Origin of the sequence: Haemophilus haemolyticus (genome assembly GCF_003493685.1) — a bacterium.
Classification (GTDB): domain Bacteria; phylum Pseudomonadota; class Gammaproteobacteria; order Enterobacterales; family Pasteurellaceae; genus Haemophilus; species Haemophilus haemolyticus_O.
Genome location: NZ_QQJW01000009.1, coordinates 1 through 57,671, shown reverse-complemented (window position 1 = coordinate 57,671; position 57,671 = coordinate 1). Strand labels below are relative to the sequence as shown.

Genomic DNA, 57,671 nt, shown 5'->3' with positions numbered 1-57,671 from the left:
GCGGGCCGAGCATTCTTCAAATTATGTCGCTTCTCAACGGTTCATCCAACGCCCAAGCAGATCGCAAGCAGTTTTTTAAAGCACAAATTGTTTTCTGGCTACTTTGTGCCATTGACGGCCATGGCAAAAATTTCAGTTTATTTTTGGAACAAGAGAATCGCTATCGTCTAACGCCTTTTTATGACGTGATGTCTGCCTATCCGCTCATCAAACACAACGGACTACAAAAGCAAAAAGTCAGAATCGCAATGGCGTGGCACGGAGAAAATAAACATTATTTATGGGATAAAATACAACTCCGCCACATTTTCAACACGGCTAAACTCGCAGGCTTGGCAAAGGAAACGGTAGAAGACATTTTGCATGAAATCAGTGCACTATATCCAAGAGTCAGTGAAATAAATACCTATGGATTGCCTGATGAAATTGTCGAGCCTATTTTAATGGGATTAGAAATGCAGATGAAAAAGATAAGTTAAAAAAGTGCGATGAAAATTCACCATACTTTTTAATTGCTGAAAAGAAAAAACGTCGGAGAAACCGACGTTTTTATTATTGAAATTAAAGTGCCTCAATCGCCTTATACTGCTCTTGGATTTTTTCCAATCCAGATTGGTATTCTGCTTGTTTTTCGCGTTCTTTCGCAATCACTGCTTCAGGTGCTTTAGCCACGAAAGCTTCGTTGCTGAGTTTATTCTCGATACGTTTAACTTCATTTTGATATTTTTCAATCTCTTTAGTTAAACGCGCAAGTTCCGCTTCTTTATTGATAAAGCCAGCCATTGGCACGAGTAATTCCGCATTGCTGACGAGTTTCGCTACCGCAAGTGGTGCAGTTTCGTTTGCGGCTAATACTTGAACGTTGTCTAACTTCGCCATGGCTTTTAAAATAGCGGTCTGTTTTTCGAGAATTTTTGCGTTTTCTGCGCTTAAATTACGGAATAACAGATCTAAACCTTTACTTGGTGCAATGTTGCTTTCTGCACGAATATTACGCACCGCAACGATCACTTCTTTTAACCACTCAATTTCAGCTTCCGCCTCTGGATCAAAGCCGTTTTCTTCCACTTGTGGGAAAGGTTGTAACATAATGCTGTCTGCAGTAATGTCCACAAACCCTTTCACTTTTTGCCAAATTTCTTCGGTAATAAATGGAATGAGCGGATGCGCTAAGCGCAATAATTTTTCTAACACGTGAACCAAGGTTTGGCTTGCCGCGCGGATTTGTGCTGCGTTGCCGTTTGCAAATACTGGTTTAGTCAATTCTAAATACCAGTCGCAGAATTGGTTCCAAGTAAACTCATAAATCGCATTGGCACAAAGGTCGAAACGATATTGGCTTAATGAATTACGGAAAGTTTCCACTGTGCGATTGAATTCAGATTGAATCCAACGGTCTGCCACGGAGAATTCGATTTCGCCTTCGCTTAAATCTAATTTTTCATTTGTTAAGACGAAACGGCTTGCATTCCACAATTTGTTACAGAAGTTACGATAGCCTTCTAAGCGTTTCATATCCCAGTTGATATCACGACCGTTTGAAGCCAATGCCGCTAATGTGAAACGCAATGCGTCTGTGCCGTGAGCCGCAATACCTTCAGCAAATTCTTTGCGCGTTGCTTTAGCAATTTTCTCTGCTAATTGCGGTTGCATCATGTTGCCAGTGCGTTTTTCAAGTAAATCTTCAAGGCTGATACCGTCAATCATATCGATTGGATCAAGTACGTTGCCTTTCGATTTCGACATTTTCTGGCCTTGCTCATCACGGATCAAGCCTGTTACGTACACCGTTTTGAATGGCACTTGTGGTTTACCGTTTTCATCTTTCACAAAGTGCATCGTAAACATAATCATACGTGCAACCCAGAAGAAGATGATGTCAAAGCCGGTGATTAACACATCCGTCGGGTGGAACATTTTGAGTTCTTTGGTTTGCTCTGGCCAACCTAAAGTAGAGAATGTCCATAAGCCTGATGAGAACCAAGTATCTAATACGTCTTCATCTTGTTTCAGTTCAACTGCAGAATCCAAGTTGTATTTTGACCGCACTTCTTCTTCGTTGCGCGCTACATAGACGTTACCTTCCGTGTCATACCACGCTGGAATACGGTGTCCCCACCAAAGTTGGCGAGAGATACACCAATCTTGAATATCACGCATCCAAGAGAAGTAAAGGTTTTCGTATTGTTTTGGCACGAATTGGATTTCGCCATCTTCCACCGCTTTAATCGCCACATCAGCAAGCGGTTTCACGCTCACATACCATTGGTCGGTTAGCATAGGCTCAATTGGCACACCGCCACGGTCGCCATAAGGCACTTTAAGATCGTGTGGTTTAATTTCGTCTAATAAACCTAGCGCTTCAAAATCTGTCACGATTTTTTTACGTGCTGCAAAACGTTCTAAGCCACGGTAATCCGCAGGAATCGTCGCTTCATAGCCTGCAAGTGGTTTGCCGTCAGTACCGATAATTTCCGCGTCATCACGAATATCTGCGTTTAAGGTTAACACGTTGATCATCGGCAAGCTGTGACGTTTACCCACTTCGTAGTCGTTAAAGTCGTGCGCAGGAGTGATTTTCACCACACCGGTACCAAATTCACGATCCACATATTCATCGGCAATAATCGGAATTTCACGGTTAGCCAGTGGCAGAAGCACGGTTTTACCGATTAAAGATTGATAACGCTCATCTTCTGGATGCACCGCCACCGCCGTATCGCCCAACATAGTTTCTGGACGCGTGGTTGCCACCACTAAATAATCTTTACCATCAGCGGTTTTTGCACCGTTAGCTAACGGATAACGGAAATGCCAAAGGGAACCTTTGCTCTCTTTGTTTTCCACTTCTAAATCAGAAATCGCAGTGTGGAGTTTTGGATCCCAGTTTACCAAGCGTTTGCCACGATAAATCAAACCTTCTTCGTGCAAACGAACAAACACTTCTTTTACTGCATTCGATAAACCATCGTCCATGGTGAAACGCTCACGTTCCCAGTCGATAGAGTTACCTAAACGGCGCATTTGTTGGCTGATTGTGCCACCTGAATAGGCTTTCCAATCCCAAATTTTGTTGATGAACGCTTCACGACCGTAATCATGGCGAGTTTTGCCTTCTTCAGCCGCGATTTTACGCTCCACTACCATTTGGGTTGCAATACCCGCGTGGTCTGTCCCCGCTTGCCATAAGGTATTATGCCCTTCCATGCGGTTAAAACGGATTAAGGTATCCATTAAGGTTTGTTGGAAAGCATGCCCCATGTGCAAAGAACCTGTTACGTTCGGTGGCGGAATTGCAATGCAATAGCTCGGCGCGTTTTCATTTTCAGACGGTTTAAAATAACCGCTCTCTTCCCAATGTTGATAAAGGGCTTGTTCTACCGCAGACGGATTAAAACGGTCTGCCATTTCGAATTTTTGTGTCATTTATTTTTTCTCTTTGGTAGGGTGCGAATTATTGCATCGTTTGATTAATTAGAGTCGTTAATTAAAAACTTATTTACAAATTTTATTAATTAAAATAGATGCTTTCTCATATAAATTATCTTTGACAACTTTATTTCCATATTTAGCTTCATCTTCTTTCATCATTTCTAATGTATTCTTATTAGTTGATGTAAATGTAGGTTTATAGTCTTTAAGTCTTACTTCTTCATTATTAATATTGGCGTTAATTAAACTAGAATAATAACTTTGACGATCATTTTTATCATAATAGCTAGTTGCAACAACAATATCTACACCATTCTTACTTCTAAAATCTTTACAAATTTGATTCTTGGCTGAGAACTTAGCATGCCCCACTCTTCCTTTTCCAAACTCGTAAAAATCAAATTGCTTAGATTTCGATAGAACATTAATATCATCATTCAAATATGGATTTAACGACTTTTTACCATCTAAAAAAATTGTCCCCATCGCATACCCATCTCCATCAACTGAAGCATATAAGTCACCTATAGATTTATAAGAACTTAAATTACTAAACTGCATCTTTTGAATTGCTTCCCCACGAACTATCTCTAATTTATTTGCATCTTTTTCAGCAATCACTCTTTGGAAAAAATCAACATGTTGAGTAGAACCGTCAATATCCAGATAAGGTGTCCAATTAAAAGGATCTTTATTTACATTTAATAAATCAGCGCAACCCGTTAGAGCAATAATAGTGGAGAAAATTAAAGTAGATTTATATAGTTTCATATATTTCCTTAGAAATTAAAACTTTTTAACAAATAGCATTAAGTTTAAATTTAATAACAAAAAACTTATCTTCATTCGGATAAATCCCCCGAATCACTTCTTTCAATTCTTCCAACCCCATATTCTCCTGCTTTGCATGTTGTTCCGTCAGTTCGTCAAGAGTAATCGGCGACACTCTTAACACTTCAATAGTGCAGAAATATTGATTATCTTCAAACCGCCCCACTCGTAAAATATCGCCTGCTTTAAAATGGCTTTCGGATTTATCCCGAATGGTGATGGTTTTACGCCCTGAAAGAATATCGGCTTCAAAACGTTGGTAAAAAGTGATGTCATTTGGTTGCATTTTGATCCTTAAAGAGCGGTTGGGTTTTAGAAAGTTTTATAAAACTATCTCAATTCTTTCTTTAAACGATCAATTTCATTTAATAAGCGATATTCTTCTTGATGGCAAAAACTCTCAGAACCTAGTTTCTCTCCCTCGCTAGTACAACGAACTTGCTGATATTGTTGTTCTAGTATTTGTAATATTTTTCGTTTTTCTGTATTTGGATCATTCTTCTGTTTTATTTTAGCTGGGGCTGGCGATACTTTAGATGAAACTTGAGCCTCTTGCGTTTTTTGTTGAGTAGTCATATCTTCGGTTTTTTCAGCTTCAACCATTTTTTCTTGTTCAACCGCTTCAGATTTCTGATCTACAACAGAAGTTTTTTCTTTATTTTCTTCTAAAAGAGCAGCTTCCTTTTTAACATCCTGTTTTGTGGCTTGTTGAGTTTCTTCAACTTTAGGGGTTGCTTCAACTTTATTTTCTTGTTTCTCACAAGCTGAAATCATCAATACAGCTGTTCCTAATAATAAACTTAAGCAAAATTTGGTTTTCTTCATAATTACTCCATTCTGTTATGCTATATTTTCGGTGGAAAGTGCCCATCCCAACGCTCTTAACTGTTTATAACGTTCTCGGGCTTGTGTTTTTAAGACATCATCTTTCGGCACAAAATCAATAATTTGGGTAAAACTATGGCTAAAATCTGGAATTTCTTGTTGCAAATTAATTAACACGTCACGGCGTTGTAAATTTCGTTTCCCAAGCCATGAAATCTCAATCGGTGTGGGATATTGTGTGGCCTCACCCGATAAATTATGCGGAACAAATTCATTGGGATCTCGTTGCCATAAACGCTCGTCAATCTCTAACGCTTGAGCCTCACTTTCACAGCTAATTAATACTTTTTTCCCTGAACGCCATATTGAGGCAGCAAGATTACAGGCAATTTCTTCGACAGTTAAAGTACAATCTTCCGTAAGAATGTAAAATTGCGCAGTTTTTGCCATTTTAGCCCCGTTATTTTCTCAATCTTGCCCTATAAAAAGGGTGAAATTTTAACGAAAAAACCCTAAAAAATAAATAATTAAATATACATTATTACAAATGCGTGAAAATCCACCGCACTTTTATGATCTATGTCACAAAACTGATTTTTAACGTTTTTGTTACGTTCCACTCATAACTCGGAAGTGTTAAAATCACTTGCGTTTTAATTTTCATTCAATTCATAGGAGTACAGAATGGCATTTCGTATTGAAAAAGACACAATGGGTGAAGTTCAAGTTCCAGCAGATAAATATTGGGCTGCACAAACTGAGCGTTCACGCAATAACTTTAAAATTGGTCCTTCCGCATCAATGCCACATGAAATTATCGAAGCTTTTGGCTATTTGAAAAAAGCAGCCGCATTTGCTAATCATGATTTAGGTGTATTACCTCTTGAAAAACGTGATTTAATTGCTCAGGCTTGTGACGAAATTTTAGCAAATAAGTTGGATGATCAATTCCCACTTGTTATTTGGCAAACTGGTTCTGGTACACAATCTAATATGAATGTGAACGAAGTGGTTGCAAATCGTGCTCATGTACTAAACGGTGGAAAATTAGGCGAAAAATCAATCATTCATCCAAATGATGATGTGAACAAATCACAATCTTCAAATGATACTTTCCCAACGGCAATGCACATTGCGGCATATAAAAAAGTAGTTGAACACACCATTCCTTGTGTTGAACGTTTACAAAAAACTTTTGCAGCAAAATCTGAAGCTTTCAAAAACGTGGTAAAAATTGGCCGCACTCACTTAATGGATGCAACGCCACTCACATTAGGCCAAGAATTTTCGGCTTATGCAGCTCAATTAGATTTCGGCTTAAAAGCATTAAAAAATACGCTGCCACATTTAAGCCAATTAGCATTGGGTGGAACTGCGGTTGGCACAGGTTTGAACACACCGAAAGGCTATGATGTGAAAGTGGCAGATTATATTGCAAAATTCACCGCACTTCCGTTTGTCACTGCAGATAATAAATTTGAAGCATTAGCGGCTCATGATGCGATTGTTGAAACTCACGGTGCATTACGTCAATTAGCAATGAGTTTATTTAAAATTGCGAACGATATTCGTCTATTAGCATCAGGCCCTCGTTCAGGAATTGGCGAAATTTTAATTCCTGAAAATGAACCGGGTTCTTCAATCATGCCAGGTAAAGTAAACCCAACTCAATGTGAAGCGATGACAATGGTCTGTGCACAAGTATTTGGTAACGACACTACAATCGCATTTGTGGGTTCACAAGGTCACTTCCAATTAAATGTGTTCAATCCTGTGATGATTGCAAACTTCTTACAATCAGCTCAATTATTGGGTGATGCTTGCGTATCTTTCGATGAGCACTGTGCAGTGGGTATTGAACCAAACTATCCTCGAATTAAACAACAACTTGAAAATTCATTGATGTTAGTGACCGCACTTAATACGCATATTGGTTATGAAAACGCGGCTAAAATTGCAAAAACGGCGCACAAAAATGGTACAACATTGCGTGAAGAAGCGATTAATTTAGGTTTAGTTTCTGCTGAAGATTTTGATAAATGGGTTCGCCCAGAAGATATGGTGGGTAGCCTAAAATAATTCACCGCACAAATTAACATCAGTAATATTAAAGGCGAGTAAAATTACTCGCCTTTTTACTCGTTTATCATTTGTTTTTTGATGCGGTTTGTTATAATCAACACAATTTTATTCACGGCAATTTATTATGAAAATGAAATCCCTTTTTGTGGCAATGATAACGTTTTTTTCTGCCGCACCTTTTGCCCATTGGCAACCCATCGGAAATGCCGAATATACTTGGGGGCCGTTCCATGTTTATACCATTGGTTTATTTTCCGAAACGGGCACTTATCAAGAAAATGAACGCCCATTAATGCTCTCTTTCAAATATGAAAAACCCATTGAAGGAAAAAATTTTGCGATTACGCTTATTAAAGAAATCGAAACCTTAAAACTTAATGATGGCGATACTCAAAGCTGGCTTAAAGAAATGCAATCCACATTTCCTGATTTCTCACCAAACGATATTTTGAACTATATTGCCTTACCTGATAAAGGCTACTTCGTCTTAAATGACACTGTTTTGGAACACGATTTTGATGCTAAATTTAATCAGGCATTTATCGGCATCTGGCTTGCACCAAATAGTACCTTTGCAAAACTTCAGCCACAATTATTAGGCAAAACGAAAAGCAATCATGAAGCGGCTGAATTTTATCTCAAACCTGAAATTGAATCCTTTGATGAACAAGATTCAATGCCTGAATTGCCACCACATTATTTATTAGATAATCAGAAAAAATCCGAAGGATAAATTCAGTTTTTTATATTTTGAACCATAAAAAATACCTGTTTCCGAATAAATTATTATCAAGGAAACAGGTATTTATTATTTGAACATTCTCTATCTGACTAAAATTTTTCCCAAACAGGGATAACGCCATCAACTAAATCTAAATTTTTTCCTAACTCAATCCAACCACAAGGAAAATGAAAATCCGATCCAACCGATCCCAGTAGATCAAATTCTTTTGCCCAACGAGCAAGCATTTGACGTTGATCTCTTGTTTGACCACAATCCGCCATTTCCATGCCATCACCGCCCCAAGCCTTAAAATCGGTTATCAGCTTACGCACCCATTTTCCTGTCATGTTATAACGCAATGGATGCGCAATAATAGCTATACCGCCTGCGGCATGGATTGTCTCAATCGCTGTGGGAATATCAGTCCATTCAGCTTTAACAAATGCCGATTTTCCTTGCCCTAAATAGCGTTTAAAGGCCTGACCATCATTAGACACCTTACCAATCTGCACCAAATAACGTGCGTAATGAGCACGAGTAACCTCGCCATCAGCTAAAGCTTTCGCACCTTCATAAGCATGAGGAATCCCTGCTTTTTCTAATTTATCGCCAATTTCCACCGCTCTTTTTTCGCGTAATGCTTTTTGACTTTGCAAAAGTGCGGTCATTTTGGGATGAGTTTTATCGAAGTTTAATCCTACAATATGGATCCCTCGCCCTTCCCAATTTGTAGAGATTTCTATTCCGGTAATTAATTCAATGCCTACTTCTTTCGCTGCAATCTCTGCTTCATCAATACCTGCAATCGTATCGTGATCGCATAATGCAAGCACGTTCACGCCTTGCGCATAAGCTCGATGCACTAATTCCGTTGGACTCAACACCCCATCTGATGCAGTGCTGTGACAATGTAAGTCGTATTTTTTTGTCATTATTTAATATTTTTTACTAATTCTTTTACTAATTTTGGACCGTGATAAATCAATCCTGAATAAACTTGTAACAACTCGGCGCCAGCCTCAATTTTCTCTTGCGCATTTTGCAAACCATCGATGCCACCGCTACCAATAATCGGAATCTGACCTTTCAGCTCTTGATGTAATCGCTTAATAATCTCTGTGCTTTTATGCCGCAACGGCTTTCCACTTAATCCGCCTTGCTGTTCCGCATTTTTCATCCCCATCACAGTATCCCGAGAAACCGTGGTATTCGTTGCAATAACCCCATCCATTTTATGACGAACCAACGTATCCGCAATTTGTACTAATTCACTTTCCGTTAAATCTGGTGCAATTTTTACCGCAATCGGCACATATTTATTGTATTGGTTTGCCAAAATAGCCTGACGATCCTTGATGCCTCGCAATAAGTCATCGAAATAGTCACCATATTGTAACTGACGTAAATCTGGTGTATTAGGTGATGAAATATTCACCGTAATGTAACCTGCGTAGTTATAGGCTTTGTTCAAACAGAAAATATAATCATCTTTGCCTTGTTCCAAAGGTGTAAATTTATTCTTACCAATATTAATGCCAATCACGCCTTTATAACGTGCGTTTTTCACATTTTCTATAAGATAGTCAATACCATTATTATTAAAGCCATTACGGTTAATAATGCCTTCAGCTTCAATCAAACGAAACTGACGTGGCTTTGCATTTCCATCTTGTGCAACGGGCGTGACAGTTCCTACTTCTAGAAATCCGAAACCCAATGCACCGAAACCATCAATCGCCTCACCATTTTTATCCGCCCCTGCTGCCAATCCAATGGGATTAGGAAAATTCACACCCATTACCGTTTTCGGAAAACCTTTGGGAGCATGAATAAGAGATTTTAAGATCGGTTGAAATAAAGGGTTACCAGCTAATTTCAAGCATTGGATCGTGAAATTATGAGCCTTTTCAGCATCCATTTGGAAAATGCCGTGACGGAATAATTGATACATACTCGTTTATCTCTCGGGATAGTTGACTGTAAGAAAAGTGCGGTCAATTTTCACCGCACTTTAAGGGTAAGACTGCTCGTATTCTACGAGGAACAAAGATGATGTGCAAATAAAAAACCGAACCCAATCGGATTCGGCTTTAATTATGTTGTATTTGAAAATTATTCTTTCTGTATTATTACTTATGCTAATTCCGCACGTAATTTTTTGGTTACATCCACCATCACTTTTAATTGGTCAATGGTTTCTGTCCAACCACGTGTTTTTAAACCACAGTCTGGGTTTACCCATAAGCGTTCTTTTGGAATGACATTTAATGCTTTGCGTAATAAATGTTCTACTTCCGTTGCCGTTGGTACACGAGGGCTGTGAATATCGTAAACACCCGGGCCAATATCATTTGGATATTTGAAATCTGCAAATGCGGTTAATAGTTCCATATCTGAACGTGAAGTTTCGATGGTAATCACGTCTGCATCTAATGCCGCAATGGCAGGTAAGATATCGTTAAACTCGGAATAACACATGTGAGTGTGAATTTGCGTATCATCTTGCACGCCCATTGAGCTTAAACGGAATGCTTCGCCCGCCCATTGTAAGTATGCATCCCAATCTGCACGTTTAAGCGGCAAACCTTCACGAATGGCTGGCTCATCGATTTGGATAACTTTAATGCCTGCCGCTTCTAAATCTAACACTTCATCAGATAATGCTACGCCGATTTGTTTACATACGGTTGAACGTGGAATATCGTTACGCACGAATGACCATTGTAAAATAGTCACAGGGCCTGTGAGCATTCCTTTCATTACACGGTTTGTTAAGCTTTGTGCATATTGAGACCAGCGTACTGTCATTGGCTCTGGGCGAGTTACATCGCCGTAAATTACTGGTGGTTTCACACAACGTGAACCGTAGCTTTGTACCCAACCAAACTTGGTGAATGCGAAACCATCTAATAATTCCCCAAAGTATTCCACCATGTCGTTACGTTCCGCTTCACCGTGAACTAACACATCTAAATCTAATTCTTCTTGGCGACGCACCACATATTCAATTTCTTTTTTCATTGCCGCTTCGTAATCTGCAAGGGATAATTCACCTTTTTTGAAGCTCGCACGAGCATGACGAATTTCAGTAGTTTGCGGGAATGAACCAATGTTTGTGGTTGGCAGAAGCGGTAAATTTAACCACGCATTTTGCTTAACAATACGCTCTGCAAATGGCGATTTACGTTGATCCGCACCTTTTGGCAAGTTTGCTAAACGTTCTGCCACTTCAGGACGATGAATTTCTTTTGAGGTTGCACGTGCATCTGCCGCCGCTTGGCTTGCATCTAATGCAGCTTGAACAGAGACTCTGCCATTATTTAAGGCTTGTTTTAATACATTTAATTCTTCCACTTTTTGTAACGTGAAAGATAACCAGCTGTAAAGTGCGGTATTTTTTTCTTTTAATTGTACTTCCACTTCTAAATCAAATGGAGTGTGCAATAATGAACAGCTTGGTGCAATCCATAAACGCTCGCCTAATTTTGCTTTTAATGGCTCTAATACATCTAACACTTTGTTTAAGTTTGCACGCCAGATATTACGGCCCTCAATCACGCCAGCTGATAACACTTTGCTGTAATCTTCAAATGCTGCAAGTTGTTCTGGCGCACGCACTAAATCTAAATGTAAGCCTGCAACAGGTAAAGCTTTTAATAGCCCAGCGTGTTGTGCAACGGAACCAAAATAAGTGGCTAACAATAATTTTGCGTTCACTTTGCTTAATTCAGCGTAAACAGATTTATAAGCTTCAACCCATTCTGCAGGTAAATCCAATGCTAATGCAGGTTCATCAATTTGAATCCACTCTGCCCCTTCAGCCACTAATGCATTTAAGATTTCAACATAAACAGGCACTAATTGATTTAATAAATCGAAACGGTTAAATGCTTCGCCTTTTTCTTTACCCAACCATAAGAATGTTAATGGACCAACAATTACTGGTTTGAAGTTTAAGCCTAAGGCTTTTGCTTCACGGATTTGGTTTACATAATGTGCTGGATTAGCTTTGAATTGTGTATTTTTATGAAATTCTGGCACGAGATAGTGATAGTTCGTATCAAACCATTTGGTCATTTCAATCGCAAATTGATCTTTGTTACCACGTGCAAGTTGGAAATATTGATCAAGAGTTAAATTTTGGCTATCAAAACCAAAACGAGCAGGAATTGCCCCTGTTGCCACTTGTAAATCTAAAATATGATCGTAGAACGTGAAATCGCCCACTGCAACAAAATCCGCATTGGCAGCCGCTTGATGTTTCCAGTTTTTTTCACGCAATGCTTTTGCTAAATCTAATAAATCTTGCTCAGCTAATTCTTTACGCCAATAACGTTCTTGTGCAAATTTTAATTCACGTTTTGCACCCACACGAGGAAAGCCTAAAATATGTGATGTTGTCATAATAACTCCCGTTTTAAAGTAATCTTCTTAATCATTTAGACGGCTAAACGTCTGTACGGGCATAGAATGCGTCATCTTAGTGTATTATGCAAACTTATTATTTTCAGGATTTATATGAAATAAATTAATATTAAAGCCAGATATAAAACAAAGGGGCATACTAAATGCCCCAAAAACTATTGCAAAATTTACCGCACTTTTATGCGTTTTCATCCTTATGCTGAATTTCTTTTATTACATCACCAATTAATCGACCAAAATCAACGGCATTTTTAGAAGTAATAACAGGCTGTCCCGTTTCTTGTTCTAACGTCTCTTTCGCAATTTTTGCGACATTGCCACCCCTTTTAGCGACTCTTTTATTTTCTTCAAAACCTTGAGGATTTGATGTATTAGCAATATCTTTGGTAGCGGTTTCCGCAAGCATATTTAAGATTAATTCAGTGGTGGACATATTGTCTCTTAAATTTTGTTTTTTCAGCCCTTTAAAATCTTTATATTCTCTTGTCGTCATTCCACTCCATGCTTTAGAAATTTCATTGGTAAGAATGGCATATTCTTTCCCTTCAGCTACGCCATGAGCTTGCCAAGTATCTGTAAGCTCTTTTCTTACTTGTATAGCTTGCAGCCTTTGATTAATCCATTCTCGGCTATAACCTTTTTGAAGATAAGTTTCTAAGGCTCTATCAATGGTTAATTCAGGATCAATGATTTCATCAATTCTGTCTTTACCGACTTCAGCTAACCACATTTTGAAAGGTTCCGCTTTAGGTGAGGGAACAGATTGAATAATGCGGAAAATGCCTTGCATATCAGCAACATCAGTTTTGTACATTTTACCGTCTTTAGGTGATTTCATTTTCAGTTGGTTACAATATGTAACCGACTCACTTCCTTCATCTTTCAATCTCTTTTTCAATACTTTCCAATAGTTATTTGGATTTTCACTCTCAGTCAAAACCCCTACTACATCCACCACAGAAAAATACCATTCTTCTTTTTCATTATCCCAAATAGAACGGATTTCATTTCCTTCAAATAATTTAATTTTATTATCCAAGCTAATTTTCCTTTTAATCTGTACTAACTCAACTTACTGCAACGCTTTCTCAATTTTTTCAAATAAATCTTTTGAAAGATTTTCTACAATACTTAGGCGTTCTAAAGCACGTTTCATCAGCGTTTGGCGTTGAGCATCAAAGCGAGAAAAACGAATTAATGGCTCGATTAAGCGCGCTGCCACTTGTGGGTTACTTTCATTTAAACGGATTAAAACATCCGTTAAGAAACGATAGCCTGCTCCGCTTACATTGTGGAAGGCTTTTAAGTTGTGATTTGCAAAGCTACCTACTAATGCACGTAAACGGTTTGGATTGTTGAAGTTAAAACTTGGGTGATCCATTAATAACTGAATAATTCCCAACACATTTTCATCTGGGCGAGTGGCTTGTAATGCAAACCATTTATCCATCACTAATCCATCGTGTTGCCATTTTTGTTCAAAATCAGCTAATAACGCATCTCTGCAAGGTAATGCAGCTTTAGTCGCAACACTTAATGCGGCTAATGTATCTGTCATATTATTCGCATTATTGTAGTGTTTTTGCACTAGGTTGTTGCCCAAATTGGTGTAAGCCAAATAAGTTAAGCAAAGATTACGCATTGCACGTAAGGCGATGTCTTGTTGCGTAACTTGATAATCATCAAGACGAATATGGGTATAAACACGCAAGAAATCATCTTTTAACGATTCTGCAATTTGCGCTTGCATAAATGCTCTTGCGGCTGAAATGCCATCAGGATCGATAGTTTTGAAACCTTCCGCAAATTCCATTTCTTTTGGAAGGGTGAGAATTAAGGTTGCCAGTTCAATATCTTTCTCATAATGGTTCAGAACATGAGAAAGTGCGGTCAAAATTTCAGGCGAAATTTCTAGTGCCTCTCCTTGTTGGAAACGCACAACATTACGACGTAATTCTTGCGCAAATAACATCTGAGCCGCATCCCAACGGATAAATTGATTATCTGCGAATTTAAGCAAGCCTAATAACTGTTCCGTTTTATAATCATAATCCAGTTTTACCGGCGCGGAGAAATCACATAGCAATGCGGGAACGGGGCGACCATAAATGCCATGAAACTCAAAGACTTGGTCTTTTTCAGTAACATTTAATACATCACTCAACAATTCGCCATTATGTTGTAGCATTTGTTTCGTGCCGTTCGCATCATAAAGCGCAATTTTCAATGGAATATGTAAGTTTACTTTTTCCATTTGGTCCGCTGTTGGCAGCGTAGATTGCGAAACGGTTAAACGATAAGTATGAGTTTGTTCATTATAGGCATCGCTAATCAATAATTCTGGTGTACCCGATTGGCTATACCAACGGCGGAATTGGTTTAAATCGAGGTTATTTGCCTGTTCCATCGCAGAAACAAAATCTTCACAGGTTGCCGCTTTGCCATCGTTTTCAGCAATATAAAGTTGCATGCCTTTTTGGAAACCTTGCTCACCTAATAAAGTGTGCAACATACGAATGACTTCAGCCCCTTTTTCATATACTGTCACTGTATAGAAGTTATTCATTTCAATCACTTTTTCAGGGCGAATTGGGTGCGACATTGGGCTTGAATCTTCGGCAAATTGCACAGTGCGTAAAAATTTCACATTATTAATGCGATTAACAGCACGAGAGCCCGTGTCTGAAGAAAATTCTTGATCGCGAAAAACCGTTAAACCTTCTTTCAAACTTAATTGGAACCAATCTCGGCAAGTTACACGGTTTCCTGTCCAGTTATGGAAATATTCGTGTGCAATCACACTTTCAATGGCAAGATAATCTTCATCTGTTGCCGTTTGTGGATTTGCCAACACGAATTTAGAGTTAAAGATATTTAACCCTTTATTTTCCATTGCGCCCATATTGAAAAAATCGACAGCAACGATCATATAAATATCGAGGTCATATTCTAAATTAAAGCGATCTTCATCCCATTTCATCGCTTTTTTAAGACTTTCCATTGCCCAAGTTGCACGGTTAAGATTGCCGCGATCCACATAAAGCTCTAATACAACTTCTCTCCCACTTTTGGTGATAAATTTATCTTGTAATAAATCAAAATCCCCCGCCACTAAAGCAAATAAATAGCTTGGTTTTGGGAAAGGATCGTTCCATTCCACCCAATGGCGACCATCTTCTAATTCGCCACTCGCAATGCGATTACCATTAGAAAGTAAGTAAGGATATTTGGTTTTATCTGCGGTAATTTTGGTTGTATAGCGCGCCAATACGTCTGGGCGATCAAGCATATAAGTGATTTGACGGAAACCTTCCGCCTCGCATTGCGTACAAATGCCCTCACCAGACTGATACAACCCTTGTAATGAAGTGTTTTCGGCTGGCACAAGGAACGTCACAATTTCAAGTTCAAATTCTTCCGCACTTTTACCTTTTAAATCAAGCGTTAAACTCTCGCCATCTTGTTGATAAGCAGAAAATGGCTCACCATTAAATTTAATAGAAGAAAACTGGAAGCTATGCCCATCTAAACGTAAAGAAGTCGCTTCATCATTTAAGCGTTGGAATTTTGTGGTTGCCGTCACCACAGTATGTTTAGGATCAAGTTGAAAATCTAAATAAATGTCTGTGACAGTAAAATCTGGTTGTTTGTAATCTTTTCTATATTTTGCTTTGGCTAACATAATTTGCCCTACTTTGAAGAAAGAAAATGTGAATATGATATCGTTACGTTTTGTTATCTTAAACTTGGTTTTTCACGAAAAATTTTTTCTTGAATCGCTTCCGTCACAAAAGCATTAAGTGAACGATCGCCTGCTATTATCGTAGCTTCTCTATGCAATTCCTCGCCAATTCGTACATTAAATACACCTTTAAAAGATTTATTCGGTTCTTTACCTAATTCCAAACAATCTTGTAAATATAAATCAACAGATTGACGAAATTCTTTTTCTAGCTCAGATAATGACTCTGTTTCGTAAGTTACTAAATCACGAATGTAAGCAAGTTTACCAAACAATATATTGTTTTCTAAATCCGCCTCGATCGTGCCAACATAACCTTTATAATTTAATAACTTCATAGAATACCTACCTGTTTTAATGATTCTTTCACTGACTTTAAAGCACCACCTTTAATATAATTTTCAGTTGTAGGGTGGGCTTCAGCCCACCTTTGTTATGGCTAAATGGATAAAAAACGGTGGGCTAAAGCCCACCCTACGATCTATTCTTATAAAAATTGTGCCTAGGATAAAATTTTATCCTTAAAGTTGCAATGGTATTTTCCTATAAAACCCATTTAGCAAACGTTTGCTTGATATGTGTAAGATGTGCTATTCTACGCCACGTTTTTAAATAAAAAATTGAGAAAATAGCATGTCAAAAACTGCACAAATTGCCGTTGTGATGGGTTCCAAAAGCGATTGGGCCACCATGCAAGAGGCAACTCAGATTTTAGATGAATTAAAAGTACCTTATCATGTGGAAGTCGTCTCGGCTCATCGTACGCCTGATAAACTTTTTGAATTTGCTGAAAATGCACAAAAAAATGGCTATAAAGTAATTATTGCTGGTGCGGGAGGTGCGGCACATTTACCTGGTATGATTGCAGCGAAAACCCTTGTGCCCGTACTGGGTGTGCCAGTAAAAAGTTCTATGTTAAGTGGCGTAGATAGCCTTTATTCGATTGTGCAAATGCCAAAAGGAATCCCAGTCGGAACATTGGCTATTGGCCCTGCGGGTGCGGCAAACGCCGGATTGTTAGCCGCCCAAATTCTAGCAGGTTGGAATTTAGAATTGCTTTCACGCTTGCAATCTTTCCGTGAAAACCAAACTCATGCCGTACTGGACAATCCCGATCCACGTACATAAAAATATCTTCAGATCTGACCGCACTTTTAAAGTGCGGTTGTTTTTTTCGTCAATTTAACGAGAAATATTATGCAAAACTCCACCTTATACCCAACGGTTTATGTACTCGGCAACGGGCAACTCGGCAGAATGTTAGGTTACGCAGGCACACCTTTAGATATTTATGTTGAACCCTTAGCCTTCAATGCGCCAGTTTTTGACTTACCTGAAAATGCGATCATCACGGCAGAAATTGAACGCTGGGAAAAAACGCCTTTAACTGAATTACTCGGCAATCATAAAAACTTCGTTAATCAACATGTATTTGGATTATTGGCCGATCGTTTTACTCAAAAATCCTTACTAGATGAACTCAATCTTTCGACCTCGCCTTGGTGTTTATTAAAAGATAAAACGCAATGGAATGATGTTTTCCAAACTGTTGGCGAGAAAGTTGTCGTTAAACGCAGAACAGGCGGATATGATGGACGTGGTCAATGGATTATCAGCGATGAAAATAAAGCGGATATCACCGATGAATTATTCAGTGAAGTGATCGCAGAAAAATTTATTCCTTTCGATTATGAAGTTTCTATTGTAGGTGCAAGATTTAAAAATGGCGAAAAACGTTTTTATCCCGTTACACATAACCTGCAACAAAACGGTATTTTGCGTTACAGTGTGGTTGATAGTGCTTTTCCTCAACAATCAACACAACAAAAACAAGCAGAAGCCATGCTCGGCAAAATTATGGATAAATTAGGCTATATTGGTGTAATGGCAATGGAATGTTTTGTTGTAGGCGACAAATTATTGATTAACGAACTTGCGCCTCGTGTACATAACAGTGGGCATTGGACACAACTGGGATGCTCGATTAGCCAATTTGAATTACATTTACGTGCGCTACTTGATTTGCCAACGCCTGAATTACAAACTTTCGCGCCAAGTGTGATGGTGAATTTAATCGGCACAAACCATAATCCAACATGGCTTAATACACCGTTTGCACAACTTCATTGGTATGGTAAAGAAGTCAGAACTGGACGTAAAGTTGGGCATATCAATCTTTCTCATCCTAATAAAGCGGTCATTATTCAACAATTAGAAAAACTCCGCACTGAGTTACCAGAAGATTATCAATCGGGATTAAATTGGGCGATTGAAAAACTAAAATAATGTAAAAAATGACCGCACTTTTTGATGAATATTTAAAAATATCAAAGTGCGGTTAATTTTTATAAAAATCTTTCTTGATAAAATAAAACGGCTGAAGTATAAAATTATCCACCACACAACACATACATAAGGAAAAGCTATGTTTGAACATATCAAAGCGGCACCAGCCGATCCCATCTTAGGCTTAGGCGAAGCATTTAAATCTGAAACGCGTGAAAATAAAATCAATTTAGGTATTGGCGTTTATAAAGATGCGCAAGGCACAACCCCGATTATGCGTGCGGTAAAAGAAGCAGAAAAACACTTATTTGATAAGGAAAAAACGAAGAATTATCTGACTATCGATGGTATTGCTGATTATAACGAACGAACAAAAGCGCTACTTTTCGGTAAAGATTCTGAAATCATTAAATCTAATCGTGCGAGAACAGTACAAAGTTTAGGCGGAACGGGCGCATTACGCATTGCGGCAGAATTTATTAAACGTCAAACCAAAGCACAAAATGTGTGGATCAGCACACCAACATGGCCAAACCACAATGCTATTTTCAATGCGGTGGGCATGACGATTCGTGAATATCGTTATTATGATGCTGAACGCAAGGCCCTTGACTGGGAACATTTACTTGAAGATTTAAGCCAAGCAAGCGAAGGTGATGTGGTGCTTTTACACGGCTGCTGCCACAATCCAACTGGTATTGATCCAACCCCTGAACAATGGCAAGAATTAGCCGCACTTTCGGCGAAAAACGGCTGGTTACCTCTCTTTGACTTTGCTTATCAAGGTTTAGCAAATGGCTTAGACCAAGATGCTTACGGTTTACGTGCTTTTGCGGCAAATCATAAAGAATTATTAGTCGCAAGTTCATTCTCGAAAAACTTTGGTTTATACAATGAACGTGTGGGAGCATTTACCCTTGTGGCAGAAAATTCAGAAATTGCTTCGACCGCATTAACACAGGTGAAATCAATTATTCGTACACTCTACTCTAACCCGGCATCTCACGGTGGGGCGACCGTAGCAACAGTGTTAAATGATCCGCAACTTCGTCAAGACTGGGAAAATGAATTAACTGAAATGCGCGAACGCATCAAAAAAATGCGTCACTTATTCGTTCAGTTATTAAAAGAATATGGTGCAGAGCAAGATTTCAGCTTTATCATGGAACAAAACGGTATGTTCTCTTTCAGCGGTTTATCGCCTGAACAAGTTGATCGCTTAAAAGAAGAATTTGCGATTTATGCTGTTCGTTCTGGTCGTATCAATGTGGCGGGTATCACTGAAGACAATATTCGTTATTTGTGTGAAAGTATTGTGAAAGTACTTTAATTCATAAAAAGCAAAAGTGCGGTTAAGTTTGACCTGACCCCAAAAAGTTAGACTGTCATTTAAAGGATTGTTTTCGATATTGTATCGGACTCAGTCCTTTTAATTTTAGTTGAATCCGTCGGTGATTATAGTAATCCAAATAATCTCTGACAGCATCAACTATCTCCTCTCTACTGTTAAATTCCCGACCATAAAAGCATTCTGTTTTTAATCGTCCAAAGAAACTTTCCATTGCGGCGTTGTCCAAGCAATTCCCTTTTCTCGACATACTTTGAATGATGCCATGTTCAGCTAAGATTCGACGATAAGCTATCATTTGATATTGCCAGCCTTGGTCTGAATGTAAAATGACACCACAAGCTTTATTTAATCCTTTGACGGCTTGCATTAACATGTCCTCTACTTGCGCCCAGTTTGGGGAATAGCTAAGGTTATAGGAGACTATCTCATTGTTAAATAAGTCTAAAATTGGGGATAAATAGACTTTACTTCCATCTTTCGCCTTAAACTCGGTGATATCAGTTACCCATTTTTGTTTCGGGGCCGTTGCACTAAAATCGCGTTCAAGATGATTCGGTGCTATCACCCCTATCGTGCCTCGATAAGTGGTAAATTTCTTGCTTTTTCTTGACCGCACTTGAAGCCCAAGTGCCTGTATTAAACGTTGGACTTTTTTATGATTCACACCTGACAAACAGGCATGAACGCGTCGGTAGCCATAATCAGGATGATTGGCTTTGATGCGTTTAATGGCCTTTTTCAGCTCCTCATCCTTATCCAATTTAACCTGAAGTTTAGCAAAAAACGTACTACGCGCTAACTGTGCAAAGCCTAAAAGCCATTTTAATGGATAATGCGTTCTTAACCTTTGGATAATTTCCGTTGTTCGGCTTCGTCCTGAAGTCTGAGCTTTCTCAACTCCTTTAGGTAGGCTACCTCCGCTTCAAGCTGTAAAATTCTCAAACGTAAACGGTCTTCTTCAGTTTTGGGTGGCGGTGGCATTTTTGCATATTTGGGTTTCATTGGCGGTCGTCCTGATGGTTTATGGGGAATCAGTCCTTTTATGCCACTTTTTTCAAACCGTTTCAACCATGTCCCGACTAAGGCGTTGGATGGAATATTGTAAAAACGAGCCGCTTCTCTAATACTCATTTTCCGATTCAAAATAGGTTGAAGAACCTGTAATTTAAATTCGATTGTGTAGTGTTTACCCATAAAAAAATCTGCACCTCAATTGTTGGTTATTGAGTCCAACTTTTGGGGGGCAGATCAGTTTAACCGCACTTTGCCATTACCACTTCTCTAACGCTTCTTTATCGCTCTCCCTCGCTTCAATCCAACGTTCACCTTGATTGGTTTGTTCTTTTTTCCAAAATGGTGCTTTGGATTTTAAAAAATCCATAATAAATTCATTGGCGTGATAAGCATCTCCACGATGAGCAGAACTAATCCCCACTAATACGATCTCATCGCCAGTACGTAGCAATCCCACTCGATGAATTACAGACACACGCTGGATATCCCAACGGGCTTTTGCTTGTTCTACAATTTCACGTAAGGCTTTTTCTGTCATTGCGGGATAATGTTCTAAGTATAAACTGGATACCTCATCGCCTAAATTAAGATCGCGTACTTTCCCCACGAAAATAACCGTTGCGCCAACCGAATGTTGCTCAGAAAGCCATTGGTAAACGGCATTTTGATCAAAAGGTTGTTCTTGTACTGAAATTTGAATATCGGTCATTTAGCCCCCCGTTACTGGTGGGAAAAATGCAATTTCATCCCCATTTTTGACCACACTTTCTAATGGCATCAAGGTTTGATTGATGGCGACTAAAAGCTTCCCTTTTTCTAACGCTAACGCCCATCTTTCACCTTTTTGAGCAAGATGTTCACGCACCGCTTCCGCTGTTGCAAAATCGCCTTCAAGCTGAATTGAATCTTCCCCAATTAATTCACGAGTTTGAGCAAAAAATAAAACATTTAGCATCCTATTTTTCCTCCGCAATAAAATGACCAGATTTTCCACCGCTCTTTTCTAACAGGCGAACGTGCTCAATCACAATGTCTTTTTGTACGGCTTTACACATATCATAAATGGTTAATGCGGTAACACTTGCAGCGGTTAATGCTTCCATTTCTACGCCGGTTTTTCCGGTTAATTTACAAAGAGATTGAATACGAACTTGATTGGTTTCAAGTAACGGTTCTAAATTCACTTCCACTTTAGAAAGTAACAATGGATGGCAAAGTGGGATAAGCTCCCAAGTACGTTTTGCTGCTTGAATACCTGCAATACGTGCTGTAGCAAATACATCGCCTTTGTGATGTTTGCCTTCCACGATCATAGAAAGGGTTTCTTTTGACATAGTCACAATGGCTTCAGCACGAGCTTCGCGAACAGTCTCTGCTTTTGCAGAAACATCCACCATATTGGCTTCGCCTTGAGAATTGATATGTGTAAATGTAGTCATAATAAAATAAAGTGCGGTTAAAATATTGAATGTTTTAAATGGGCGACAAAAGAAAGCGAGCGAATATTACCATTCACTACTTTGATTTCTTAGCCACCGATAGAAGCTAAATGATTTCTTACGCCACTATCACCAATATGCAAGTAATGATGCTCACGTTTGCCTTGAAGTGCAGCCAAAATACGAGCCTGTAAAATATCTTGCTGTTCATGGGATTGCAATAAATCACGTAATTCAATGCCTTCTTCGCCGAATAAACAAAGATGAAGTTTTCCCTTCGCTGACACTCTGAGGCGATTACAGCTTGCGCAGAAATTCTTCTCATAAGGCATAATTAAGCCAATTTCGCCTGCATAATCAGGATGCGTAAATACTTTAGCTGGACCATCAGTATGGGATTTATGCTGTAATGTCCAACCATTTTTCAGCAATTTATCCGCTAAGATTTGCCCAGAAAGATGGTGTTTATCAAAGAAACTATCCATTTCGCCTGTTTGCATGAGTTCGATAAAGCGCATTTGAATTGGACGATCTTTCACCCAAACAAGGAATTGTTCAAACTCTTTGTCATTCAAATTTTTCATCAAAACTGAATTGACTTTGACTTTGTTGTAACCCACTTCAAATGCACGATCGATACCACGCATCACGTCATCAAATTTATTGATACCTGTAATTTGATGGAACATTTTTGGATCTAAGCTATCAACACTGACGTTAATAGACGTAATCCCTGCTTTTTTCCAATCAGCTACATCTTTTGCCATACGATAGCCATTTGTGGTAACAGCTAATTGACGAATGCCATCAATGTTCGCAATGCTTTCTACAATTGGAATAAAATCTTTGCGTAAGGTCGGTTCGCCACCTGTTAAACGGATTTTTTCAGTGCCCATTTCAGCAAACGCTTGAGCAAGATTTGTAATTTCTTTTAAGGTTAAGAAACTCGGTTTATTGGCTTCGGGTTGATAACCATCAGGTAAACAATAGGTACAACGAAAATTACACTGATCGGTAATCGACAGTCGTAGATAGTAATATTGGCGTTGGAAAGGATCGACTAAACGAGACTCTCCTACGTTTTTAATAGGAATGGATTGCATTTTACACCTTTCTAAATATGGAGAGGATAAACCGTTTCCAGCGTATCCCTGAATAACGTACCGCGTTATTGGCTTGTCGCCGTATTTCGATGAAACTTAGGCTAAACAAGCTCGGAGTTATGCGTTAAATTTGATTTGTCGTCATTCTAAAAGATTTCACTTCATAAACACAATCAATAATATTGATGAAAATCAGTATTTTCCTAAATTCTTAAAAATCAATTATATAAAAAAATACATAATGAATTTAAAGCTAGCTCATTAGTGATAATTAATCCTATTTATATGAATAACCATCAATTTTGAGCTGATTATTATGAGGTATTTTTATTGATTTAAATCATAATTTAATCAATAAATAAATCTCTCTACTTTTCATAATCAGAAAAATATCCTACTATTTTTATCGGATTTATTTTTACTTAATCAATATAGGAGTGATTTATGTCTTTTGCCCAACAAAAACTTAGCGAGCTCGCTGTTTCAATTCCAGGTGCAACTAAAATTTTTCGTGAATATGATTTAGATTTTTGCTGCGGCGGTTCTGTATTATTAGAAATCGCAGCACAACAAAAGAATCTTAACCTTGCTGAAATTGAAAAACGTTTAACTGATTTACAACAAAGTAAAGCAGAAAATAATGATAAAGATTGGACTTCGGCATCTTATGCAGAGATGATCGATCACATTATTACTCGTTTTCATAATCGCCACCGTGAACAACTCCCTGAATTAATTACATTGGCGGAGAAAGTAGAAAATGTACATGGTGATCGTGATGACTGCCCTGTCGGCGTAGCGGCACAATTAGAAAAAATTTATGCTGAACTTAGCCAGCATTTAATGAAAGAAGAACAAATTTTGTTCCCAATGATCAAAATGGGGAATTATGCTATGGCCTCAATGCCAATTCGTGTAATGGAAATGGAACACGATGAAGCAGGGCAAGACGTGGAAGTGATCAAATCACTTACTAATAACTGCACGCCACCAGCAGATGCTTGTTTCAGTTGGAAAGCCTTATATAGCGGCATTAATGAATTTATTGATGATTTAATGCACCATATTCATTTGGAAAATAATATTTTATTTCCACGTGTATTAAACGAAAAATAATTCAATTTTCATTAAAAAATAACCGCACTTTAATCTATTCTGAAAAACAAACTAAAGTGCGGTCATTTCTATAAAAATTTTGAGTTGGTCGATAAGCCGAGTTCTGTCGTGGACAATCATTCCTCTAGGCGACAAATTACTCTGCCGCTCAAGCAACCTACCCGAATCCTGAGCGGGCCACTCATTGGATTCCTATTTGGTCTTGCTACGAGTGGAGTTTACCCTGCTGCCAACCGTTACCGGAGGCACGGTGCGCTCTTACCGCACCCTTTCACCCTTACCGTTTACACGGCGGTCTGCTCTCTGTTGCACTGGTCGTCGGCTCACGCCGCCCGGACGTTATCCGGCACTCTGCCCTGTGTAGCTCGGACTTTCCTCTCGTTTACTTGTCCCACTAGGTCGTATAAATACGGTTAAGGGCTTCAATAAACCAGCGATTGTCTAACCAACTCGGCGCGTAGTATAGGGGCAATCACTAGTGCGGTCAATAAAATCCCCAATTTTTAGATATTGCTCATCAATCTTATAAACAATAATGGCTAATTTTTCATTCGTATTTTTTTATGATTCCGCTAAAATAACGCCAATTTCAACCGCTCTTTTAGGAAGAAGAATGAACTATCTAAAAATTGCACAGGATTCCCTTTCAGTGGAAAGCAACGCACTTTTACAACTCAGCCAACGTTTAGGCGAGGATTTTAATCAAGTCGTGGATTTAATCCTTGCTTGCGAAGGACGATTAGTCATCGGCGGGATAGGGAAATCTGGTTTAATCGGTAAAAAAATGGTGGCTACCTTTGCCTCTACGGGCACACCAAGTTTCTTTTTACATCCGACGGAAGCCTTCCACGGTGATTTAGGAATGTTGAAACCAATTGATATCGTGATGTTAATTTCCTATAGCGGTGAAACCGATGATGTTAATAAACTGATTCCAAGTTTAAAAAATTTCGGTAATAAAATTATTGCTGTGACGAGTAACAAAAATTCCACGCTTGCACGCCATGCTGATTATGTTTTAGACATTACTGTTGAGCGTGAAGTGTGTCCAAATAATCTCGCACCAACAACATCCGCACTTGTCACACTAGCCCTTGGCGATGCACTTGCCGTATCGCTTATTACGGCACGCAATTTCCAACCAGCTGACTTTGCTAAATTCCATCCAGGTGGCAGTCTTGGTCGTCGTTTATTATGTAAAGTGAAAGATCAAATGCAAACTCGCCTACCAACAATTTTACCGACCACCAATTTTACAGATTGTCTGACCGTGATGAATGAAGGGCGAATGGGCGTTGCCTTAGTGATGGAAAATGAACAACTTAAAGGCATTATCACGGATGGCGATATTCGCCGTGCGCTTACAGCCAATGGTGCAGAAACGCTGAATAAAACAGCCAAAGACTTTATGACAAGTTCACCAAAAACTATTCATCAAGACGAATTTTTATCAAAAGCAGAAAACTTTATGAAAGCGAAAAAAATTCACTCGCTAGTCGTTGTTAATGATGAAAATCACGTAGTGGGTTTAGTGGAATTTTCAAGCTAAGGAATCCCGATGCAACAAAAATTAGAAAAGATTAAATTTGTCATTACTGATGTAGACGGCGTACTCACCGACGGACAACTTCATTATGATGCCAATGGTGAAGCCATCAAAAGTTTTCATGTTCGCGATGGTTTAGGCATAAAAATGCTGATGGATGCGGGTATTCAAGTGGCAGTGCTTTCTGGTCGCGACTCCCCTATTTTACGTCGTCGCATTGCCGATCTTGGTATTAAATTATTCTTTCTTGGCAAACTTGAAAAAGAAACCGCTTGTTTTGATCTTATGAAACAAGCAGGCGCCACTGCCGATCAGACCGCTTATATTGGCGATGATAGCGTAGATCTCCCCGCCTTTGCAGCGTGTGGAACTTCTTTTACTGTGGCTGATGCCCCTATTTATGTAAAGAATACTGTTGATCATGTACTTTCTACTAATGGAGGAAAAGGAGCATTCCGTGAAATGTCCGATATGATTTTACAGGCACAGGGAAAATCTTCTGTGTTTGATAGCGCCCAAGGTTTCCTGAAATCAGTGAAAAATATGGGGCAGTAATAACTCATTCGTCAATATTATTGCCTAATAAAAAATAAAGTGCGGTAAATTTTCAAGGAGTTTTAAAATCTCTCAAAAATCAACCGCACTTTTATCTTTATAACGCCCCCCATACTCTTTAACAAGACTCTTTCCTAAAATACTCATAGAACTGCGGTAAGAGTTGCGTAATCAAATTCAATTGTTGATACGGCAAACTAAAAACGGCGCGTTCTTCTGCGGTCATCTCTTGTTTTTCTAATTCTTTTAAATGTATTTCGATACTTTCTTGCTGTTGGTTAAAAATAGCTTCAGGTATTTCTTCAATATGTTCGAAGGTATAGATAATTTTCTTTGCCACGGGATAAAAACCAGATAAAAACTGTGCGGTCTGTTGCAAATTTTTCATTCTGTCGCGATAAGCTCCCAGTGCTGAAATATAGCTTAATAGAGAATAATTAAGTTTGAGTAAATCAAAGCCTTTTTGTAAATATGCCTTATATTTAACTGGCTCATTATTCATATTGGAAAGAGTTGTACTCAGTGCGGCTGCATATTGATGTGCATTGCGACGTGCTATGCGATATTTAAGATCATCACTTTTACCAAATTGCAATTGGCTAATAATATGCAATAAATACACCGCATCACTGCGTAGTGCTTGATGACTCACTTTATCAAGTTGCAAATATTTCCAATCTGGCCATAAGTAAGATACTGCAAACCATGAAATCGCGGCACCAAGCAAAGTATCGAGTAAACGAGGCATTAATGCGGCTGCCGTATCGAATCCCATGACATCAAAACTCAGCAATACTTGTAGTGTGATGAAAAAGGTCGAGAAACTGTAATTATTACTGCGGAAGAAAAAGAACAAAGTACTTGTAAGCACCACAAGACCTAGTTTTAATTCTAAGGTTGGATTTAAATAAGGTAATAGTGACCCCACCACTACGCCTAATATCGTGCCAATAATGCGCTGACGTAAACGTACTTTAGTTGCAGAATAGTTTGGCTGACACACAAATACAGTGGTCAATAAAATCCAATAACCAAGATTAAATTGGAAAAACTCAACAATGGCACAGCACAGAAATACCACAATAGATAATCGTACCGCATGTCGGAACAACTGTGACTCAAAAGTAAAATGGCTAAAAATCACCGCACTTATATTTTTTAACCCCGTGATCTGTTCCGTATGAATTTGAGCCAACTGTTCGGTATCCGTCGTTTCTTGTCCCAACTGGCGAAGTTGCCAGTTGATGCTTTGTAAATTATCTAACAAGGTTTGAATATCAATCAGTTCATCTTGATCATTAAGATGTTGTGTTCGATACAGTTCAAAGGAATGCAAGGTGCCTAAAAGTGCACGTTCGACACGTTCATTAAAATGATAAGGTTTATTTTCACGCAAACTCTCCGTGATTTCTTTACAGGATTGTGCTTGTAGCTCTAACAAACGTTGAACACGGAAAATCAAATCTGTATTTTTTAGTTTTTCCGTTATTTGTTGATAATCAAAATGTGTAGAATTGGCGCGTTCGTGAATATCTTGCGCGGCAAAATAGTAACGTAACATTCTCTGGGTACGAGGATGGCGATGTTGTCCTCTAATACGATAAAAAAGTGCAGTGCGAACAATATTAAATGCCGTGACAACATTCGCATTTTTCATCGCAAAATTGAGGTGTTTTTTTTCAATCTCAGCTACTTCGTCAGGATCAAAAAAACAGGATTTGGTATCTAAATATTCTCCCAACGCACAAAACGCTTTAGCGACACTTTCTTGCACGGGGCGATTTGGGAAAAACAGGTAAACAATCAGAGTCACCACGCTATACAGCAAGGTACCGCATAAAATCATTACAGGGTTAATAAACCATACATTTCCCTCTGGGATATAAGTCAATGTGGTGTAAAGCGCAACCACTAATGAACCAAATGCAATCGTGCTATAACGCTGCCCCACGGCGCCAATCATGGTGAAAATAAACGTTAGCACCGTCATTAACACAATATATTGGATGGGCTTACCGATATGTAACTGCACAATAAAGGATGAAATAGAAAAGGCAATAAGGGTAAAAAATACGTTTTTCAATCGTCCAGTTAAACGGTTATCCAAATCCACTAAACCGCCTGCAATAATGCCGAGAATCAAAGGCATTGATTGCGAAGAAATATCAAAAGCCCATATTCCCACTGCCGCAATATTTACGGCAATAAAAACAGGAATCGCAGCGATTACTTTGGCATTTAACCGAATATTCATTTCAAATCCTTATCAAAATAGAAAAGTGAGCAACAAGGCTCACTTTTTATTGTATGAAGTGCGGTAATTATTTATGGGATTTTGCCCAATTTAAGAAACGTGTTTGAGTTTCTTTATCAGCTTGTTGGAACCAATACTGGAGCTGTTGCTCTGCAACGTTTTCACCTTGAACAACCACTTTACCTTTATTCGCTTTTGCATTGCTTGCTGGAGTAGCGACCATTGGGCTAGCAGCTGTGGTTGCAGCAAATGCAGAAACAGATGCAGTTGCACCAGAGGCATTATATTCAGCAAGATCATTCACCACATTAGCACTTGGGAATAAACCTTCTTGTTTTAACACATCTACTTTCGCTGAAATGGCATTACCTGATTTTGTTTTTACGCTAATGCTTGGCATCTCATTGAATTTATCGCTTTCAGAACGACTACGAATAACTGGCGCCGAAATAACAAGATCCTCTGCGCTACCTTGGAATGTCACAATTACTGGATTAGATTCAAAAAGGGTTTGGCTAGATCCAGAACCAATAATTTCACTTAAACGAACAACAACCTGATGGTTTTGAGTGTCATTCACAGCAAAGGTTTTAGCATCCTTTGCAAGCGATTTAGAGGCTTTTTGACCATCAATTGCTAAAAGTTCAAGGTTAGATGACGTAGAAACCATGCCTGCAAAAGTTGCAGTGCTAGCACATAATGTTGCAAAACCTAATACAACAGCACGTAATTTCATAATTGCTCCTTTGGTATAAATGAAATTCTTGCCTATGCTATGCTAAATCAGGAAAAATGAAAATAAAAAAGTGAGAATTGGTTTAAAAACCTTTGTTGTAATAGCACAAATACTCACAATATTTTATCATATTGATGTCTAGCCTAGTCACAACTAGTAAAAAGCACAATGTAATCTATTAAATATCAATAGGAGTAACAATGTTAAACGATATTTTAACTGGCTATGGAATTTTTATTCTGGAAATTCTAACAATTTTATTACTCATTCTTGCTATTGTTGGTTTGGTGATTTCTTATCATCAACATAACAAATCTAAAATAGGAGAATTAGAAATTAAAGACTTATCTGAAGAATTTGATCATCAAGTTCGTGTTTTGCGTGATTTTAATCTTTCTGAAGAAGAACTAAAACAGCAAGCTAAAGCGGAGAAAAAAGCTGAAAAACAAAAGGTTAAAAAACGTAAAGAGAAATTAAAAAAAGGTGAAACCTTAGATGACGAAAAGAAAAGCTGTGTGTATGTCTTAGATTTTCATGGCGATATTTCAGCATCAGAAACGACCGCACTTCGAGAAGAAATTTCAGCAATTTTAAATGTCGCAAAACCAGAAGATGAAGTATTGCTGCGTTTAGAAAGCCCGGGCGGTATTGTTCATGATTATGGATTGGCAGCATCTCAGTTGTCTCGTTTGAAACAAAAAGGCATAAAATTAACCATCGCTGTAGATAAGGTTGCAGCAAGTGGCGGTTATATGATGGCTTGTGTAGCAGATAAAATTGTATCTGCGCCTTTTGCTGTTATTGGTTCTATTGGGGTAGTTGCTCAAATTCCAAATATTCATCGACTATTGAAAAAACACGATGTGGATGTAGATGTGATGACTGCTGGTGAGTTTAAACGCACAGTAACTGTATTAGGTGAGAATACCGAAAAAGGCAAACAAAAATTTCAACAAGAGTTGGAAGAAACACATCAATTATTTAAACAATTCGTCTCACAGAATCGCCCTTGTGTAGATATTGATAAAATTGCCACAGGGGAACATTGGTTTGGTCAACAAGCAATCGACTTAAAATTAGTCGATGAAATTTCAACCAGTGATGATTTAATTTTGGAAAAAATGAAAGAAAAACATGTGTTAAGTGTGAAATATCGATTAAAAAAATCATTGATCAAAAAATTAGGTCATCAAGCTGAAGAAAGCGCGGTAAATATCGTTCAACGTTATGCCACAAAACGAGCAAATGATTTTATACATTAAAAATAAATCAATTTATATTTCCTTACCAAAAGAGGGGGAGGTACTGATTTTATTATTTACAAGATAATTTTTTATCATTAGTATATGCACCCAAAACTTTAATAGTTTTGTTATATTTAACTCATAAAGTTTAGTTATACCCTTTCTAGGTGTTCTGACAAATAAAAGGTAAAACAAATGAAATTATCTCGTATTTTATTATCAAGCATTGCTATTGCGACTCTTGCTGCTTGCGGTAACTTAAGTAAAGTGACTAACGCAGGTACCCCAGAATATAAAGACGTAAATGGTGAACAAGTACCTCAATTAGTATGGCCTAAAATTGATTCTGCAACTTTTAACCATGATGGTAGTCAATTTGGTACCTGGCCAAATTGGGACAATGTTCGTACAATTGAAGCTGGAATGAATAAAGATCAAATTCGCCAATTAATCGGAGATCCACATTTCACAGAAGGATTATATGGGGTATCTGAATGGGATTATGCATTCAATTATCGTGAAAATGGCACTCACAAAGTCTGTCAATACAAAGTATTATTTGACAAAAATCACAATGCACAAAGTTTCTTTTGGTATCCAAACGGTTGTAACGGAAATTCAGCATTTAATTTGAGCGGTGATTTCTTATTTGATTTTGATAAGGATACTTTAACAGCTCAAGGTAAAAAAGTTGTTGATAATGTTGCATCTCAATTAAAATCTACTGGAGCTAAAGAAGTTAAGGTTGCTGGTTATACAGATCGTTTAGGTTCTGATGCTTACAACTTGGATCTATCTCAACGTCGTGCAAATACCGTTAAAGCTCGTTTAGCTGAAGATGGTGTGAATTCTCTAATTACTGCTGTGGGCTATGGTAAAAATCCTCAAGTAAAAGCTTGTGAGGGTGTTAATGGACAAGCGTTAAAAGATTGTTTACGTCCTAATCGTCGTGTTGAAATCACTGCTTCTGGTTCTGAATTAAAACTACAAGAAGGTAGCAAATCCAACGGTGGTACTCAAGGTCCAGTAAAACTATATCAAAAATAATTGATATAGAACTTCGGACAATACTCTACTCACATAAATCAAGTTGAGTATTGTTAATCCAAATATTGTGCAGCTAATCATTTAAATGATTAGCTGCACTTTTTTATTCATCTCTAACAAAACGTGAAAATCTCAATTTTCTCTTTCTCCTACCCCAAATTTTCTATTGTTATCGCGCCTATAAATGAGGATAATAGCCGACTTATACACAAGGCAGAAAGCAATGACACACTATATTTTATTAATTATCGGTACTGCGCTGATTAACAACTTTGTATTGGTGAAATTTTTAGGACTTTGTCCTTTTATGGGCGTATCCAAAAAAATTGAAACCGCAGTGGGGATGGGGTTAGCAACAATGTTTGTATTAACCGTCGCCTCCCTTTGCGCATATTTAGTTGATCATTATATTCTTGTTCCTTTAAATGCTACTTTTTTACGCACATTAGTATTTATTTTGGTTATTGCCGTAGTTGTACAATTTACCGAAATGGTGATAAATAAAACTAGCCCAACACTATATCGTTTACTTGGAATTTTCTTACCTTTGATAACTACAAACTGTGCAGTTCTCGGTGTCGCATTATTAAATGTAAATCTTGCTCATAATTTAACGGAATCTGTCGTTTATGGTTTTGGTGCATCTCTTGGGTTTGCACTTGTATTAGTGCTTTTTGCTGCACTCCGTGAACGTCTTGTCGCAGCCGATGTACCTTTAACTTTCAAAGGTTCATCTATCGCACTTATCACCGCTGGTTTAATGTCTCTCGCATTTATGGGATTCACAGGACTAGTGAAGTAATAAAATGATTTATCTTTTAATGGCTATTACCATTTTGATTTTATTTATTGGGTTCTCTCAGTATTTTTCAGGAACAAGAAAGAAATAATGACCCTTCTATTCATCGTAATCACTTTACTCGCTTTAATTTTTGGTGCGATTTTAGGCTTTGCTTCACTTAAACTCAAAGTCGAAGCAGATCCCATTGCGGAAAAAATCGACTCTATTTTGCCACAAAGCCAATGCGGACAATGTGGTTATCCAGGCTGCAAACCTTATGCTGAAGCTATTTGTAATGGAGATGAAATCACAAAATGTATTCCAGGTGGTCAACCTACCATCGTAAAAATTGCAGAGATTTTAGGGGTTGATGTGCCAGCTATGGATAGCGTAGAAGAACCTATCGAGAAAGTCGCTTTTATTGATGAAAATATGTGTATTGGCTGCACGAAATGTATCCAAGCCTGTCCTGTTGATGCCATTATTGGTACAAATAAATTCATGCATACGATTATTCCAGATCTCTGTACAGGTTGTGAGCTTTGCGTTGCTCCCTGCCCTACAGATTGTATATCAATGATTCCCGTGAAAAAAAATATCGATAATTGGGATTGGAAGTTTGATGCAAAATTAGTCATTCCAGTAATGAATGTAAATGGTACTGAGAAAAAATTGGTTGTGGGGGAATAAATGGCGGACGTATTATCTCGTTTCAATTCCGGTAAATTATGGGATTTCAAAGGTGGCATTCATCCGCCTGAAATGAAATCACAATCTAATTCACAACCACTACGTCATCACCCTTTAGTCACGGATTTTTACATTCCTCTTAAACAGCACGCAGGAACAATAGGTAACCTTTTAGTAAAGGAAGGCGATTACGTATTAAAAGGTCAACCTTTAACGCAAGGTGATGGCTTACGTATGCTACCCGTTCATGCGCCAACTTCAGGCACAATTAAATCGATTAAACCTTATGTCGCTGCACATCCGTCTGGTCTTGATGAACCTGCAATTCATTTGCAAGCGGATGGCTTAGATCAATGGCTAGAGCGTAATCCTATTGATGATTTTTTAACACTCTCGCCAGAACAACTCATTAACAAAATCTATCAAGCTGGTATAGCTGGCTTGGGCGGTGCAGTATTTCCGACTGCCGCTAAAATTCAATCAGCAGAGAAAAAAGTTAAACTCTTAATTATCAATGGTGCAGAATGTGAGCCTTATATCACTTGTGATGATCGTCTTATGCGTGAACGCGCCGATGAAATCATAGAAGGCATTCGTATTTTGCGTTACATCCTACGACCTGAAAACGTAGTCATTGCCATTGAAGATAACAAACCTGAAGCAATAGAGGCAATTAGCAAAGTGCTACAGGGAGCAAATGACATTAGAGTTCGAGTGATTCCAACAAAATATCCTTCGGGTGCCGCAAAACAGCTTATTTATTTGCTTACAGGAATGGAAGTGCCAAGTGGTGCGCGTTCTTCTAGTATTGGCGTACTGATGCATAATGTTGGTACAGCCTTTGCAATTAAAAGAGCGGTTATAAATGACGAACCTTTAATTGAACGTGTCGTCACCCTTACAGGTGATAAAATTTCTGAAAAAGGTAATTATTGGGTCCGACTTGGTACACCAATTTCTCAAGTATTGACGCACGCGGGCTATCAATTTGATGAACGTTATCCAGTGTTTGCAGGTGGCCCGATGATGGGATTGGAACTTTCCAATCTCAATGCACCAGTGACAAAAATTGTCAACTGCTTGCTTGCACCAGACTATTTTGAATATGCAGAACCAGAGCCTGAACAAGCTTGTATTCGCTGTTCTAGCTGTTCTGATGCCTGCCCAGTCAACTTGATGCCACAGCAACTCTACTGGTTTGCCCGTAGTGAAGATCACAAAAAATCGGAAGAATACGCCCTCAAAGATTGTATCGAGTGCGGTATTTGCGCCTACGTATGCCCAAGCCATATTCCTTTGATTCAGTATTTCCGCCAAGAAAAAGCAAAAATTTGGCAAATAAAAGAAAAACAGAAGAAATCAGATGAAGCCAAAATTCGCTTTGAAGCAAAACAAGCACGGATGGAACGTGAAGAACAAGAGCGTAAAGCGCGTTCACAACGTGCAGCAGAAGCACGTCGAGAAGAATTAGCGCAAACCAAAGGTGAAGATCCTGTTAAAGCGGCGCTAGAACGCTTGAAAGCGAAAAAAGCCAATGAAACAGAATCAAAACAAGTTAAAACGATTACCTCAGAAAAAGGGGAAGTTTTACCTGATAACGCTGATTTAATGGCACAACGTAAAGCTCGTCGTCTGGCTCGTCAGCAAGCGGAATCTCAAGTAGAAAACCGAGAACAACAAACTCAGCCAATCGACGCGAAAAAAGCAGCGGTTGCAGCCGCACTTGCTCGAGCAAAAGCGAAAAAACTTGCACAAGCAAATCAAACCGCTGAATCAGTCTCAAACACTCAAGCCATAGAAAGTGTAGTAGAAAAAACAGACGAAAATTCAACCGCACTTGATCCGAAAAAAGCGGCGGTAGCTGCTGCGATTGCGCGCGCAAAAGCGAAAAAACTTGCACAAGTTAATGGAACCACAGAATCAGTCTCAAATGCTCAAACCGTAGAAAGTGCGGTAGAAAAAACAGACGAAAATTCAACCGCACTTGATCCGAAAAAAGCAGCGGTAGCTGCAGCGATTGCCCGTGCAAAAGCGAAAAAACTTGCGCAAGCAGGAACAACAGAATCAGTTCCAAGCACTCAAGCCTTAGAAAGTGCGGTAGAAAAAACAGAAGAAAATTCAACCGCACTTGATCCGAAAAAAGCCGCTGTAGCCGCCGCAATTGCTCGGGCAAAAGCAAAAAAACTTGCGCAAGCGAATGGAACCACAGAATCAGTTCCAAGCACTCAAGACGTAGAAAGTGCGGTAGAAAAAACAGAAGAAAATTCAACCGCACTCGATCCGAAAAAAGCAGCGGTAGCTGCGGCTATTGCTCGAGCAAAAGCAAAGAAATTGGCAAAAACACAAGCAACATTAGAAAATAATCAGGAATAAAATAATGTTTAAAATGGTTAGCTCTCCTCATACTCATTCGGGGAAACTCACAGCGCGAATTATGCTTTGGGTAATGTTGGCAATGATGCCAGCTTTTTTCACGCAAATTTATTATTTTGGATTTGGCGTGGTGCTTCAATCTTCATTAGCCATTGGTACAGCAATCATTGCGGAATTTATTGCAATAAAATTACGTGGTAAAAAACCGCTAAATTATCTTTCAGATTTCAGCATATCCCTGACTGCTTTAATTTTGGCGATGGCTATTCCACCTTATGCACCTTATTGGGTTATCATCATTGGAACACTCTGTGCAGTTTTATTAGGTAAACAGGTTTATGGTGGTTTAGGGCAAAATCCATTTAATCCAGCAATGATTGGCTATGTCATTCTTTTAATTTCATTCCCATTACAAATGACAACTTGGATGCCACCAATTAATTTATTACAGGAACCACCAACTTTTTCAGATGCATTTTCATTAATATTTTCAGGTTTAACTACTGATGGATTTACGCTTTCACAACTTACACATAACATTGATGGCATCACCCAAGCAACGCCTTTGGATAGTGCAAAAATTTTCTATAAAAGTCACACTCAATTAAATGATTTTTATGAGCTAATCAAACTGCCGATTTTTATGGGTAATGGAACCGATTTCGCTCAAGGCTGGTGGCAAGTCAACGTGGCCTTCTTAGTGGGCGGAATTTTCCTTATTCTAAAACGAGCCATTCACTGGCAAATTCCAGTGGCGATGCTTGTCACCTTTTTCTGTTTAGCCACCGCGACCGCTTTTACTGGCTTCACGCATTTAAGTGCGATTAGCCAACTCGTTAGTGGCGCAATGATGTTTGGCGCATTTTTTATTGCGACAGATCCTGTCACAGCCTCCATTACACCACGCGGGAAAATTATCTTTGGCGCATTAGTGGGGTTATTTGTCTATCTCATTCGCTATCACGGAAATTATCCAGACGGTGTAGCATTCGCCATTTTATTAAGTAATATTTGCGTTCCACTTATCGATCATTACACACGTCCTCGAGTATCTGGTTATCCAACAAAAGGAAAAAAATAATGGGCACAGTAAAAATCACATCGCGTTACGGGATATTGTTAGGCTTTGTTGCCCTACTCTGCACAGCCATTTCTGCGGGTATTTTTTTCCTAACAAAAGATAAAATTGACACGGTGATGGCGGCACAACAACGAGAATTGCTTTTACAGGTCATTCCACAAGATTATTTCAATAATAATTTGCTAGAAAGTGCGGTTATTCCTCAAGATAAAAATTTGGAGGGCATTCAGAAAATTTATTTTGCGAAAAAAAATGGAAATGTTTCTGCCTATGCCTATGAAACCGCTGCACCTGATGGCTATTCTGGCGATATTCGCTTGCTTGTGGGATTAGATCCGAAAGGTGAAGTGTTAGGCATACGAGTAATCGAACATCACGAAACACCAGGCTTAGGCGATAAAATTGAACTTCGTATTTCCAACTGGATTCTAAATTTCACTCATCAATCGATTAATGAGCATAATTTAAGCGAATGGGCGGTAAAAAAAGATGGGGGAAAATTTGATCAATTTTCTGGTGCAACCATTACACCTCGCGCAGTGGTTAATCAAACTAAACGCTCAGCATTAATCATGCTAAATAACCAAGCCTTGTTACAACAGCTTTCAACACAAGTGAAATAATATGACAGATTTAACTGAAAAAAATACCGCACTTGAAGAAGAACAGATAGAAAGTGCGGTTGAAAATCAACAAAAATCCATGTGGAAAGAAATCTTTACTCAAGGAATTTGGAAAAATAATCCAGCGGTTGTTCAACTTCTCGGGCTTTGTCCGCTTTTAGCGGTGTCTAGCACAGCCACCAATGCACTTGGTTTAGGTTTAGCGACAATGCTTGTGCTCACTTGTACAAATACGGTTATTTCCCTTTTCCGTAAATATATTCCGAATGAAATCCGCATTCCTATTTACGTGATGATTATTGCGACGACTGTAACTGTTGTTCAACTTTTAATGAATGCTTACACCTATACGCTTTATCAATCACTCGGGATTTTTATTCCACTCATCGTTACCAACTGTATTGTGATTGGTCGAGCAGAAGCGTTCGCCTCAAAAAACAGCTTACTCCATTCAGTTTGGGACGGTTTCTCAATGGGATTAGGGATGGCACTTAGCTTGACAGTACTTGGTGCATTGCGTGAAATCATTGGACAAGGTACGGTTTTTGATGGCATCGAAAATCTATTTGGCGAACAAGCTAAATTTTTAACGCTCCATATTTACCATACAGACAGTAGCTTTTTACTTTTCATTCTGCCACCAGGCGCATTTATAGGATTAGGCTTGCTCCTTGCAATAAAAAATCGAATTGATAAATAAGATGAATAAATTAAAAAGAATCGAAATATTAACCCGATTAAGAGATCAAAATCCCCACCCGACCACAGAATTACAGTATAATTCGCCCTTCGAATTATTAATTGCGGTAATTCTATCGGCACAAGCAACCGATAAAGGCGTGAATAAAGCGACAGAAAAACTATTTCCTGTTGCAAACACGCCTCAAGCGATTTTAGATTTAGGATTAGATGGTTTAAAAAGCTATATTAAAACTATCGGGCTTTTTAATAGCAAAGCAGAAAATATTATCAAAACCTGCCGTGATTTAATTGAAAAGCACAACGGTGAAGTGCCCGAAAATCGCGAAGCCTTAGAAGCATTAGCAGGTGTGGGTAGAAAAACAGCCAATGTTGTACTCAATACGGCATTTGGTCATCCAACCATTGCGGTGGATACCCATATTTTCCGTGTATGCAATCGAACTAATTTTGCACCAGGTAAAGATGTTGTAAAAGTGGAAGAAAAACTGCTTAAAGTCGTACCTGATGAATTTAAAGTGGATGTTCACCATTGGTTAATTTTACACGGTCGATACACTTGTATCGCACGTAAACCTCGTTGTGGCTCATGCATTATTGAAGATCTGTGTGAATATAAAGAAAAAATTGAGTTTTAATTTTGCGGTAAAACACCCTAATTATTTACCGCACTTTTATTAAAAATAGGATAAAAAATGACAACAAATAATAAACAGCGACAAACTTGGTCGAGCCGCCTCACTTATGTCATGACGGTCGCAGGTGCAACTGTCGGTTTCGGTGCAACTTGGCGTTTCCCTTACCTTGTGGGCGAAAATGGTGGAGGAGCCTACGTTTTACTTTTCTGCATCGCAATGATCGTAATCGGTATTCCGATGATTCTGGTTGAAAACGTGATCGGCCGTCGCTTACGTGTAAACTCCATTGATGCCTTTGGCGATAAGATTCTGGATAAAGGAAAAGGTATTTCCAAATATTGGAAAATCCTTGGCTACATGGGCTTACTCGGTTCATTCGGTATCATGGCGTATTATATGGTGCTTGGTGGTTGGGTTATTTCCTATATCATCAGCCTAATTAGCGGTACATTAGACATTTCAACCCCAATTACAAAAGACATTGCCAAAAATTTCTACGATCTTCACATCGGCAGTAGCCCTTATGAAATTATGTTCTACACCTTCTTATTTGTTGTGGTGAATTACATTATTTTAGCTAAAGGGATCATTGGTGGAATTGAGCGCTCTGTAAAATATTTAATGCCATTGCTATTCATCTTCCTCATTGGAATGGTTATTCGCAACGTAACATTACCGGGCGCAATGGAAGGAATTACATTCTATTTAAAACCAGATTTCAGCAAAATTACACCACAATTATTTATATTCGTTTTAGGTCAGGTATTCTTCGCATTAAGCCTTGGTTTTGGTGTGTTAATTACGCTTTCCAGTTACTTAAATAAAGAAGAAAACTTAATCCATACCGCAGTTATTACAGGTTTCACCAATACAATTATTGCTGTACTTGCTGGCTTTATGATCTTCCCATCACTTTTCACCTTTGGGATTGAACCAAACGCAGGTCCAACTTTAGTATTCCAAAGTTTACCTATCGTATTCTCTCACTTATGGGCGGGTAAATTCTTTGCAATTATTTTCTTCGGCTTATTATTAATTGCCGCACTAACGACTTCTATCACAATTTATGAAGTGATCATTACCGCATTACAAGAAAAGCTCAGAATGCGCCGTGGCAAAGCCATTGTCTTAACCCTTGGTGGCATTTTTCTATTAGGCAATATCCCTGCAATTTTAGGCGATAATCTATGGAAAAATGTCACCATTTTCGGCAAAAGCATTTTTGATTTCTATGATTATGTCAGTGGAAATATTCTATTTATGCTGACCGCACTTGGTTGTGCTATTTTCGTTGGTTTCGTATTAAAAGATGAGGCGAAAAAAGAGCTTTCCCCGACACCTGACTCAACATTTACTAAAATATGGTTTAACTATGTGAAATTCGTTGTGCCAGTGATTATTTTAGTCATCTTTATCAGTAACCTATTCTAAAAAAGAAAACCGAGTCTTAACTCGGTTTTCTTTTTTAAAGGAAATATCTATAAAAATATTTGTGCCTTTAAGCCAATTATCTTCCCTTCTTTTATAACATTTTCTAACCGCACTTTTAATCCGTGTAATTCTGCAATTCGCATGACAATAGAAAGCCCTAGACCACTGCCCTTTTCATTTTGCCCAGCTGGGCGATAAAAACGCTGACCAAGTTTTTTCAAATCTTCAGGGTCAACGCCACCACCATTATCTTCAACAATAATCTTAGAGGATGCTATTTTCACTGAAACGGTTGTGTCTTCAGAACAATATTTAATGGCATTATCGAGTAAATTTCTAAGCATCAATGAAACTAAAATTGGTTGCCCTTGTTTCTGCTTTGGTTCAGACTCTTTCTCAAAAGCCAACGTAATTTTACGTTTTTCTGCCACAAAATAACGCTCAGCAATCAGCGATTGAATAATGCCTTCCCAATCAATAGGCTGTAATTCTTCCAATTCTTGTAAATTATCCAGTTTTGAAAGCGTCAAAAGTTGCTCAATTAACTGCGATGCACGATCAATCCCTTGGGTTAAATGCAAAAGTGCTTGTTCTCGTAATTCCCCATCATCACCCGCCAGTTGAGCTACTTCAGTTTGAATACGCAGTGCCGCCAATGGACTACGCAATTCATGGGCTGCATCGGAGGTAAAACGGCGTTCACGTTGTAGCATAGCCGAAGTGCGGTCAAAAAATTGATTTAAATTTTTTACTAAAGGTAAAATTTCAACGGGTAGCCCCTCAGTATTTAGCAATGACACATCACCAGATTTTCTCGTTTGAACTTCTTGGCTTAAACGTTTAATCGGTCGAAGTTCTTTATGAATCAACCATCCTAAAACAATGATCAAAATAGGCAAACTGGCAAACCAAATCCACATTTGCCCAAAGATCATTTCTTCAATTAAATCTTCACGATAATCTAATTCTTGCCCTACTGCGATAATCAATTTCCCATTCGCTGCCGTACGCCAGAAAATTCGCCAGTTATCGTCATCATCATAAGTATGAGAATTATGAAAACCCATTTTATTATTAAAAATAAAATCTTTTCCATTTCGTCCATCACTGAATAAAAGTTTCCCAGTTTTAGAAAAAATAGCAAAGGCTAAGGCATCATCGTCATAACTTTTTTTTAATACCGACTGTGAATTTTTATTTAGCATTGTACTAGATTCCAACAAAATAGTACTTAAATCTGAATTTGCGAGCCGTTCAGCAAAGAGAACTTGTTGTGCATCAAAAACTTTATTCACATCGTGGCGCACTTGCCACCAAGCGACAAGCGTAGAACCCAGCCAAACAAAAAGTGCGGTTAAACAAAGCACAGAAATAAGACGCAACGTAAGGCTTCTATTTTTCATTTTTCAATTTGTCCTAAAGCATACCCAACACCATGTACCGTGCGAATAAATTGTTTCCCCAATTTTTGGCGTAAATTATAAATATGCACATCTAATGCCCCGCTGCTAATTTCCTCATCCCAGCTTGATAATTTTTCTTCAATCGATGAGCGAGACAATACGCGATCTTTATTCAGCATAAATAATTCAAGCAATTTATATTCACGGCTTGTTAAAGAAATAGGTTGATTATTCAGCCAAACAGAACGCTGATTTGGATTGAGTTTAACGCCTGCGTGCTCAATCACCGAATGATGATGACCATAACGACGACGAATAAGTGCCTGCAAACGCGCGGCAACTTCCGCTAGAGCAAAAGGCTTACAAAGATAATCATCTGCTCCACTTTGCAATCCTTTGACTCGTTCATCTAAGGTATCACGGGCAGTTAAAATCAATACGGGAACATCCTGATACTTGGAACGCCATTGTTGCAATACCTCTAATCCATCAAGTTTCGGCAAAGTTAAATCTAACACAACCGCATCATAAGGCGCAGAAGTTAAGGCATCCATTCCTGTTTTCCCATCCGTAAACCAATCCACCGCAAAACCAAGTTTAGTTAAACCAATCTGCAACCCATTGCCGATTAGATTATCGTCTTCTATCAATAAAATTCTCATAAAAAATTGACCGCACTTTATAAACAAAAATAGCGAGCTAATGCCCGCCATTTTGAAAGAATGATTATTCTACTTTTTCGATACGTAATACATCAAGCTCCGCTTTCTCAAATACCTCATTATCCAATTTTCCATAAATTTTCACTTTATCCTTAGAATCTACGTTTAAACCATTCCAAACGCGTTTTTTAATTTCAATCTTGATTTGCCCAGTCCCATCAGTAAACCAAAACTCATCGTCATCAATTTGCTGAGTGATATTCCCCACCAAAGTAATCATTGAATTATCAGCCGCAGATAAAGCTTGTTTTACACTAATTGCAGCAGGGGCTGCTTGTTGAAAACCACCTTGACTATTATTGCCATTAAAACCAGCAAATGCTGAAGTGGTTGCTAATGCGAAGATTGTTGCTAATGCAAATTTTTTCATAATGTTTCCTTTTTAAGTCAGTTAATTTCAAGCACCATTGCTTGGATGTGTGTATTAAAACAAATAAATCTTAAGAAAAAGTTAAGAAACATAAAAAAACTAAATTTTTTTAATTTAGTTTTTTCATAAATTAAAGTTTATTCAACTGCTCAATAGATGGTGCGTAATAATAAGCGCCCGTTACAGCCTTAGTGAAACCTAAAATGCGGTCAGTTTTTCCGTCTTTTTCACCAAACATATTAAGTAACTGTTGTTCAATGTTATAAAGCGTTGCACAGTAAGCAATAAAGAATAATCCATGCGTACCGCTCGCAGTACCATAAGGTAAACTCTGACGTAAGATTTTTAAACCTTTACCATTCTCTTTCAAATCTGTTCGACCAACATGAGAAGTATCTGCCTTATCTTCCATTTCTACGCTATCCGTTTTGGTGCGTCCGAACACATTTTCTTGTTTTGCTGTATTTAATTTTTCCCATTTAGCGAGATTATGTTCATAACGTTGAGTAAACACATAGCTCCCATCTTTATCATTGCCATTTGAAATTAAGGCCACTTCTGCTCGTTGTGCATCTTTAGGATTTTCAGTTCCGTCAATAAAACCAGTGAGATCTCGTTCCTCCACCCAACGGAAACCATGAATTTCTTGCTGAACGTCAATAGCTTGAACAAAAGCATTCACTGCAGCTTGTGCAACAGAAAAATTAACATCAGGGCGTAACGATTGAATATGTACTAAAAGATCAGTTTGTGTACTTGGCGCAGTTAAATCACCTTTTCCTAAAGTGACAAAAGGTTTAAGTTCTGGTGCATCCTGCCCACCAAGGGTTTTCCAAGCTTTATCGCCGAAAGCAACTACCGCCCCCAAACGTGCATCGGGATAAGTTTGTTGAAGCTGTTCTAAGCGAGTAAGGAATTGGCGAGCCGCTGCTGGAATCTGAGAATAATCTGAGATATTTGCTTCTAAAAATACGCCTGCTTTGCAACCATCAAGCAAAATACCAGTTTGTGCTGTCATAAAAATCTCCTAAAAAGGCAATGGGAAAACGCTTGCATTATACAACAGCCATTAAAAAATCTTAAATTTTCAAATAAAACTTGATCTAAGTAGCAAAAATTCAAATTTATAGTTGAGATTTTTTATCATTAGATATATCTTTCAAATACGAATGGATTTCATTTATAAGGTTATTAGTTCTATGCCGCACATTTTACGTTATATCAGCATATCTTTACTATTTTTATTCTCTCAAACAGTCTTTGCCGATAACTATCAAAAATGGGTAGATGACATTACTCAACGCTTGAATCACACCGAACAACTTCTTAAAGAAAACAAAATTGATGATGCCAAAACCGAAGTACAAATGGCCTATTTTGAAGTATTTGAAAATTTAGAAGGCCCCATTCGCATTAATTTTTCTGCGCAAAAAAGCTATCAAATGGAAGCCACTTTTGGTGAAATTCGCAAAATGATTGGCGAAGGTAAACCAATGAATGAGGTTCAAGCCAAAATCAACGGTTTAAAAAATGAATTACAGCAAGTTTTACCTTCTCTTGTTGAAGGGCATCAACTCAATGCTGATAGTCAACACGGCGTTTATGATAATCAAGCCATCAAACCTTATTGGCAACAAAGTTTCAAAACCATTGATGATTTTATTGCTCAAGCCATTAGTGCTTATGAAAGCGGTGATTTTGCCAATGCTAAAAAAGCATTCCAACAAGCTCAATATGACGGCTACAAAAACTCTGAAATGGAAATGTCGGTTAGAACTAACCGCTCTTCTGAAATTTCAGCAGCAATCAATCAACAATTCTATAATTTGATTCGTTTGAGCGAACAACCTGATCAAATGACAGAGATTGCTTACCAAAGCACACAACTCTTACAAGATATTGAAGAACAACTTCCTAATTTGCCAACCACTCGCGATGAACAAAACGCTCAAGCGACACAATCACAAGCGCAAACTTCAGATAAGATTGCAGAGCAAGATTGGGCAAAAATTACGACTGAAATCAACCAACGTATTCAACAAGCTATTACCCTTTATGAACAAGGCGATGCGAAAAAAGCCATGCTTGCGGTGCAAGACACTTATTTTGATATATTTGAAAGTTCTGGCATGGAAAACAAAGTTGGCTCTCGCGATAGCAATTTTAAAGCGGAATTAGAAGGTTATTTCACTCGTTTAGTCAGTCTGATGAAAGCGGGAAATGGCGACAAATTACAAGAACAAGCTGCAGGTTTAAGCCAAAACTTAGCGAAAGCCGTTCAAATATTGCAAGGTGGTGAGCAAAGTGATTGGTCCATGTTCTTATATAGCCTGCTTATTATTTTACGTGAAGGCTTAGAGGCATTATTAATTGTTGCCGCTATTGTCGCTTATATGGTGAAAAATAATCATCATGATAAATTACCAGTTATTCGCCAATCCGTTTATGTGGCGTTAGGGGCAAGCGTCGTTACCGCATTCATCTTCCAACTTATTTTTGAAAACTCAGGGCAAAACCGCGAATTGCTTGAAGGTTTCACAATGATTATTGCGGTCTTTATGCTGTTTAGTATGAGTTACTGGTTGCTTTCTAAAGTCGAAGCACAAAACTGGAAACGCTATCTCGAAGGCAAACTTTCAACGGCATTAACAGCAGGTTCTCTATTCGGCTTATGGCTGACCAGTTTCCTTGCTGTATATCGTGAAGGCGCAGAAACCGTATTGTTCTATTATGCCCTAGTTGGCGATGCGAAAAGTGCGGTCAGTTTAGCCTATCTTTTTGCCGGCTTTATTTGTGGGGTGATTTTACTGGCGATTTGCTACTTTATAATGCGTTACACCGTGGTTAAATTGCCATTAAAACCATTCTTTATGTTTACCGGTTCATTTATGTATTTAATGGCATTTGTATTCGCTGGCAAATCTGTACTTGAACTTATTGAAGGTAAACTGTTTGAACCGACATTAATTAACGGTGTACCAGAAATCTCGTGGTTAGGTGTTTATCCTTATGTGGAAACCCTTGTACCACAAGCAATCTTAATTCTTGCTGCTATTTTTGCTTTGTTTGTTATGAAATATCAAAGCAAAAAAGCGGTTTCAAATTAACTCAAAACTCATCTCAGGAGAGAAACTATGAAAAAAGCACTTCTTAGCGCAAGTTTATTAGCAGGAATGTTTGCAGCAACTTCTGCTTACGCATTCCAAGAATATCCAATCGGTGAAGCGGTTACCATGAATGACATGGAAATTGCAGCGGTTTACTTAAAACCAGTAGATATGGAACCTCGCGGCATGGGCTTGCCTGCAGCAAAATCTGATATTCATTTAGAAGCAGACATTCACGCAGTGAAAGGTAACAAAAACGGTTTTGGTGAAGGTGAATGGATGCCTTATTTAACCATCAACTATACCTTAGTCAATACCGATACGGGTGCTAAACAAGAAGGTACCTTCATGCCAATGGTTGCTGGCGATGGCCCACACTATGGCGCAAACATCAAAATGATGGGCGTGGGTAACTACAAATTAACTTATCATATCGATCCGCCACCAAAAGCTGGTATGCACCGCCACACTGATGAAGAAACTGGCGTAGGTCGTTGGTGGAAACCATTTGATGTAAATTATGAATTCAAATTTACTGGTTTAAAATAATAGTGCTGTAGGGTGGGCTTCTGCCCACCAATTAACAATCAGACATGAAAAAACGGTGGGCTAAAGCCCACCCTACCATTTAAAAATCCTCTTTCTATGACTTATTTTTTCATTTTTGTTCTGCAATCTCTTTTGCCAATTTCGCTTTTACTCGGTGCATCTTGGGCAATTAAAAAAGGCAATATTTCGCCTAAAACGCTTATTTGGCTAAGCCTTATTGGCTTGACTTTGGGTGTGGTCCTACGACTAAATATTCCTAATGGACAAACCAGCAATCTTATTCTAACCATCGGCTTCTTAATTATCTTCTTACTTTTTGCAATCAGCCAATGGAGCAAATCATCAGCCCTTGCAGCACTCTGGCAATTTGCATTAATGCTTATCGCAGGAGCAACTTGGGCGAAAGATCCAAACATCACTGCTCTCACCAACACAGATGTTATTAACACTGACTTTATTTTAAATATAAGTGCGGTCATTTTTGGCGTAATTTTTAGTTTAGCTTCAAGTGCATGGCTCTACTTCTTACTTAAACAGCAACAAAAAACACAAGGTAAATCCACCGCACTTTTTGCACTCAGCTTTTTACTTTTTATCGCTTTAATTCTTCCTCTTGTAGCAGAACTGTTGCTTACCTTAATGAAATTACAACTCATTGAACTCACCAAAGTGCGGTTAAGTTTTGTGGCAAAATCAGGGGAAATCACCGATTGGCTCAATATCATTTGTGTTGTGTTAATGCTCGTTGTGTTGTGTATTTTTACCATTCAAACACATTCAAAACATTTAAGAGAAGCAAAAGCCGAAAAGGATCTTATTGAAAAACGCAAAAAATTAGCCTTCGTACAAACATCAAAACGCACAATTTTATGGGGCATATTAGGTATTTTATTTGTTGCTGCAAGCCAACTTTATTGGGAAAAAGTTGCCTCTCAACCGCCACAACTTTCTGAAGCAGTTCCTGTACAACTTAATGACAAAAATGAAGTACATTTAGCACTTGAGCCCCTTAAAGACGGTAAACTTCACCGTTTCGTTTGGATTGCAGATGATGGCAAAGCCGTACGCTTTTTCATTATCAATCGCCAACCGAATAAAGTCAGTATGGCGGCAGTATTCGATGCTTGCCTACTCTGCGGAGATCAAGGCTATGTCATGCAAGGTAATCAAGTAGTCTGTGTTGGTTGTGGCGTGCATCTCTTTATTCCGTCTATCGGTAAACCGGGCGGTTGTAACCCTGTACCTATTGAAAATTGGCAACAAACTGAAAATGAAATCGTGATTTCTCGTAAAAGCCTTGAAGATGGCTTAAATCTATTCAGTACGATTGTGGAAATTGAAGTGCAAGATCCGATTAGTGGCGCCAAACTCAAAAACACTAAAACTGAATATAAATATAGCCACGAAGGGCATACTTATTTCTTTGAGAACGAAAAAAATCTCGATTTATTCCGCGATAATCCCGATAACTATCTCGGCATTAACAAAAATGAAAATCCAAAAGGGGAATAACAATGCTTGCTAGAATGTTATTTCAATCTTGGCGATTTGGTATCAAACGTAAATTGCTCGCCATTATCACTATTTTCTTAGCCGCTGGCTTAGTCTCTGCGCTGCTTGCAGTTTCCATTGATATTGGTGACAAAATGGCGAAAGAGCTGAAATCTTACGGTGCCAATATTCTGGTAGAGCCAGCCAGCAATGCGGCATTGCCGGATGAACTCAGCCATAGCGCTTCCTTATCTAGCCAAGATTTTTTAGATGAAAAAGAACTTCCCAACATCAAAGATATTTTCTGGCGAAATAATATCGTGGGTTTTGCCCCTTTGCTTTCAGCAAATGTACAGGTGACAAAATCTTCACAAAATTCCACCGCACTTTCAGCGCCGAAAACGATTAATGTGCTTGGTACCTTCTTTGATCATAATATTGCCGTGCCCGATGAAGAAGATTACCACACAGGACAACGAATCATTAGCCCTTATTGGAAAGTGGAAGGGGAATGGGTTGATGATGTAAACAATAACTTTGACGAAATCGTCCCTGCACTTGCTGGCGAACAACTTGCCAAAAGTAATGGTTGGAAAATTGGCGATAACCTTAGCTTAAGCTACACAAACGATAACGGCGAAAGCCAACAAAGTGCGGTAGAAATTAAAGGCATTTTAAGTACTGGGGGAACAGAAGATAATCAGCTTGTGATACCTCTAAGTGCGGTACAAAATTTGCTGGGTTTAGAGGGCAAAGTGCAATCCGTTCGTGTATCTGCCCTCACCGTGCCTGAAAATGATCTTTCTCGTAAAGCGCGCGCCAATACGGATGCCTTAGATGCGGAAGCCTACGACCGTTGGTATTGCACCGCTTATGTTTCATCAATTTCCCATCAATTAGAAGAAGCAATCTCTGGTGCAATGGTTCGCCCAATTTGGCAAGTCGCCGCGTCTGAAGGTGTAGTCATTGGTAAAATCCAACTCTTATTGGCGGTCGTTACCTTCGCGGCATTAATCGCTGCGGCAATGGGTATTGCTTCCTTAATGAGCGCAGGAATTATCGAACGCTCAAAAGAAATTGGCTTAATGAAAGCACTAGGCGCTTATCAATGGCAAATCACCTTATTGTTCTACTGTGAAGCGGTGCTAAGTGCATTAGTAGGCGGAATATTTGGCTGTTTAGCGGGATGGGGATTAGCCAAATTTATCGGTGCCGCACTATTTGGCGCGCCTCTTGACTTTGCTTGGATCGTCGTGCCTTGTGTTCTCGCACTCTCCATTCTTATTGCTGTGATTGGCACTTGGTTCCCTGCACATAAAATCGCTAAACTTTACCCTGTCGAGGTGCTTTATGGCAGAGCATAAAAACGCAAAAACTCAAAGCATGTTCTGGCGATTAATTTTCCGCGCGTTGCGATTACGCCTCCAACGAGTATTCATTATTTTCACCGCACTGACAGTGGGCGCAAGCATTGTCACTGCAATGGCTGCGGTTTACTTCGACATCAATACCAAAATGAGCCAAGAACTCCGTACTTTCGGAGCAAATTTCTACATTGGTTCAGCCGATGGCGGAATGATGAATCAAGCAGAATTAAACGCAATTTTACAAAAAGCACCCGATGGTTTTATCACCGCAGCCAGTCCTTACCTTTATGGCGTCGCACGCAGTGATTTGGAAAAAATTGTTCTAATGGGCGTAAATTTTGATGCCATGCGAATCCTCGCCCCTTACTGGCAAATTACAGGATCAGCAATCAACGTAAACTTTGACGATCGCAATGCGATGATTGGGAAAAACCTTGCTGAACGATTACATGTTAAAGTGGGAGACAGCCTACAACTGTCTAAAAATGCCGTAGAAAAACACAGTTTCAACATTAAAGGAATTGTAGAAGCCGGTGATGCAACTGACAATATGCTTATTGTAAATGTTGAATTTGCACAAAATTGGTTGGATAAAGAAGGCGTAGTAAACAACGCATTACTCAATGTGCAAAATGAGCAAGGCGCTAATACAGTGGATCAATTTGCCGAAAAAATCATGCAACAATATCCCGATTTAACTGCTCGCCCGATCCGTAAAGTTTCCGCCTCAGAAGGACAAATTTTAGAAAAAATTAAAGGCTTAATGGGCTTAATTTCCCTTGTAATTTTGGTGCTTGCAACCTTATGTGTGAATACGACCTTAATTGCCATTGTCGGTGAACGTTCCAAAGAATTTGCCTTACAAAAAACACTAGGTGCAAGAAAATTAGACATTATTCGCCAAATCAGCACTGAAATTTTAATTATCGCATTTTGTGCGATTATTATCGGGCTTGGCTTGGGTTATTTATTAGCTCAAGTATTGGGAATAACCGTATTCAAATCTTATATTGATATGCGACTGCCTGTATTGCCAATTACGATTGTACTTTCGTTACTAGTGGCATTTGTGGCTGTTATTATTCCAACACGTCGAGCATTGCGTATTAATGTAGCTAATGTGTTAAAAGGCGAGTGAAACCAAAATGTTTAACGTTCCACATTCCTCAATAGGGGAACCTCTATAACCGTGAATATATTTACTCACGGTTAATAAATATAAGTTATTTGAGTCTGTAGTAAATTAGTATCAATGGCAGAACTATTACAGTAAATTATAACTATATTAATGAAATTTAGACACTATTTACCGTATTCTAAAAAAGCATATTGAACTGTGTTTTGCAGAATGAACATAGCGTTTTCATAACAGTAAAATAAAATTTTCAATCTTCATTTAAAATGATTACACAGGGGAAAGGTTAGTTTAGTTATCTAGCAAGTTTCCCAGCTTTCTATTTTTTTTAAGATAATATTATGTTCTTCCATTAATTCCTCGACTTCTTTCTTAGATTCAATATCAAGTAGCTGATAGCATTTCATAATATATTTATCTATATCATATGCATAATTAAGCATTATAGGATAAAGACTAGGAATATTTTCTTTAAAATAGTTTAATTCTTTATAGACATCAATAAAATTCATAAATAAATTTCGTTGATTAGTTGTACTAACGTTCTTAGTTGTAGAGTTATCCGTATTTCTTCTATACATATAGTATATTGTAGGGTAGATTGAATACGTTTTAATATGTCTTACTAGATTAAAACTCCACGGAATATCTTCAAATGTTCTCCCTTGAATAAAATAAAGATTATTATTTTTTATAATTTCTTTTTTTATTACTTTTGTAACAGGAAAACCAAGATAAATTTCTTTATTAAACAAATATTGAAAATCTTTATGAAAATCTCCTTGCATATTTTCATACTCAGGATTGTGATAAGCAACTTGATCTGGATAAACAGAAGCTAAGGAGTTTATAATAATATCAGGATTATGTTCGTAATAAATCATTTCTAAGTCAGATAATACTTTGTCGTTATTCCAATAATCATCGCTATCCAGAAATATGAGATATTTCCCTCTTGCTAGATGTATGCCAATATTTCTAGCAATAGATTGTCCCTCGTTTGATTTGCTAATAAAAACAACATTACCGTATTCCTTCCTATATTTGTTACAAATATCAAAAGAATCATCTGTTGAACCATCGTCAATTAGAATTACTTCATAATTATCAAATTTTTGCTTAAGAACTGAAATAATGCACTCATCTAAATATCTGGATGTATTGTAGATAGGAATAATAATACTAAACAAAGGGTTTTCAGGCATTTTTTTATTTTTTATTGTGTGCCCTAATAGTTTTTCAGCTTGAATAACATTCCGTATGTTATCAACTAAAGAAATAAAATCTGAAAAATAATCTGCTTTCCAATAAGGTTTTTCTTTTATTGTATATTCAAATAACTTCCTAGCGATACTTTTACGAATAAGATAAAGTGATGCGCCAGAATTATTATAGTTTTCTTTATTTCCATAAACTAATGCATCAATAATATCTCCTCTCTTAAATAAAGTTTCTTGATTATATGTTGGAAAGTCACGCTGTAATTTTATTACATTATAAGAAGAATATTTCTTTGCATATTCATTTGCTAATTCAATCGCATTTGGTACAAGCACAATATCTGCCTCAGCAACCAGAACCATATCATTATCATCAATTAATTGATTTTCTGAAATAGCTTTCCAACATTGAATATGAGATAACGTCTGACAAATATCCTTAGTTTTTACTTCTCTATTAAAAGTTTCTTGAAACTTTAAACAATTAAAAACGAGAGACTTATCTGGAAATAAGTCTATTAGTTCAGCAGGAATATTTTCTATTTCAATAAAACCATCTTTAATTGTGTTTTGATAAAAATTTTCTAACTTTTTGTTTTTTTTATCAAAAAGTACGTATTTTTTCATACTTTGCCACCATAAATTAAATAATCTGTAAATCCGTAAAAAACCACTGAATACGATGTTCTTTAACATTCAAGTCCTGAGTATTAAAACTAATGGTTTTACCTGGTTCTATGGTATTTTTATAATAACAATTCCGTTTAGGTATAAATATACCGTCATAATTAATATAAACGCGAGTACATTCAGGGTAAGTAGCAATTTCATTATAAAGCCAGTATAGAGTTACTGGAAAGTCTTGGTGATTTATAAAAGAAATTGTACTCTCTCCTGAACATTCAATGCATAATGCATCTTTCCGAAAAATATCACCACTATCAAATTTTATTAAAAGATGGCCATTAGCTTTTGCATAATCTAGTGATAATTTAGTCTGGCTTTCACTATTATTTGTCACTAAACTTTCTCTAGTGATGTTATAAAGTATATAATCCTCCGTTTGGAAAGCTTTTCCCCTCTTATAAAAATCATCAGGATAAAGTCCATTAAACGTAATTAATTTATCTTCACGATGATTCCTTGTAATATGAAATCCCTCTACTTGCTCATTTTCTATGAGAAAAAAATGCTGATTATTTTTTACAAGATGTCTTACTCCCCAAACAGGAGTACAATTATATTTAGTAGGCAGTAAACTTACTTTATTTTCATTATAGGAATAGAGATTCATTAATGATGTATCAATACCATACCTCATATTAAAATATGAATTTGTATTTAACTGATACTGAACATACTCTTTATAATTTAAAAAAGCTTTTTTACTTCCTAAAACAACACCAACCTGCCATACATATCCATTTTTTTCCTCTAACACATCAATTTTTTTATTAAATTTATCAATTTTATCTTCTGAAATAACATCGGTTAGAAAACTACAACGCCAAGCATCATAAGCGCAATATAAATTATCTTGATGAATAATCTGATCAAAAATAGTTAGTGTTTGTGAGGGAAACCAAATATCGGCATCATAAAATGCAATTTGCTCATAAGCATATTTTTCTGCAATATCTGCAACAGAAATATGTCTATCTAAAAGCATTTCACTATAACAATGAGAAGGGGTAAAACAAAAAATATTATTTTTCTCTAAAACCGCTTTTTTTCTAGGGAAAGACCATAATCTAATACACCAATATCACCTTTTTTCTCAGTATAGAAATCTGTTTTTTGTAAACTTAATATAAAGGGTAAGAATTGCTCATACCAAATAGTATTATTGTTATCTAATGCGGTTAAAATAATTCTTTTCATTTATATTTTCCTATTTAAACAAACGCTTTAATTCATTTTCATAAATAGCAAGATTAACAGGATTATATGGATGCAATGAAGCTAAATAGTCATTTGCTCTAGCAACATATTCATCATGGTGTTTATCATGATTTTCAATGACATCAATTAAAACTTTCGCCCCATCAAAAGCATCAAATTGATCGTAATAATATCCTACACCTTTAGGCAAAAGTTTAGAATTATGAATAAATGGATAGCCTCCATAAAGAGCTTCATTGTAAGCATAATTTAAACCATTTTCCCACTGAGTACTTAAAACTATATCAGTATACTTAGATAAGAAATAAGCCATATTAAAACGCCCTTCTACTGAGATCTTTCCATTTTTTAATAAGTCTGTTCGTCCAATAAAGTCTCGGAAAGCAGGTCGCTCTCTCTTATCATAAGTATTACACATAAAAACATGTTCAATGAGTTCTGGTCTTTCTCTGAATGCCTGTTCTGCAATTAGGATATCTATAAAGCAATTTTTAAATATAGAAATGTTTGGTTCAAATGATGAGATTCGTCTTGTTTCTTTAGAATCATTTTTATTATTTAGATAACCAAATGGTTGTGATAAATCTTTTATAGCTTTGTCTAAGAATAATGGGGACCAAATAAAGGGAATTAAACGTGGTTCTGAACGTTGCATAATTGCAAAATAGGATGAATTTGTATTCCACATTTGTGGTATAAACCAATGTGAATCAAACAGAGTGCCATTAAAACTACTTGGTGATAGCTTATTATGTAAAAATGCCTCAACATCATAAATAAAATCATTTCCCATCTTATAGCAAACAATTTTCCCACCATTCTTTCGAATAATATCTGCGTGACGCGGTTCAATATATAAGGAACCTTCTACTAAAATATCTAGTTCATTAATCTTTTCATCAATTTGATAAAATTTTAGATTAAGCTCTGATAGAATATTCCATTCTTTAGGATCACTTATATTTTCTGGTCCCCAACTCACAAATATAACATCTTCAACACAATCCAATGCATTAAAAAGCTGATATAAGAAAACCAAATTTTGATGAACACCATTAGACCATACATCTTTATTTTGATGTTCTAAATTAAATGTAATACCTATTTTATATTTTTTCATTCTTTCTCACTTAAATAAACGTTTTAATTCTCTTTCATAAATCGCTAAATTAACTGAATTATAAGGGTTTAATGAATCCAAATAATCACTTGCTTTTTGCATATATTCATCATAATTTTTATCATGATTTTCTATCGCATAAATTAATTTTTTTGCACCATCAAAAGCATCAAATTGATCATAGTAATACCCAATACCTTTTGGAAGCAAGGTAGAATTATGTACTAACGGATATCCTCCATAAAGTGCTTCATTATAAGCATAGTTCAATCCATTCTCCCATTGCGTGCTGAGGACAATATCCGTATAAATAGATAAGAAATCTGTCATTCTAAAGCGATTTTCCACACTCATCACTCCATCTTTTACTAGATCTGTTCTACCAATAAAATTATGGAAAGTACTATGTTCTCTTTTATCATAGGTATTGCACATATAAACATGCTCAATCAGATCTGGTCTTTCTCTATATGCTTGCTCAGCAATTAAAATATCGGTAAAACTATTTTTAAAAATAGAAATATTGGGTTCAAATGAGGATATTCTACGCTTATGGTTATGGTTATGTTTATTTATATTACTTAAATAACCAAAAGATAAATCAGGTCGTTGAGCAATTGCAGCTTGGCAAAATAAAGGTTCCCAAATAAAAGGAATTTTAACAGATGGACAATCATGCATAATTGAAAAATAATCCGAATTCGTATTCATATTTTGTGGAATAATCCAATTAGTATCAATTTTTGCACCATTGAATTGATGAATAGGAGACTTATTATGTATGGTTGACTCTATATCATAGATATAATCATTTCCCATTTTATAAACAACCGTTTTTCCTCCTCTTTGATGAATTCGATTAGCATAATCAGGTTCAATAGTTAACGTTCCTTCAATTAAGACGTCCAAGTCATCAATAACATCATAAATATAAGCAAAAGATAAATCAAAATCATCAAGCATAAAACCTTTATCAGGTACAGTAATTTTATTCGGCCCATCACTCACTAAAACAACAGACTCAACACAATCTAAGCTTTTTAATAAATTATAGAGAAATATGACATTTTGTCCTGCGCCATTTGCCCAAATGTCTCTTATTTTCCCTTCTAAATTAAATGTAATACCAATCTTATACTTTCTCATTCTTTTACTCTTTTATTCAAATAAACGCTTTAATTCAAGTTCATAAACCGCTAAATTTATAGGGTTATGTGGGTGTAAGGAATCTAAATATTCATTCGCACGTTGAACATAAGCATCGTGATATTTATCATGATTTTCAATCACATCAATTAATACTCTTGCGCCTTCAAATGCATCAAATTGATCGTAATAATATCCTACGCCTTTAGGTAATAATTTAGAATTATGAATCAATGGATAGCCACCATAAAGAGCATCATTGTATGCATAATTTAATCCATTTTCCCATTGAGTACTTAATACAATATCTGTATATTCTGATAAAAATAATGGCATGGCAAATCGTTTTTCGACACTCATCACTCCATCTCGGACCAAATGTGTTCTTCCAATAAAATTGAAAAAAGTAGGGTGATCTTTAATGTCATATGTATTGCACATATAAACATGCTCAATAAGATCTGGTTTTTCTCTGTATGCTTGTTCCGCAATTAAAATATCAGTAAAACTATTTTTAAAAATAGATATATTAGGTTCAAAAGAAGATATTCGACGAGATTTTTTAGACTTATCTAAATTATTTATATAACCAAATGGTCGATCTAATTCAGCAATTCCTTTATCACAAAAAACTGAAGACCAAATAAACGGGATTTGTCGAGATGGACAACGATGCATAATTGAAAAATATGCAGAATTCGTATTCATATTCTGTGGAATAATCCAATTCGCATCAAACTTAGTACCATTAAATATTCTTGTTGCCGATTTATTATGTATTACAGCTTCAATATCATAAATATAGTCATTTCCCATTTTATAACAAATAACTTTACCACCATTTTTATGAATAGTCTCAGCTCGGTTTGGCTCGATAGATAATGAACCTTCAATTAAAAGATCTAAATCTTCAATAACATCATCAATATGTGAGAATTTAAGATTTAAATTTTCCAACATAAAATTTTTATCAGGTGTTGTTATGCCCTCTGGCCCCCAACAAACAAAGGTAATATTTTTTACAATATCTAATTCTTCAAATAATTGATATAAAAAAATTAAATTTTGATTAACGCCATTAGACCAAATATCTCTAATTTGGCTTTCTAAATTAAACGTAATACCTACGTTGTATTTCTTAGACATATTTTATTCTTAACACCCATATAATAAAAGAGCGGTTATTTTACCAAATAGATGATAAAAATACCGCTCTTTTTCAGTTAATCAACTAATTTAGATTAACTATTTAGTTATTACCACTGGTAACCGATACCAGCACCGAATGTGTAATCACGTTGGGTACTTGCACCTGCGCTCATTTTAATAATAACTCGGTTATTATCGCTTGCTTTAGAGTAACCTATTGCTATAGCACTTTGACCTTTATAGTTACCAGCGCCTACAGCAACCATATTTGCTCCAGGGATTGTAACTTGAGGAATATTCGCTACCGCTACCGCACTTGCAATACCGCCACGAAGTTTCTTATCAAGTTTACCAAGTTTATTGTTCATTCGGTTTTCAGCCGCATTAATTTGTCCAACATTAGCTGCATCGGTTGGATGTCTACCAGCAGCAACATTTGTTATACGACGTTCATTACCTTGTGAACCTACAGATACTGTATGAGCTTCATCGGCTACAGATCCTGAACCAATTGCTACAGCGTTTTCAGCAGTTGCTTTCGCACCTTGACCAATTGCTGTTGCACCTTTTTCAGTCGCTTCAGATCCTTGACCCACTGCAGTTGTATTTTCCGCAGTTGCTTTAGCTGATCCACCAATTGCAGTTGCATTTGAACCGCCTGCGTAGGTTGCTCCACTTCCGATCTTCGTATTTTGACCATCAGTTTCTAAACCTGAACGATTAACAGCTTCTTTCGCTGCTTCTGCTTTAGAGTCAGCGGTTGAAGCTGCTGTAGACGCTGCTACCGCTTTGCTATCTGCAGTAGATGCTGCAGTTGAAGCCGCAGTTGCTTTAGAGTCAGCGGTTGATGCGGCCGTGGATGCGGCCACTGCTTTGCTGTCTGCAGTAGATGCTGCAGTTGAAGCCGCAGTTGCTTTAGAGT

At 37.6% G+C, this 57,671-nt stretch carries 54 protein-coding genes, 1 other RNA gene and 1 riboswitch (1 of these 56 running past the window's edge); of the genes, 24 read left to right on the top strand and 31 right to left on the bottom strand.

Annotation, left to right across the window (positions count from 1 at the left end):
• Positions 1-479: the final stretch of a type II toxin-antitoxin system HipA family toxin gene (locus tag DV434_RS07820; RefSeq protein ID WP_118784735.1), read on the top strand. Its footprint begins 802 nt before the window's first position; only the last 479 of its 1,281 coding nucleotides appear in the window; its start codon lies beyond the left edge, outside the window; the stop codon is at positions 477-479.
• A gap of 82 nt (positions 480-561) precedes the next feature.
• On the opposite strand, the gene valS is transcribed toward DV434_RS07820, so the two are convergent.
• The 5 genes from valS to DV434_RS07795 form a co-directional block, all read right to left on the bottom strand.
• Positions 562-3,426 carry a valine--tRNA ligase gene (gene valS / locus DV434_RS07815; protein WP_118784736.1) on the bottom strand — a complete coding sequence of 955 codons (2,865 nt, stop codon included), beginning with the start codon at positions 3,424-3,426 and terminating at the stop codon, positions 562-564.
• Between the two features lie 69 nt (positions 3,427-3,495).
• On the bottom strand, positions 3,496-4,203 hold the full coding sequence (locus DV434_RS07810; RefSeq protein WP_118784737.1) for a DUF8095 domain-containing protein: 708 nt from the start codon (positions 4,201-4,203) through the stop codon (positions 3,496-3,498).
• 25 nt (positions 4,204-4,228) lie between these two features.
• Entirely contained in the window at positions 4,229-4,549 is a 321-nt protein-coding gene (gene yqfB / locus DV434_RS07805) for a N(4)-acetylcytidine aminohydrolase (protein ID WP_118784738.1), read from the bottom strand.
• A 44-nt stretch (positions 4,550-4,593) separates the two neighbouring features.
• The gene (locus DV434_RS07800; RefSeq protein ID WP_118784739.1) at positions 4,594-5,088 is read right to left on the bottom strand and encodes a hypothetical protein; all 495 of its coding nucleotides are present in this window, start codon (positions 5,086-5,088) and stop codon (positions 4,594-4,596) included.
• 15 nt (positions 5,089-5,103) lie between these two features.
• Positions 5,104-5,538, bottom strand: coding sequence for a DNA polymerase III subunit chi (locus DV434_RS07795; protein ID WP_118784740.1), 435 nt, complete (start codon positions 5,536-5,538; stop codon positions 5,104-5,106).
• Positions 5,539-5,772: 234 nt separating this feature from the next.
• Here DV434_RS07795 and fumC point away from each other — a divergent pair, with 234 nt between their 5' ends.
• Both fumC and DV434_RS07785 read left to right on the top strand, forming a co-directional pair.
• Positions 5,773-7,167 carry a class II fumarate hydratase gene (gene fumC, locus DV434_RS07790; RefSeq protein WP_118784741.1) on the top strand — a complete coding sequence of 465 codons (1,395 nt, stop codon included), beginning with the start codon at positions 5,773-5,775 and terminating at the stop codon, positions 7,165-7,167.
• A gap of 127 nt (positions 7,168-7,294) precedes the next feature.
• Positions 7,295-7,903, top strand: coding sequence for a chalcone isomerase family protein (locus tag DV434_RS07785; protein WP_118784742.1), 609 nt, complete (start codon positions 7,295-7,297; stop codon positions 7,901-7,903).
• A gap of 98 nt (positions 7,904-8,001) precedes the next feature.
• On the opposite strand, the gene rnm is transcribed toward DV434_RS07785, so the two are convergent.
• The 6 genes from rnm to DV434_RS07755 form a co-directional block, all read right to left on the bottom strand.
• Positions 8,002-8,826: an RNase RNM gene (gene rnm, locus DV434_RS07780; RefSeq protein ID WP_118784743.1), complete on the bottom strand. Its 825-nt coding sequence runs from the start codon at positions 8,824-8,826 to the stop codon at positions 8,002-8,004.
• The gene (gene pyrD, locus DV434_RS07775; RefSeq protein WP_118784744.1) at positions 8,826-9,845 is read right to left on the bottom strand and encodes a quinone-dependent dihydroorotate dehydrogenase; all 1,020 of its coding nucleotides are present in this window, start codon (positions 9,843-9,845) and stop codon (positions 8,826-8,828) included. Before pyrD ends, rnm begins: the two co-directional genes overlap by 1 nt.
• Before the next feature lie 182 nt (positions 9,846-10,027).
• A complete protein-coding gene (metE, locus tag DV434_RS07770; RefSeq protein ID WP_118784745.1) occupies positions 10,028-12,298 on the bottom strand; it encodes a 5-methyltetrahydropteroyltriglutamate--homocysteine S-methyltransferase in 2,271 nt (756 codons plus the stop codon).
• A gap of 199 nt (positions 12,299-12,497) precedes the next feature.
• Positions 12,498-13,358: a BRO family protein gene (locus tag DV434_RS07765; RefSeq protein WP_118784746.1), complete on the bottom strand. Its 861-nt coding sequence runs from the start codon at positions 13,356-13,358 to the stop codon at positions 12,498-12,500.
• 33 nt (positions 13,359-13,391) lie between these two features.
• On the bottom strand, positions 13,392-16,001 hold the full coding sequence (gene pepN, locus DV434_RS07760) for an aminopeptidase N (RefSeq protein ID WP_118784747.1): 2,610 nt from the start codon (positions 15,999-16,001) through the stop codon (positions 13,392-13,394).
• A 53-nt stretch (positions 16,002-16,054) separates the two neighbouring features.
• Positions 16,055-16,399, bottom strand: a complete 345-nt coding sequence (locus tag DV434_RS07755) for a type II toxin-antitoxin system HicB family antitoxin (protein ID WP_118811577.1) — start codon at positions 16,397-16,399, stop codon at positions 16,055-16,057.
• Positions 16,400-16,694: 295 nt separating this feature from the next.
• On the opposite strand from DV434_RS07755, the gene purE reads away from it, so the two are divergent.
• The 3 genes from purE to DV434_RS07735 all read left to right on the top strand — a co-directional run bounded on the left by purE (position 16,695) and on the right by DV434_RS07735 (position 19,677).
• Positions 16,695-17,189 carry a 5-(carboxyamino)imidazole ribonucleotide mutase gene (gene purE, locus DV434_RS07745; protein WP_118784749.1) on the top strand — a complete coding sequence of 165 codons (495 nt, stop codon included), beginning with the start codon at positions 16,695-16,697 and terminating at the stop codon, positions 17,187-17,189.
• 69 nt (positions 17,190-17,258) lie between these two features.
• A complete protein-coding gene (purK, locus tag DV434_RS07740) occupies positions 17,259-18,347 on the top strand; it encodes a 5-(carboxyamino)imidazole ribonucleotide synthase (protein ID WP_118784750.1) in 1,089 nt (362 codons plus the stop codon).
• A 139-nt stretch (positions 18,348-18,486) separates the two neighbouring features.
• On the top strand, positions 18,487-19,677 hold the full coding sequence (locus tag DV434_RS07735; protein WP_118784751.1) for an amino acid aminotransferase: 1,191 nt from the start codon (positions 18,487-18,489) through the stop codon (positions 19,675-19,677).
• 55 nt (positions 19,678-19,732) lie between these two features.
• Here the strand turns inward: DV434_RS07735 and DV434_RS07730 are convergent, their stop codons facing one another.
• The 6 genes from DV434_RS07730 to moaA all read right to left on the bottom strand — a co-directional run bounded on the left by DV434_RS07730 (position 19,733) and on the right by moaA (position 23,254).
• Entirely contained in the window at positions 19,733-20,551 is an 819-nt protein-coding gene (locus tag DV434_RS07730) for an IS3 family transposase (protein ID WP_239992745.1), read from the bottom strand.
• The gene (locus DV434_RS07725; RefSeq protein ID WP_118784753.1) at positions 20,539-20,892 is read right to left on the bottom strand and encodes a helix-turn-helix domain-containing protein; all 354 of its coding nucleotides are present in this window, start codon (positions 20,890-20,892) and stop codon (positions 20,539-20,541) included. Before DV434_RS07725 ends, DV434_RS07730 begins: the two co-directional genes overlap by 13 nt.
• Positions 20,893-20,968: 76 nt before the next feature.
• Entirely contained in the window at positions 20,969-21,421 is a 453-nt protein-coding gene (gene moaE, locus DV434_RS07720) for a molybdopterin synthase catalytic subunit MoaE (protein ID WP_118784754.1), read from the bottom strand.
• The gene (gene moaD, locus DV434_RS07715; RefSeq protein WP_118784755.1) at positions 21,422-21,667 is read right to left on the bottom strand and encodes a molybdopterin synthase sulfur carrier subunit; all 246 of its coding nucleotides are present in this window, start codon (positions 21,665-21,667) and stop codon (positions 21,422-21,424) included. It lies immediately after the preceding gene.
• Between the two features lies 1 nt (position 21,668).
• Positions 21,669-22,151: a cyclic pyranopterin monophosphate synthase MoaC gene (moaC, locus tag DV434_RS07710; RefSeq protein ID WP_118784756.1), complete on the bottom strand. Its 483-nt coding sequence runs from the start codon at positions 22,149-22,151 to the stop codon at positions 21,669-21,671.
• A gap of 89 nt (positions 22,152-22,240) precedes the next feature.
• Positions 22,241-23,254, bottom strand: a complete 1,014-nt coding sequence (moaA, locus tag DV434_RS07705) for a GTP 3',8-cyclase MoaA (protein WP_118784867.1) — start codon at positions 23,252-23,254, stop codon at positions 22,241-22,243.
• Positions 23,243-23,383: riboswitch (molybdenum cofactor riboswitch) on the bottom strand. It overlaps the preceding gene by 12 nt.
• A 315-nt stretch (positions 23,384-23,698) precedes the next feature.
• On the opposite strand from moaA, the gene ytfE reads away from it, so the two are divergent.
• The gene (ytfE, locus tag DV434_RS07700; protein WP_118784757.1) at positions 23,699-24,370 is read left to right on the top strand and encodes an iron-sulfur cluster repair protein YtfE; all 672 of its coding nucleotides are present in this window, start codon (positions 23,699-23,701) and stop codon (positions 24,368-24,370) included.
• 76 nt (positions 24,371-24,446) lie between these two features.
• On the opposite strand, the gene rnpB is transcribed toward ytfE, so the two are convergent.
• An RNA gene (rnpB, locus tag DV434_RS07695) (RNase P RNA component class A) lies at positions 24,447-24,823 on the bottom strand.
• Between the two features lie 160 nt (positions 24,824-24,983).
• On the opposite strand from rnpB, the gene DV434_RS07690 reads away from it, so the two are divergent.
• Both DV434_RS07690 and DV434_RS07685 read left to right on the top strand, forming a co-directional pair.
• A complete protein-coding gene (locus tag DV434_RS07690) occupies positions 24,984-25,919 on the top strand; it encodes a KpsF/GutQ family sugar isomerase (protein WP_192881445.1) in 936 nt (311 codons plus the stop codon).
• 9 nt (positions 25,920-25,928) lie between these two features.
• A complete protein-coding gene (locus DV434_RS07685; protein ID WP_118784759.1) occupies positions 25,929-26,471 on the top strand; it encodes a KdsC family phosphatase in 543 nt (180 codons plus the stop codon).
• Between the two features lie 118 nt (positions 26,472-26,589).
• On the opposite strand, the gene yccS is transcribed toward DV434_RS07685, so the two are convergent.
• Positions 26,590-28,725, bottom strand: a complete 2,136-nt coding sequence (gene yccS / locus DV434_RS07680; protein ID WP_118784760.1) for a YccS family putative transporter — start codon at positions 28,723-28,725, stop codon at positions 26,590-26,592.
• 67 nt (positions 28,726-28,792) lie between these two features.
• Positions 28,793-29,461 (bottom strand): curli polymerization inhibitor CsgI-related protein, encoded by a 669-nt coding sequence (locus tag DV434_RS07675; RefSeq protein WP_118784761.1) that lies wholly within the window; start codon positions 29,459-29,461, stop codon positions 28,793-28,795.
• 200 nt (positions 29,462-29,661) lie between these two features.
• On the opposite strand from DV434_RS07675, the gene sohB reads away from it, so the two are divergent.
• The 10 genes from sohB (at position 29,662) to DV434_RS07625 (ending at position 40,068) form a co-directional block, all read left to right on the top strand.
• Positions 29,662-30,723, top strand: coding sequence for a protease SohB (gene sohB / locus DV434_RS07670; RefSeq protein ID WP_118784762.1), 1,062 nt, complete (start codon positions 29,662-29,664; stop codon positions 30,721-30,723).
• Positions 30,724-30,900: 177 nt separating this feature from the next.
• A complete protein-coding gene (locus DV434_RS07665) occupies positions 30,901-31,752 on the top strand; it encodes an OmpA family protein (protein ID WP_118784763.1) in 852 nt (283 codons plus the stop codon).
• 223 nt (positions 31,753-31,975) lie between these two features.
• Positions 31,976-32,554, top strand: coding sequence for an electron transport complex subunit RsxA (rsxA, locus tag DV434_RS07660; protein ID WP_005636563.1), 579 nt, complete (start codon positions 31,976-31,978; stop codon positions 32,552-32,554).
• Between the two features lie 87 nt (positions 32,555-32,641).
• On the top strand, positions 32,642-33,223 hold the full coding sequence (gene rsxB, locus DV434_RS07655) for an electron transport complex subunit RsxB (protein WP_118784764.1): 582 nt from the start codon (positions 32,642-32,644) through the stop codon (positions 33,221-33,223).
• The gene (rsxC, locus tag DV434_RS07650; RefSeq protein WP_118784765.1) at positions 33,224-35,596 is read left to right on the top strand and encodes an electron transport complex subunit RsxC; all 2,373 of its coding nucleotides are present in this window, start codon (positions 33,224-33,226) and stop codon (positions 35,594-35,596) included.
• A 4-nt stretch (positions 35,597-35,600) separates the two neighbouring features.
• Complete coding sequence (rsxD, locus tag DV434_RS07645) at positions 35,601-36,677, top strand: electron transport complex subunit RsxD (protein ID WP_118784766.1); 1,077 nt, start codon at positions 35,601-35,603, stop codon at positions 36,675-36,677.
• The gene (gene rsxG / locus DV434_RS07640) at positions 36,677-37,300 is read left to right on the top strand and encodes an electron transport complex subunit RsxG (RefSeq protein WP_118784767.1); all 624 of its coding nucleotides are present in this window, start codon (positions 36,677-36,679) and stop codon (positions 37,298-37,300) included. Before rsxD ends, rsxG begins: the two co-directional genes overlap by 1 nt.
• Before the next feature lies 1 nt (position 37,301).
• Entirely contained in the window at positions 37,302-38,000 is a 699-nt protein-coding gene (locus DV434_RS07635) for an electron transport complex subunit E (RefSeq protein WP_111696930.1), read from the top strand.
• A gap of 1 nt (position 38,001) precedes the next feature.
• Positions 38,002-38,637, top strand: coding sequence for an endonuclease III (nth, locus tag DV434_RS07630; RefSeq protein WP_005626177.1), 636 nt, complete (start codon positions 38,002-38,004; stop codon positions 38,635-38,637).
• A 57-nt stretch (positions 38,638-38,694) separates the two neighbouring features.
• Entirely contained in the window at positions 38,695-40,068 is a 1,374-nt protein-coding gene (locus tag DV434_RS07625; RefSeq protein WP_118784768.1) for a sodium-dependent transporter, read from the top strand.
• Positions 40,069-40,115: 47 nt separating this feature from the next.
• Here the strand turns inward: DV434_RS07625 and qseC are convergent, their stop codons facing one another.
• The 4 genes from qseC to DV434_RS07605 form a co-directional block, all read right to left on the bottom strand.
• A complete protein-coding gene (gene qseC / locus DV434_RS07620) occupies positions 40,116-41,471 on the bottom strand; it encodes a quorum sensing histidine kinase QseC (protein ID WP_118784769.1) in 1,356 nt (451 codons plus the stop codon).
• Entirely contained in the window at positions 41,468-42,133 is a 666-nt protein-coding gene (locus DV434_RS07615) for a response regulator (protein ID WP_118784770.1), read from the bottom strand. The genes qseC and DV434_RS07615 overlap by 4 nt, the downstream gene beginning before the upstream one ends.
• A gap of 64 nt (positions 42,134-42,197) precedes the next feature.
• Positions 42,198-42,563, bottom strand: coding sequence for a YgiW/YdeI family stress tolerance OB fold protein (locus DV434_RS07610; RefSeq protein ID WP_005654345.1), 366 nt, complete (start codon positions 42,561-42,563; stop codon positions 42,198-42,200).
• Between the two features lie 130 nt (positions 42,564-42,693).
• On the bottom strand, positions 42,694-43,581 hold the full coding sequence (locus DV434_RS07605; protein ID WP_118784771.1) for a Dyp-type peroxidase: 888 nt from the start codon (positions 43,579-43,581) through the stop codon (positions 42,694-42,696).
• A 151-nt stretch (positions 43,582-43,732) separates the two neighbouring features.
• On the opposite strand from DV434_RS07605, the gene DV434_RS07600 reads away from it, so the two are divergent.
• The 5 genes from DV434_RS07600 to DV434_RS07580 all read left to right on the top strand — a co-directional run bounded on the left by DV434_RS07600 (position 43,733) and on the right by DV434_RS07580 (position 50,215).
• Positions 43,733-45,670 (top strand): FTR1 family iron permease, encoded by a 1,938-nt coding sequence (locus tag DV434_RS07600; RefSeq protein ID WP_118784772.1) that lies wholly within the window; start codon positions 43,733-43,735, stop codon positions 45,668-45,670.
• A gap of 27 nt (positions 45,671-45,697) precedes the next feature.
• The gene (locus DV434_RS07595; protein ID WP_005626197.1) at positions 45,698-46,219 is read left to right on the top strand and encodes an iron transporter; all 522 of its coding nucleotides are present in this window, start codon (positions 45,698-45,700) and stop codon (positions 46,217-46,219) included.
• Positions 46,220-46,315: 96 nt separating this feature from the next.
• Entirely contained in the window at positions 46,316-47,731 is a 1,416-nt protein-coding gene (locus DV434_RS07590) for a Fe-S-containing protein (RefSeq protein ID WP_118784773.1), read from the top strand.
• 2 nt (positions 47,732-47,733) lie between these two features.
• The gene (locus DV434_RS07585; RefSeq protein ID WP_118784774.1) at positions 47,734-49,074 is read left to right on the top strand and encodes an ABC transporter permease; all 1,341 of its coding nucleotides are present in this window, start codon (positions 47,734-47,736) and stop codon (positions 49,072-49,074) included.
• Positions 49,061-50,215 (top strand): ABC transporter permease, encoded by a 1,155-nt coding sequence (locus DV434_RS07580; RefSeq protein WP_118784775.1) that lies wholly within the window; start codon positions 49,061-49,063, stop codon positions 50,213-50,215. Before DV434_RS07585 ends, DV434_RS07580 begins: the two co-directional genes overlap by 14 nt.
• A 296-nt stretch (positions 50,216-50,511) precedes the next feature.
• Here DV434_RS07580 and DV434_RS07575 read toward each other — a convergent pair whose 3' ends face one another.
• From DV434_RS07575 to DV434_RS07550, 7 genes are all read right to left on the bottom strand, one after another.
• A complete protein-coding gene (locus tag DV434_RS07575) occupies positions 50,512-52,059 on the bottom strand; it encodes a glycosyltransferase (RefSeq protein ID WP_192881446.1) in 1,548 nt (515 codons plus the stop codon).
• 16 nt (positions 52,060-52,075) lie between these two features.
• Positions 52,076-53,101, bottom strand: a complete 1,026-nt coding sequence (locus tag DV434_RS07570) for a hypothetical protein (protein WP_118811576.1) — start codon at positions 53,099-53,101, stop codon at positions 52,076-52,078.
• A 47-nt stretch (positions 53,102-53,148) separates the two neighbouring features.
• Positions 53,149-53,313, bottom strand: coding sequence for a hypothetical protein (locus DV434_RS10820; RefSeq protein ID WP_192882524.1), 165 nt, complete (start codon positions 53,311-53,313; stop codon positions 53,149-53,151).
• 10 nt (positions 53,314-53,323) lie between these two features.
• Positions 53,324-54,454 (bottom strand): DUF2827 family protein, encoded by a 1,131-nt coding sequence (locus tag DV434_RS07565; RefSeq protein WP_118784778.1) that lies wholly within the window; start codon positions 54,452-54,454, stop codon positions 53,324-53,326.
• Positions 54,455-54,460: 6 nt separating this feature from the next.
• The gene (locus DV434_RS07560; protein ID WP_118784779.1) at positions 54,461-55,600 is read right to left on the bottom strand and encodes a DUF2827 family protein; all 1,140 of its coding nucleotides are present in this window, start codon (positions 55,598-55,600) and stop codon (positions 54,461-54,463) included.
• 12 nt (positions 55,601-55,612) lie between these two features.
• A complete protein-coding gene (locus DV434_RS07555) occupies positions 55,613-56,746 on the bottom strand; it encodes a DUF2827 family protein (protein ID WP_118784780.1) in 1,134 nt (377 codons plus the stop codon).
• Positions 56,747-56,856: 110 nt separating this feature from the next.
• Positions 56,857-57,671 (bottom strand): YadA family autotransporter adhesin (locus DV434_RS07550; protein WP_239994348.1); only part of this gene is annotated, 815 nt, incomplete at its 5' end.

Coding starts and splice junctions, on each gene's coding strand:
- valS (WP_118784736.1), bottom strand. CDS start 3,426: ATGACACAAAAATTCGAAATGGCAGACCGTTTTAATCCGTCTGCGGTA.
- DV434_RS07810 (WP_118784737.1), bottom strand. CDS start 4,203: ATGAAACTATATAAATCTACTTTAATTTTCTCCACTATTATTGCTCTA.
- yqfB (WP_118784738.1), bottom strand. CDS start 4,549: ATGCAACCAAATGACATCACTTTTTACCAACGTTTTGAAGCCGATATT.
- DV434_RS07800 (WP_118784739.1), bottom strand. CDS start 5,088: ATGAAGAAAACCAAATTTTGCTTAAGTTTATTATTAGGAACAGCTGTA.
- DV434_RS07795 (WP_118784740.1), bottom strand. CDS start 5,538: ATGGCAAAAACTGCGCAATTTTACATTCTTACGGAAGATTGTACTTTA.
- fumC (WP_118784741.1), top strand. CDS start 5,773: ATGGCATTTCGTATTGAAAAAGACACAATGGGTGAAGTTCAAGTTCCA.
- DV434_RS07785 (WP_118784742.1), top strand. CDS start 7,295: ATGAAAATGAAATCCCTTTTTGTGGCAATGATAACGTTTTTTTCTGCC.
- rnm (WP_118784743.1), bottom strand. CDS start 8,826: ATGACAAAAAAATACGACTTACATTGTCACAGCACTGCATCAGATGGG.
- pyrD (WP_118784744.1), bottom strand. CDS start 9,845: ATGTATCAATTATTCCGTCACGGCATTTTCCAAATGGATGCTGAAAAG.
- metE (WP_118784745.1), bottom strand. CDS start 12,298: ATGACAACATCACATATTTTAGGCTTTCCTCGTGTGGGTGCAAAACGT.
- pepN (WP_118784747.1), bottom strand. CDS start 16,001: ATGTTAGCCAAAGCAAAATATAGAAAAGATTACAAACAACCAGATTTT.
- DV434_RS07755 (WP_118811577.1), bottom strand. CDS start 16,399: ATGAAGTTATTAAATTATAAAGGTTATGTTGGCACGATCGAGGCGGAT.
- purE (WP_118784749.1), top strand. CDS start 16,695: ATGTCAAAAACTGCACAAATTGCCGTTGTGATGGGTTCCAAAAGCGAT.
- purK (WP_118784750.1), top strand. CDS start 17,259: ATGCAAAACTCCACCTTATACCCAACGGTTTATGTACTCGGCAACGGG.
- DV434_RS07735 (WP_118784751.1), top strand. CDS start 18,487: ATGTTTGAACATATCAAAGCGGCACCAGCCGATCCCATCTTAGGCTTA.
- DV434_RS07725 (WP_118784753.1), bottom strand. CDS start 20,892: ATGGGTAAACACTACACAATCGAATTTAAATTACAGGTTCTTCAACCT.
- moaE (WP_118784754.1), bottom strand. CDS start 21,421: ATGACCGATATTCAAATTTCAGTACAAGAACAACCTTTTGATCAAAAT.
- moaD (WP_118784755.1), bottom strand. CDS start 21,667: ATGCTAAATGTTTTATTTTTTGCTCAAACTCGTGAATTAATTGGGGAA.
- moaC (WP_118784756.1), bottom strand. CDS start 22,151: ATGACTACATTTACACATATCAATTCTCAAGGCGAAGCCAATATGGTG.
- moaA (WP_118784867.1), bottom strand. CDS start 23,254: ATGCAATCCATTCCTATTAAAAACGTAGGAGAGTCTCGTTTAGTCGAT.
- ytfE (WP_118784757.1), top strand. CDS start 23,699: ATGTCTTTTGCCCAACAAAAACTTAGCGAGCTCGCTGTTTCAATTCCA.
- DV434_RS07690 (WP_192881445.1), top strand. CDS start 24,984: ATGAACTATCTAAAAATTGCACAGGATTCCCTTTCAGTGGAAAGCAAC.
- DV434_RS07685 (WP_118784759.1), top strand. CDS start 25,929: ATGCAACAAAAATTAGAAAAGATTAAATTTGTCATTACTGATGTAGAC.
- yccS (WP_118784760.1), bottom strand. CDS start 28,725: ATGAATATTCGGTTAAATGCCAAAGTAATCGCTGCGATTCCTGTTTTT.
- DV434_RS07675 (WP_118784761.1), bottom strand. CDS start 29,461: ATGAAATTACGTGCTGTTGTATTAGGTTTTGCAACATTATGTGCTAGC.
- sohB (WP_118784762.1), top strand. CDS start 29,662: ATGTTAAACGATATTTTAACTGGCTATGGAATTTTTATTCTGGAAATT.
- DV434_RS07665 (WP_118784763.1), top strand. CDS start 30,901: ATGAAATTATCTCGTATTTTATTATCAAGCATTGCTATTGCGACTCTT.
- rsxA (WP_005636563.1), top strand. CDS start 31,976: ATGACACACTATATTTTATTAATTATCGGTACTGCGCTGATTAACAAC.
- rsxB (WP_118784764.1), top strand. CDS start 32,642: ATGACCCTTCTATTCATCGTAATCACTTTACTCGCTTTAATTTTTGGT.
- rsxC (WP_118784765.1), top strand. CDS start 33,224: ATGGCGGACGTATTATCTCGTTTCAATTCCGGTAAATTATGGGATTTC.
- rsxD (WP_118784766.1), top strand. CDS start 35,601: ATGTTTAAAATGGTTAGCTCTCCTCATACTCATTCGGGGAAACTCACA.
- rsxG (WP_118784767.1), top strand. CDS start 36,677: ATGGGCACAGTAAAAATCACATCGCGTTACGGGATATTGTTAGGCTTT.
- DV434_RS07635 (WP_111696930.1), top strand. CDS start 37,302: ATGACAGATTTAACTGAAAAAAATACCGCACTTGAAGAAGAACAGATA.
- nth (WP_005626177.1), top strand. CDS start 38,002: ATGAATAAATTAAAAAGAATCGAAATATTAACCCGATTAAGAGATCAA.
- DV434_RS07625 (WP_118784768.1), top strand. CDS start 38,695: ATGACAACAAATAATAAACAGCGACAAACTTGGTCGAGCCGCCTCACT.
- qseC (WP_118784769.1), bottom strand. CDS start 41,471: ATGAAAAATAGAAGCCTTACGTTGCGTCTTATTTCTGTGCTTTGTTTA.
- DV434_RS07615 (WP_118784770.1), bottom strand. CDS start 42,133: ATGAGAATTTTATTGATAGAAGACGATAATCTAATCGGCAATGGGTTG.
- DV434_RS07610 (WP_005654345.1), bottom strand. CDS start 42,563: ATGAAAAAATTTGCATTAGCAACAATCTTCGCATTAGCAACCACTTCA.
- DV434_RS07605 (WP_118784771.1), bottom strand. CDS start 43,581: ATGACAGCACAAACTGGTATTTTGCTTGATGGTTGCAAAGCAGGCGTA.
- DV434_RS07600 (WP_118784772.1), top strand. CDS start 43,733: ATGGATTTCATTTATAAGGTTATTAGTTCTATGCCGCACATTTTACGT.
- DV434_RS07595 (WP_005626197.1), top strand. CDS start 45,698: ATGAAAAAAGCACTTCTTAGCGCAAGTTTATTAGCAGGAATGTTTGCA.
- DV434_RS07590 (WP_118784773.1), top strand. CDS start 46,316: ATGACTTATTTTTTCATTTTTGTTCTGCAATCTCTTTTGCCAATTTCG.
- DV434_RS07585 (WP_118784774.1), top strand. CDS start 47,734: ATGCTTGCTAGAATGTTATTTCAATCTTGGCGATTTGGTATCAAACGT.
- DV434_RS07580 (WP_118784775.1), top strand. CDS start 49,061: ATGGCAGAGCATAAAAACGCAAAAACTCAAAGCATGTTCTGGCGATTA.
- DV434_RS07575 (WP_192881446.1), bottom strand. CDS start 52,059: ATGAAAAAATACGTACTTTTTGATAAAAAAAACAAAAAGTTAGAAAAT.
- DV434_RS07570 (WP_118811576.1), bottom strand. CDS start 53,101: ATGCTTTTAGATAGACATATTTCTGTTGCAGATATTGCAGAAAAATAT.
- DV434_RS10820 (WP_192882524.1), bottom strand. CDS start 53,313: ATGAAAAGAATTATTTTAACCGCATTAGATAACAATAATACTATTTGG.
- DV434_RS07565 (WP_118784778.1), bottom strand. CDS start 54,454: ATGAAAAAATATAAAATAGGTATTACATTTAATTTAGAACATCAAAAT.
- DV434_RS07560 (WP_118784779.1), bottom strand. CDS start 55,600: ATGAGAAAGTATAAGATTGGTATTACATTTAATTTAGAAGGGAAAATA.
- DV434_RS07555 (WP_118784780.1), bottom strand. CDS start 56,746: ATGTCTAAGAAATACAACGTAGGTATTACGTTTAATTTAGAAAGCCAA.